Raw genomic sequence first — 56,739 nt, 5'->3', positions numbered from 1 at the left:
GAAGAAGCGGCTCTACGACCCGCCGAACAACAACCGGGGCGCGTCGGACATCGGGTACCTCACCGACGACCACATCAAGATGACGCTGGACAACATCCGGGCGGCCTGGACCGAGGGCCACGAGATCGGCACGCACTTCAACGGGCACTTCTGCTCGGGCCACGGCACGGTCGGGAACTGGACGCCCACCCAGTGGCAGAGCGAGATCGACCAGGCCAAGTCGTTCGTCAAGAACTGGAAGACCAACACCGGGCTGAAGGACGAGGCCCCGCTGCCGTTCGACTACGACAAGGAGCTCGTCGGCGCCCGCACGCCGTGCCTGCTCGGCCAGGACAACCTGCTGCCGACCGCGCACAAGCTGGGCTGGCGCTACGACGCGAGCTCGCCGGGCGGCCGGCAGGTGTGGCCCGAGAAGCGCGGCGGCCTGTGGGACCTGCCGCTGCAGCTCATCCCGTTCCCCGGGCACTCCTTCGAGGTCCTGTCGATGGACTACAACATGCTGGCGAACCAGTCGAAGAACGCCACCAAGAGCGACCCGGCCAACTACCCGGGCTGGCAGCGGCAGGCCGCCGCCTCGTACATCGCGGGCTTCCAGCGGGCCTACGAGACGAACCGCGCGCCCTTCTACATCGGCAACCACTTCGAGAAGTGGAACGGCGGCATCTACATGAACGCCGTCGAGGAGGCGTTCAAGCACATCGCGGGCCAGGAGAAGAAGGACGTCCGGCTGGTCTCCTTCCGGCAGTACGTGGACTGGCTCGACGCGCAGGACCCGAAGGTGCTCGGGAAGCTGCGCCGGCTGGAGGTCGGGCAGAAGCCGGCCGGCGGCTGGAAGGCGTACCTGGCGGCGGAGGGCGCGGCCGGCTCGCCCGGCTCCCCGACGTCCCCCGCCTCCCCGATGATGGCGCCCACCCCGTAGGCCGCCCGGCCGCCCCCTGACCCGCCTCGCGGCCCACCTCGTGGGCGCTTCCGCTACCTGATCCTTACTTGGGGCAATTGCCGCTTTTGGCGTCGGTGTCGGGGGCGCGAAAGATCGTCGGACGACGCATGCGAAACTTTTCACATGAGTCCTACGCGCGCTGTCCGACGCACCCCCCTCCGCGGTGCCATGGCACTGGCCGGGGTCGCGGTGTCGGCGCTGGCGCTCTCGGCCTGCTCCAGTGGCGGCACCTCCTCCGGCGGCAGCGGCACCAACTTCGTCGGTGGCTCGGGGGAGATCTCCCGGGCGGCCAAGGCCGACCGGCGCCCCGCCCCCGCCATCACCGGCGAGGCGGTCGACGGCAAGCAGCTGAACCTCGCCGACTACAAGGGCAAGGTCGTCGTCCTCAACGTCTGGGGCTCGTGGTGCGCCCCCTGCCGGGCCGAGGCGCCCCACCTGGTCAAGGTGGCCGACGACACCAAGGCCAAGGGCGTCGAGTTCATCGGGATCAACACGCGCGACCCCGACAAGGTCAAGGCGCACGCGTTCGAGACGCAGTTCCGCGTCCCGTACCCGAGCTTCTACGACCCGATCGGGAAGCTCATGCTGAAGTTCCCCAAGGGCAGCCTCAACCCGCAGGGCATCCCGAACACCCTGATCATCGACCGGGACGGCAAGGTCGCCGTCCGGATCCTCGCGCCCGTCGGCGAGGACAAGCTCCACCAGGCCCTCGACCCGATCGTCGCGGAGAAGTGACGTGACCGAGACGGTCTCCTCCGGGGCGCTGCTGCTCGCGATCCCGATCGCGATGCTCGGCGGCCTGGTCTCGTTCTTCTCCCCCTGCGTGCTGCCGCTGGTGCCCGGCTACCTCTCCTACGTGACCGGCAACGCCGGCGCGGACCTCGCGGAGGCCCGACGCGGCCGGATGGTCGCCGGCGCCTCGCTCTTCGTCCTCGGCTTCACCGCGGTCTTCGTCTCCGGCGGCGCGCTCTTCGGCTACTTCGGGCTGCGCCTGCAGGAGCACAAGGAGATCATCTCCCAGGTCCTTGGTGTCGCCACGATCCTCATGGGCCTGGCGTTCATGGGGATACTCGGCGGCCTGACCCAGCGGGACCTGCGCTTCCACCGCAAGCCCGCGATGGGACTGGTCGGCGCCCCGCTGCTCGGGGTCCTCTTCGGCGTCGGCTGGGCGCCGTGCGTCGGCCCGACGCTGGGCGCCGTGCAGGCGCTGGCCTTCAACGAGGCGAGCGCCGGGCGCGGGGCGCTGCTCACCGTGTTCTACTGCCTGGGCCTCGGCCTGCCGTTCATCGTCGCGGCGGTCGCCTTCCGCCGCGTGCTGGGCGCGTTCGGCTGGGTCAAGCGCCACTATGTGTGGGTCATGCGGATCGGCGGCGGCATGCTCGTCGCCGTCGGCGTGCTGCTCCTCACCGGCGTGTGGGACGACATGGTCGTCTCCCTGCAGAGCTGGTCCGCCAACTTCACTCCTGGGGTCTGATTCATGAGTACGGAATCCGGGCCGAAGACCGCCCGCGAAGCCGAGGAACACGTCACGCCCGGCGGCGAGTACGGGTCGGCGGGCGCGCAGCTGTCGACGGCGCCGGCCGAGGAACTCGGCGAGGTCGTTCCCGGCTCGTTCGGCGGGGTGCGCAGGCCCGGCCTGCGCGGAGCGCTCGGCTGGACGCTGCGCGAGTGCCTCGGCTGGGTGCGCTGGATGTGGCGGCAGCTCACGTCGATGCGGATCGCCCTGATCCTGCTCTTCCTGCTCTCCATGGCCGCGATCCCCGGCTCGCTGGTCCCGCAGACCAGCGTCGACGAGCTCAAGGCGCAGGCGTGGAAGGACGTGCACCCCAACGCCACCCCGATCTACGAGCGGCTGGGGCTGTTCCACGTCTACAGCTCGCCGTGGTTCTCGGCGATCTACATCCTGCTCTTCGTCTCCCTGGCGGGCTGCATCCTGCCGCGCAGCTGGCAGTTCGTCGGCCAGCTGCGCTCCCGGCCGCCGGCCGCGCCGCGCAACCTGACACGGCTGCCCGCGTACACGACCTGGCGCACGGCTGCGGGTGAGGACGAGGTGCTGGACGCCGCGCGGAAGCTGCTGCGCGGTCGCCGGTTCCGTACCCACCGGGCCGGCACCGCCGTCGCGTCCGAGAAGGGCTTCCTGCGCGAGGCCGGCAACCTGATGTTCCACCTGGCGCTCTTCGGGCTGCTGATCTCCTTCGCGGTCGGCGCGCTGTGGAAGGGCGAGGGCGGCAAGCTGATCGTCGAGGGCGACGGCTTCTCCAACAACCTCACGCAGTACGACGACTTCAAGCCCGGCACGTTCTACACCGCCGACGACCTGGACCCCTTCGGGTTCACGCTGGACAGCTTCGACGCCACGTACGCGCGGACCGGCCCGCAGAAGGGCACCCCGCGCACGTTCCGCGCCAACATCCACTACTGGAAGGGCGCGGACGGCAAGCCGGTCAAGTCCTCGATCGAGGTCAACCAGCCGCTGGACATCGAGGGTGAGACGGTCTACCTGATCGGCCACGGCTACGCGCCGGTCGTCACGGTGAAGGACGCCCGCGGCACGGTCGTCTACCAGGGCCCGACGCCGTTCCTGCCCAGTGACGGCAGCCTCACCTCGCACGGCGTCGTGAAGGTCACCGACAACTACCGGAACAAGGCGGGCGGTGAGGACCAGCTGGCGTTCAGCGGGATCTTCGCCCCGACGATGGTGATCGACAACCAGGGGCCGCACTCGGTCTTCCCGGCCCTCGACCGCCCCGCGCTGGTCCTGACCGCGTACCACGGCGACCTGGGCATGAACGGCGGCGTGCCGCAGAACGTGTACCAGCTCGACGACAAGAAGATGACGCAGTACAAGTCCGCCAACGGCCAGCCGCTGCGCCAGGTGCTGGCCGTCGGGGAGTCCCTGCAACTGCCGGACGGCGGCGGCTCCATCACCTTCGACGGCGTCAAGACCTGGGCCAGCTTCCAGGTCTCCCACCAGGTCGGCAACGGCTGGGCGCTCGGCAGCGCGGTCGCCGCGATCCTCGGTCTGGCCGGCTCGCTGTTCATCCAGCGCCGCCGGGTGTGGATCCGGGCCACCCCGGGTGACGACGGTGTGACCGTCGTGGAGCTGGCCGGGCTCGGCCGCAGCGAGTCGGCGAGGATCGCCGACGAGATCGGGGACCTCGCCTACAAGCTCCTGCCGGACGCGCCCCAGCTGCCGGACCCCGGCGGCCCGGACGCAGACCCCTCGGAAGAACCTCTCCTGCCAGACGAAGGAGCGCGCGCGTGACTATCGCGGCAGCGGTCAATGAGAACTTCGCGAACTACAGCAACTACCTGATCTACTCCGCCATGGCGGTCTACACGCTCGCCTTCCTCGCGCACATGGCCGAGTGGGTGTTCGGCAGCCGCAGCCGGGTCGCGATCACCGCGGCGGCGCTCACCGCCCCCGCGGCGGCCCCCGCGATCGAGGTCGTCCAGCGCGGCGGCGGCACCGCCACCCTGGAGCGGCCCAAGGTCGTCACCCGCTCCTCGGCCAGCGACCGCGGCATCCCGGACGGCCCCGGCGCCGCCGGCACCGACGCGGACGGCGACCGGTACGGCCGGATCGCCGTCTCGCTGACGGTGCTCGCGTTCGCGTTCCACCTGGCCGCGGTCGTCTGCCGCGGGGCCTCCGTGCAGCGGGTGCCGTGGGGCAACATGTACGAGTTCTCCACGACGTTCGGCATGGTCGCGGTCGGGCTGTACCTGCTCCTGCTGGCGATGAAGAAGCGGGTCCGCTGGATCGGGCTCTTCCTGACCACGACGGTGCTGCTGGACCTCGGCCTGGCCGTCGCGGTGCTCTACACCGACAGTGACCAGCTGGTCCCGGCGCTGCACTCGTACTGGCTGTGGATCCACGTCTCGTGCGCGATCATCTCCGGCGCGGTGTTCTACCTCGCGGCGGTCGGCACGGCGCTGTTCCTCTTCCGCGACTACTACGAGGCGGCCCTGACCGCCGGCCGGGCCGTGAACCCGACCTGGGCCAACATCATGAACCGGCTGCCGTCGGCGGCGACGCTCGACAAGTTCGCGTACCGGATGAACGCGCTGGTCTTCCCGCTGTACACGTTCACCGTCATCGCGGGCTCGATCTGGGCGCAGGCCGCCTGGGGCCGGTACTGGGGCTGGGACCCCAAGGAGACCTGGTCGTTCATCACCTGGGTCGCGTACGCCTGCTACCTGCACGCCCGCGCGACGGCCGGCTGGAAGGGCCGCAAGGCCGCCGCGTTGGCGCTGGTCGCCTTCGCGTGCTTCATCTTCAACTACTACGGCGTCAACATCTTCATCACGGGCAAGCACTCCTACGCCGGGGTCTGACGCCACCGAGCCGTGGTCCGTACGACCGCTCCCCCCGGGGCGGCCGTACGGGCACCTCAGTCGCCGGCCGGCGGGGTGTCGTCCCGTCCGGACTCGCGGCGGCGCAGCTCGTCCTCGCGGCGGCGGAGGTCGGCCTCCCAGTCCTTGAGGACCGCCTCGTCCTTCTTGTTGTCCTCTTTCAGCCCCTTGAGGAAGTCGGGGTTGTCGTCCGGCGCGACCCAGTCCTGCCGGGACCGGTGCCACTCGGACGGCGTGCTGCCGCTCGCCGGCACCGGGCGGCGGTTGCGGCCGGCGACGAGCCAGGCGATGGGCCCGATGAGGACCTCGCCGAAGAGCAGGATGATGATCACCCACACCACCTTCGGCAGTCCGCGGACCTCCTCCTCCGGGGTGTTCAGGCAGTCGATGAACGCGTAGATCCACAACGCGAGCACCAGCAGGAACGGCAGATACCTGATCATGGCGAGCGGGCCCCCTGAGCCGGAAGAAACGGGCCGTGGCGGGGCCCGGTGACGGGTACAGGGTAGTGCGTGGCGGATACTGGACCCTATGGCTTACGACGATCTTCGCTCCTTCCTGAGGGCTCTGGAGAAGGACGGCGACCTCAAGCGGATCAAGGCCGAGGTCGACCCGTATCTGGAGGTCGGCGAGATCACCGACCGCGTGAACAAGGCGGGCGGTCCCGCGCTGCTCTTCGAGAACGTGCGCGGTTCGTCGATGCCGCTGGCGATGAACGTGTTCGGGACCGACCGGCGGATGCTGAAGTCCCTCGGGCTGAGCGCGTACAGCGACATCAGCGACAAGATCGCCGGGCTGCTGAAGCCGGAGCTGCCGCACGGCTTCACCGGCGTGCGGGAGGCGTTCGGCAAGCTCGCCGGGATGACGCACGTACCGCCGAAGAAGGTGAAGTCCGGCGACGCGCCCGTGCAGGAGGTCGTGCTGCGGGGCGACGACGTGGACCTGGACGCGCTGCCCGCGCTCTTCACCTGGCCGGAGGACGGCGGCTCGTTCTTCAACCTCGGGCTGACGCACACCAAGGACCCGGAGTCCGGGGTGCGCAACCTCGGGCTGTACCGGCTGCAGCGGCACGACCGCAACACCATCGGGATGCACTGGCAGATCCACAAGGACAGCCGCAACCACTACAAGGTGGCGGAGCGGCGCGGTGAGCGGCTGCCGGTCGCCATCGCGTTCGGCTGCCCGCCGGCGGTGACGTACGCCTCGACCGCGCCGCTGCCCGGCGACATCGACGAGTACCTGTTCGCGGGCTTCGTGCAGGGCAAGCGGGTGGAGATGGTGGACTGCAAGACCGTCCCGCTCCAGGTCCCGGCCAACGCCGAGGTCGTGCTGGAGGGCTGGCTGGAGCCCGGGAAGACGCTTCCCGAGGGCCCGTTCGGCGACCACACCGGCTTCTACACCCCGCAGGAACCGTTCCCCGCGCTGACCATCGACTGCGTGACGATGCGCAGGCGCCCGCTGCTGCAGTCGATCGTGGTGGGCCGGCCGCCCACCGAGGACGGGCCGCTGGGCCGGGCCACCGAGCGGTTCTTCCTGCCGCTGCTGAAGATCATCGTGCCGGACATCGTGGACTACCACCTGCCGGAGGCGGGCGGCTTCCACAACTGCGCCATCGTCTCGATCGACAAGAAGTACCCGAAGCACGCCCAGAAGACGATGCACGCGATCTGGGGCGCGCACATGATGTCGCTGACGAAGCTGATCATCATCGTGGACGCCGACTGCGACGTGCACGACCTGCACGAAGTCGCCTGGCGCGCGCTCGGCAACACCGACTACGCCCGCGACCTGACGGTCGTGGAAGGGCCGGTCGACCACCTCGACCACGCCTCCTACCAGCAGTTCTGGGGCGGCAAGGCAGGCATCGACGCGACCCGTAAGCTCCCCGAGGAGGGGTACACGCGCGATGGCGGCTGGCCGGAGATGGTGGTCTCCGACCCGGAGACCGCCGCCAAGGTCGACCGGCGCTGGAAGGAGTACGGCCTCTCGTGACCACGGATTCCGCAACCCCGGACCTCTTCGCCCCGGAACCCGCGCCGCCTGGCCGGATCAGGGCGTTCCTGCGGCTCGTCATGATCGAGCACTCGATCTTCGCGCTGCCGTTCGCGTACATCGCCGCGCTCAGCGCGATGTTCGCGCTGGACGGATCCGTCCACTGGTGGCGGCTGGTCCTGATCACGGTCGCGATGGTCGGGCTGCGCACCTTCGCGATGGCGTGCAACCGGATCATCGACCGGGAGATCGACGCCCGCAACCCGCGCACCGCGCAGCGCGAACTGGTCACCGGGGCGGTTTCGGTGCGCTCGGCGTGGACCGGCGCGCTGGTGGCCGTGGTGCTCTTCCTGGGCGCGGCGGCGCTGCTCAACCCGCTCTGCCTGGCGCTGGCGCCGATCGCCGTGATCCCGATGGTGGTCTATCCGTACGGCAAGCGGTTCACGAACTTCCCGCACGCGATCCTCGGCGTCGCGCAGGCGATGGGCCCGATCGGCGCGTGGCTCGCGGTCACCGGCGAGTGGTCGTGGGACGCGGTCATCCTCGGGCTGGCCGTCGGCGTGTGGATCGGCGGCTTCGACCTGATCTTCGGGTCGCAGGACGTCGCCGCCGACCGGGCGGACGGCGTCAAGTCCGTCCCGGCCCGCTTCGGCGTCGCCGCCGCCCTGTACGGGGCCCGCGGCTGCCATGTCGTCACGACGGCCCTGCTGGCCTGGTACGGGGTCGCCACCGGCGCGGGCGCGTTCTGGTGGGTGGGGCTGACGATCGTCGCCGGCGCGTTCCTGTACGAGCACTCGATCGTGCGGCCGCACGACCTGAGCCGGCTGAACCGGGCGTTCTTCCAGGTCAACGGATTCATCGGCATCGCGCTCTTCGTCTGCGCGCTGCTCGACCTCGCGGTCCGCGGCCTCGGTATCTGACGGACACCGGGGCCGCGGCCGCCGGGCGCTACGCGCCGAGGCCCTTGAGGTTCTGGGCGCCGAGCATGAACAGGCCCATGATGTCCTGCGGGGTGAACGGCCGTGCTCCGGCCGGGGCCGTGACCGGGGCGCTGCCGCCGTCCAGGCCGATGACCAGCGGGAGCTTGCCCTGGGACGGCTTCTTGTTGAGCTGGGTCAGGTCGACGGTGATCCCGGACAGCATGCCGTCCTTGATCGACAGATCCACCGTGTAGTCCTTGGCCGGGACCTTGTTGAGGTCCGCCGCCTTGAAGTCCGGGATCTGCTTCTCCAGCGGGGCGAGGCTCTTGGCGAGCTCCTTGGCCGCGGGGCCGCCCGGGACCGTCATCGTGACGTGGTCCACGCCGTGGTCGCTGCCCTTGTCCGTGAACTTGGCGTTGTGCTCCATCGCGTTCCTGATCGCGTCGACCAGCTGCTGCTGGGTCTTGGCGTCGAACGACGACGGGTCCGGCAGCGGCGACTTGCCGAGGCCCTTGTCACCGCCGAGGGTCTTGCCGAGGTCCGAGAACGCCGCCGGGTCGATGGAGACCCACTTGCCCTCCAGCACGTCCTTCACGGCGCCGAGCGAGGCCGGGATGTCCTCGGCCGAGGGGAGGAGCCCCTCCAGGGACGTCTCCTTGTCCTTGCCGCCGAGCGAGGCCAGCGCCTTGACGTCGGCCCGGATGTAGACCTTCTTGCCGATGGAGCGGACCTCGATGAGGTTCTGCTTGCCCGCGGCGTCCGAGGACAGCTGGAAGGAGAAGGACGAGGCGTCGCTCGGGGCGGCCTTCGCGTCCTTCGCGGCCGCGGAGTCCTTGAGCGCCTTGTCGGAGCTCAGCCCGAGCTTGGCGTGCAGGCTCGCGAGCATCTTCGCGTCGTCCTTGGTGAAGTCGTCCTCACCCTTCATCGCGGCCCAGACCTGGTCCTCGGTGGCGTCGAAGGAGACGGTCGCGGTGACGGCCTTCTGCTCGCCGAGCTTGTCCACGGCGTTCTTGACCTTCACGGCCGCGCCGACCTGCTGGACGGTGCCGCAGGCGGCGGAGGCGGTGGCTATGAGGGCGACGCAGCCGATGGCGGCCAGACCCTTGTGTGCGGTGCTGATGTGGTGACTCCCGTAGAACATGCGGGCCTTCGGCCAATGGCCTGGGGCGCCGGGTGAGATCTTCAGATTAGCGGTGCGTGCCGGGCGGCACTGAGGGCTTTTTCGGCAGGTTTCACTGATGCGGCCGGTGCGGCCGGTGCCGCCGGTGCGGCAGGTGTCATCGCGCCGTCCGGTCGGACGGGCCGGCGAGGTCGGGCGTGCGGACGCGGAAGAAGAAGGCGGAGGCGATGCCCCCGAGGAGCCCGAAGAGGTGGCCCTGCCAGGAGACGCCCTCGGCGGTGGGCAGCACGCCCCACAGGATCGACCCGTACAGCACCGCGACGCCGAGGCCGACCGCTATGTCCAGCACCCGCCGGTCGACGAAGCCGCGCACCAGCAGGTAGCCGAAGAGGCCGAAGACGACACCGGAGGCGCCCGCCGTGTTGGTGTGCGGGGGCGCGACGAGCCAGACGCCCAGGCCGCTGGTCAGGATGATGACGAAGGAGACGCTGAGGAAGCGGACGATGCCGCGCAGCGCCGCGATGAACCCCAGGACGAGCAGCGGCAGGCTGTTGGCCGCGACATGGGCGAACCCGAAGTGCGTGAAGGCGGCCGGGATGATGTCGCGCAGCTCACCCGTCTCGCGCGGCACGATGCCGAAGGTGTCGAGCGAGTGGTCCGTCACCACATCCACGGCTTCGAGCAGCCACAGCAGCCCCACCCACGCCAGCATGACCGCGGCGGCGGCCGTGACCCGCGCCCCGCCCCGCAGGGGAGCGGCCAGGCCGACACTCGCGTGTGCGGTGCGCGCGGTGCGCGAGGTCCGCGCGGAACGGTCCGCTACCGGTTCGTGGCTGTGACTCACCGAGGCCCCCCTCAGATCCATGTGTCCCTACCGTAGACAACGCCGCCGACATCCGGGGTGGTTCCCGAGGGCTCGACCGGGCCGGCGCCTCTCCGGTCACAGGGCGTCCCACGTGTCCGGATAGGCTCGCCGGGTGGAAACGAGCCTGCGCACACCCTGGATCGTCGGGGTCTCCGGAGCATCCGGGACGCCCTACGCCGCCGCCGTCCTGCGGGGGCTGCTGCGAGCGGGCGAGGCCGTGGACCTGGTGGTCAGCCGGGCCGCCCGGCTCACGCTGCTCGACGAGACGGGCCACCCGTTCCGCGACGCGCACTGGCGCGACGACCTGCGGACCTGGCTGAAGCGCGGCGCCGACGGCAAGGACGGGTCGTTCGACCTGGAGCCCGCGGACCTGGCGGACGTGCGGTTCTGGGCCGCCGGCGACCTCGCGGCCGGACCGTCCTCCGGTTCGTACCCGGTCAAGGGCATGCTCATCGTGCCGGCCAGCACCGCCTGCGTGGCGGGCGTCGCGCTCGGACTGTCGAAGGACCTGCTGCAGCGGGCGGCGAGCGTCACGCTCAAGGAGCGCAGGCCCCTGGTGGTCGCGGTCCGCGAGACCCCGCTCAACGGCCAGACCCTCAAGCACCTGGTGACGCTCGACGAGGCGGGCGCCGTCGTGCTGCCCGCGTCACCCGCCTTCTACGCGGGCGCCCGGCACATCCAGGACCTGGTCGACTTCGTCGCCGGGCGGGTGCTGGACGCGGCGGCCGTGCCGCACCAGCTGTACCGCCGCTGGGAGGGCGAGCTCGGATCGGCCGGTTCCGGCTGACCTCCGCGCTGATGCGCAGGCCGCAGGGTCGCGGATGCCTTAGATTCTTGTTCGCACGGCGCAATCGATGCATGAACGGGAGGGTCCAGGCATATGGACGCGGTGGACAGGCAGCTCATCCAGGCGCTGCGCGAGAACGGGCGGGCCTCGTACGCGGAACTGGGCCGGCTGGTGGGGCTCTCCGGGCCCAGCGTCACCGACCGGATCAACCGCCTGGAACAGGCCGGGGTGATCACCGGCTACCGGGCCACCGTCGCGCCTGTGGCGCTCGGACTGGGCGTGACCGCCCTGGTCGGGCTGCAGCTCAGTGACGCGGCCGACCACGAGGACGTGGCCCACCGGCTGCGCGACCTGGACGAGATCGAGGACTGCTGGTTCATCGCCGGCGACGACTCGTACATGCTCAAGGTCAGGGTCGGCGACGTGGACGGACTGGAGCGCACGATCCGCCGGCTGTCGGGCACGAAGGGCGTGGCCCGTACCCGGACCACGATCGTGCTCTCCACGAAGTGGGAGAACCGGGTCGGATCGCTCCCCGAAGAGGCATGAGTGGGCCCTGCTCGCGGGCGGGATCCGGGGGAGTAGCTTTGATCGGGTCGGAATGGCAACTAGGAGGCGGCAGGCATGGACGCTGGACTCAAGCGTGAGCTGGAGGAGAAGGTCTACGCGGGTGAGCGGCTGACCCGTGAGGACGGAGTCGCCCTCTACGAGTCCGACGACCTCGCCTGGCTGGGTGGTCTCGCGCACCACGTGCGGACGGAGAAGAACGGCGATGTCGTCCACTTCAACGTCAACCGGCACCTGAACATGACGAACGTGTGCACCGCGTCGTGCGCCTACTGCTCGTTCCAGCGCAAGCCGGGCGAGAAGGACGCGTACACGATGCGCATCGAGGAGGCCGTCCGCCTCGCGAAGACGATGGAGGGCGAGAACCTCACCGAGCTGCACATCGTCAACGGTCTGCACCCGACGCTGCCGTGGCGGTACTACCCGCGCTCGCTGAAGGCCCTCAAGGAGGCGCTGCCGTCCGTCTCGCTGAAGGCGTTCACGGCGACGGAGATCCACCACTTCGAGACGATCTCCGGCCTGTCGGCCTCCGACATCCTGGACGAGCTGATCGAGGCGGGCCTGGAGTCGCTGACCGGCGGCGGCGCCGAGATCTTCGACTGGGAGGTCCGGCAGCACATCGTGGACCACCGCACCCACTGGGAGGACTGGTCCCGGATCCACCGCCTGGCGCACTCCAAGGGCCTCAAGACCCCGGCGACGATGCTCTACGGGCACATCGAGGAGCCGCGGCACCGGGTGGACCACGTGCTGCGGCTGCGCGAGCTGCAGGACGAGACCGGCGGCTTCCAGGTCTTCATCCCGCTGCGGTACCAGCACGACTTCGTGGACATGAAGGACGGCAAGATCCGCAACACGCTGCAGGCCCGCACCACGATGGCCAGCGGCGCCGACGCGCTCAAGACGTTCGCCGTCTCCCGGCTGCTCTTCGACAACGTGCCGCACGTCAAGGTCTTCTGGGTGATGCACGGCGTGCAGACGGCGCAGCTGGCGCTGCAGCACGGCGCGGACGACATGGACGGCTCGGTCGTCGAGTACAAGATCACCCATGACGCGGACGACTTCGGCACGCCGAACAAGCTGAACCGCGACGACATCCTGGAGCTGATCCGCGACGCCGGGTTCCGGCCGGTCGAGCGCAACACGCGCTACGAGATCATCCGCGAGTACCCGGGGCCGGACGCCGAGCGGCGCGAGTCCCCGCAGCTGATGCGGTTCTGACGCTCCGGCGTCCCGCTGTTCGTCCGGGGCCCCGACCGCACGCGTGAGCGTGCCGTCGGGGCCCCCGGCTTTTCCTCGTTGCGGGACGGTGGCGGTAATAGTTACGATGAGCACATGACCCTTACCTTTGCCCGCGACCCCGAGCTGACCGCCGACCTGCGCGAAGAGATCGTCCGGATCTGGACCGACGCCTCCAACGCCGGCGGCGCGATCGGGTTCGTCCCGCCGGTCACGGCCGAGGACGTGCGCCCGGCCGCCGAGGGCCAGTTCGAGGCGGTCGGCGCGGGGGCCCAGCGACTGCTCGTCGCGTACGAGGACGGCCGGGCGGTCGGCACGGTCTTCCTCAAGCTGAACACCCACCGCCTGATGCGGCACTGGTGCACGCTGGTCACGGTCATGGTCGACCCGGCCCTGCAGGGCGGCGGCCGCGGCCGGCGGATGGTCCTCGAGGCCGTCGACTTCGCCCGTGACCTGGGCTTCGACTCGCTCCGCCTCGGGGTGCGCGGCGGCACCGGCGTGGACGCCTTCTACGCCGGCTGCGGCTTCAAGGAAGTGGGCCGCGTGCCGGACGCGATCCGCGTCGCCGACGGCGACTTCCGCGACGACATCGCTATGTGGCTCCCCCTGCACTGATCGTCGGACGCCCGTGCTTCACTGGAAGCATGTTCCGTTACACCGCCATGCGTTTTGGCCTCTTCGTCGCCTGCTTCGCGGTCATCTGGGGTCTGGTCTCCCTGCGGATCCTGCCGGCCGGGCTCGGTAGCTCGAACCTGCTGTGGGTCGCGCTCCTCGCCCTCGTCATCTCCGCGCCGCTCAGCTTCGTCCTGCTGCGCGGCGCCCGTGACGCCGCGTCCGCCCAGGTCTCCGCGCGCGTCGAGCGCAGCCGGTCGAACTTCGCCAAGAGCCGGAGCGCGGAGGACGCGGCGGACGACGCCGCGCGTACCGCGTAGCGCCTTGGCGCTTTGGCGCCTTGGCGTTGCAGAACCGTAGTGCCGTAGCGCCGTTCGGCAGAGCGCGTACCGCAGGGGGTCGGTGAGTAACCCTCGTCACACACTTCGCCATGCCCCGCCCGGAACGTCACGTTCCGGGCGGGGTTTTGCGTTCTCCGCCCCCCTGCGGCCCTGGGGGACCCAAAGAATCGCTTTGGGTTTCTCAAAGCACGGGTGTTAGCGTCAGGAACATGTCTCCTACATCCAGTCGCGTACGCATACCCAAGATCCCGTTCTGGGCCCAGATACTCGGCGGCCTCGTCCTCGGTGTGCTCCTCGGCTGGATCGCCCGCAGCGGTGACGTCGCCTGGCTCGGCAAGACGCTCGACGAGATCGGCTCGATCTTCGTCCAGCTGCTGAAGCTCGCCGTCGCCCCGCTGGTCTTCTTCGCCATCGTGGTGTCCATCACCAACCTGCGGAACGTCTCCAACGCCGCCCGGCTGGCGACCCGCACGCTGCTCTGGTTCATGATCACGTCGCTGATCGCGGTCTCCATCGGCCTCGCGATCGGGCTGCTCACCAACCCGGGCTCCGGCAGCGGCCTGACCCCGGCCGACGGCGCCAAGCCCAAGCACACCGGCTCCTGGCTGGACTTCCTCACCGGGATTATCCCGACGGACGTCATCACGCCGTTCACCGAGCTGAACGTGCTGCAGATCGTCTTCATGGCGGCCGTCGTCGGCATCGCGCTGCTGCAGCTCGGCGAGAAGGCCGAGCCGATCCTCACCCTCAGCACCTCGGTCCTCGAACTGCTGCAGAAGGCCCTGTGGTGGGTCATCAAGCTCGCGCCGCTGGGCACGCTGGGCCTGATCGGCAACGCGATCAACACCTACGGCTGGGACCTGATCAAGCAGTACGCGACCTTCACCGCCGACGTCTACGTCGGCTGCGCGCTCGTGCTGTTCGGCGTCTACCCGCTGCTGCTGGCCACCGTCGCCAAGGTCAGCCCGCTGCAGTTCTTCCGCGGCGCCTGGCCCGCCATCCAGCTCGCCTTCGTCTCGCGCTCCTCGGTCGGCACGATGCCGGTCACCCAGCGCGTCACCGAACGCCTCGGCGTCCCGCGCGAGTACGCCTCCTTCGCCGTCCCGTTCGGCGCCACCACCAAGATGGACGGCTGCGCCGCGATCTACCCGGCCCTCGCCGCCATCTTCATCGCCGAGGTCTTCGGCATCCACCTGGGCATCGGCGACTACCTGCTGATCGCCTTCGTCTCGGTCATCGGCTCCGCGGCGACGGCGGGCCTCACCGGCGCCACCGTGATGCTCACCCTGACCCTCTCCACCCTGGGCCTCCCGCTGGAGGGCGTCGGCCTCCTCCTGGCGATCGACCCCATCCTCGACATGATGCGGACCGCCACGAACGTGGCCGGCCAGTCCGTCGTCCCGGTCATCGTCGCGGCCCGCGAGAACATCCTGGACCGCGACAAGTACGCCACGGCCCACGGCGCGGACATCGACGACCTGATGTCCGACGAAGCGGAAGCCGACCGCGAGCCCCGCGTCCCGGTCGCCGCCTGACCCCACCCACGACCGTGCCCCCGGCCCTCTCCACGAGGTACGGGGGCACCGTCATGAGCGGGTGGGTCCGGGCGGATCAGCCGGAGGCCAGGCGGAAGTTGAGGCTGCCGAAGGCCACGTGGTCGCCGGGGTGGACGCGGACCGTGCCCGTGATGCGGAGGCCGTTGACGTGGGTGCCGTTGAGGGAGCCCAGGTCGGAGAGGAGCCAGGCGTCGTCCTGGTAGCGCAGCTCGGCGTGGGTGCGGGAGACCGAGTCGTGGCCCAGGCGCAGGTCGCACACCGGGGCGCGGCCGATGCGCAGCGGTTGCGGGCCCGGCTCGGGCAGCCGCAGGCCGGGGAGCTGCTCGGTGCGCCAGCTGCCGCGCAGCCGTACCGAGAGCGCCGAGAGGCGGGCGACGCTGCGCAGCAGCAGGAGTTGCGGCGAGCGGCCGCGGGAGGGGAGGTCGGCGAGGGCGCTCTCGACCTCGGCACGCGTGCGGGCGGTGAGCACGATGTGCATGCGGTGCATGAAGGTGTCGTGGGAGATCCGGCCATCGCCGGTCCCGGCGCGCAGCACGTCGAGCGCGTGGTCCCGTTCGGTCTCCGACGGCCGTACACCGTGGGCGCGGAACTCGGGCGACGTCATGCTGGGATTGTCGGCCCGGCAGTGGGAATCTGTCCAGATTCACGGGAGGTGGCCGGTTCCGCGGGGCCCGCCGCCGTCGGCGGTCCCGGCACCCCGCAGCCCCGTAGGCTTACTTACGGGTAGCGCTACGAAAGGTGGCACGGGGTGGGTGCGAAGACCAAGCGGGTGCCGCGGCACGTGCGGGAGCAGCAGATGCTCGACGCGGCGGTGGCGACGTTCGCGCGGCGCGGGTACCGGGCGGCCTCGATGGACGAGATCGCCGAGCTGGCCGGGGTGTCCAAGCCGCTCGTCTATCTGTATCTGAACTCGAAGGAAGAGCTCTTCACCGCCTGCATCCGCCGCGAGGCGGCCGCGCTCACCGAAGCGGTGCGGGCCGGGGTGGAGCCGGGGGCGGCGCCCGACCGGCAACTGTGGTGCGGGCTGCGGGCGTTCTTCACGCACACGACGGAGCGCCCCGACGGCTGGACCGTGCTGTACCAGCAGGCCAGGACGCAGGGGGAGCCCTTCGCCGACGAGGTCGCGAAGATGCGCGCGGAGATCGCCGAGTTCGTCCGGGAGCTGATCGCCGCCGCCGCCCGCGAGGCCGACTGCGAGGGCGAGCTCGCCGAGCGCGAGGTGACGGCGCTGGCGCAGGCCCTGGTGGGCGCGGCCGAGTCGCTGGCGGGCTGGGGCTGCGGGCAGCCGGGCCAGTCGGGCAAGGACACCGCGGCGACGCTGATGAACTTCGCCTGGGCCGGCCTGGACAACCTCATGAACGGCCGGCGCTGGGAACCACCTCGCCCGTGAGGTGGACGCGGTCCCCGCTGCGGACCTCGAAGCGGCCCGCCGCACCGGCGGCGGTGCAGGCCGCGTAGGTCACCGTGCCGGGGAGCAGCACCGGCGCCCTGAACCTGGCGTGCAGGGTGACGTGTTCGGCCGTCGCCGGCACCGCCTCGGCCGCGCAGCGGGCCACGGTCCACATGCCGTGGGCGATGGCGCGGGGGAAGCCCAGCGGCTTCGCCGTCCAGGGGTGGAGGTGGATCGGGTTGTAGTCGCCGGACACCCGCGCGTGGCGGCGGCCCAGGTCCGCGCCGAGCTGCCAGGTGGCGACGGCGGGCAGCCGGCTCCCCTCCGGCTCCGGCGCTTCGTCCGGGCGCGGGCCGGTGGCGCCGCTGTGCCGGGCCAGGTACGTGCTGCGGTCGGACCAGACGAGCTCGCCGTCGAGGCGCGCCTCGGTGACGAGCACGGCTTCGGTGCCCCGGTGGTGCGGGCGGAGCGCCGCGGTGTGGACGGTCAGTTCGGGCCGGTCGCCCGCGCGCAGGGCGCGCTGCTGGTTGATCTCGATCGAGGTGTGCACCAGCCCCAGCAGCGGCAGCGGGAACGCGCGGTCGGCCATCAGCCGCGCCGCGAGCGGGAATCCGAGGATGTGCGGGTACGTCAGCGGCACCGTGTCGGCCGGCTGCTCCTGGGGGAAGCCGCAGACCCGCGCGTACGCGGCGAGCCGCCCCGGGTCGACGCGCACGGCGGGCAGGACCAGCCGGTCGGCGGGCGCGGCGCCGTCGCGCGGCCGCCCGCGCTTGCGGCGCGAGCCGAGCGCGCCCCTGGCCAGGACCAGCGGGAGCCGCGGGGGCGCGGCGAGGGTGTGGATGGGCACGTCGGGCCGTCCTTTCCGGTCGGTGTCGTCGAAGGGGGCGCTACGCGCCCAGGAGGCTCTGGCCGCAGACGCGGACCACCTGGCCCGTGACGCCGCCCGAGCCCGGGTCGGCGAACCAGGCGATGGTCTCGGCCACGTCGACCGGCAGTCCGCCCTGGCCGAGGGAGTTCATCCGGCGCCCCGCCTCGCGGATGAACAGCGGGACCGCGGCCGTCATCTTCGTCTCGATGAAGCCGGGGGCGACGGCGTTGACGGTGATGCCGTGCTCCGCCGTGCGCGGATCCGTCGCGAGCGCGCGCACGAAGCCGATGACGCCCGCCTTCGAGGCGGCGTAGTTGGTCTGGCCGGCGTTGCCCGCGATGCCGCTGATCGAGGCGGTGGCGACGATCCGGCCGCCGTCGTGCAGGGTGCCGGCCTTCAGCAGGTGGTCGGTGGTGCGGATGACGCTGCCGAGGTTGACGTCGAGGACGGAGTCCCAGCGGTCGGCGGCCATGTTGGCCAGCTTGCGGTCGCGGGTGATCCCGGCGTTGTGGACCAGGACGTCCAGGCCGTCGGGGAGTGCGGCGGCGATGCGTTCCCCGGCGTCCGGCGCGGTGATGTCCAGCGCCAGCGCGGTGCCGCCCAGCCGCCGCGCGACATCGGTCAGCGCCTCCTGCGCCTGCGGGACGTCGAGGCAGACGACGTGGTGGCCGTCACGGGCGAGGGTGGCGGCGACGGACTCGCCGATGCCGCGCGCGGCGCCCGTGACCAGCGCGATCCGGCCGGTGCCGGCTGCGTCCTGGGAAGGGGAGGGGGCCGGGCCGATCTCGATGACCTGGCCGCTGACGTACGCGGACTTGGGGGAGAGCAGGAAGCGCAGCGTCGACTCGGTGTCGGCGCCGGGCGCCAGGCGCAGCAGCTGGACGGTGCGGCCGCGGCCGATCTCCTTGCCGAGCGAGCGGACGAAGCCTTCGAGTGCCTGCTGGGCGGCGGCCTGGTGCGGATCGGCCGGGTCCGGGGCGGCGCCGAGGACGACCAGCCGGCCGCAGGGCGCGATCGAGCGGACGACCGGGTGCAGCGCGGCGTACACGTCGTGCAGCCCGGCGGGTCGGCGGACGCCGGTGGCGTCCAGCACGACGGCCGCCGGAGCGGACTCCGGGGCCGGGTCGGGGACGCCGGCCGTCAGCCGCAGGATCGGTCCCGCCGGCTCCGGGTGCTCGGGGGACCAGCGCCGCAGCGCGGTGGGCTGGGGAAGACCGAGGCGGCCGGAGAGGAAGCGGCCGGGGGCCGTGCCCGTGAAACGGAGATAGCGATCGGCCATTGGCCTTCTCCTTACTCTGGAGTAAGTTTACCGCCGGTAAGGCTACTGGTGAGTCAGCGCCCAGCCAAGGGAGAGCCAGCCGATGAGTGCACGCAAGGACAGCAGGGACGGCCGGGACGGCCCGCGCCGGGTCGCCGTGGTGGCGGGCAACCGCATCCCGTTCGCCCGCTCCGACGGCCCGTACGCCACCGCGTCCAACCAGGACATGCTGGGTGCGGCGCTGGGCGGGCTGGTGGAACGGACCGGCCTGGCCGGTGAGCGCGTGGGCGAGTTCGTCGCCGGGGCCGTCCTCAAGCACAGCCGCGACTTCAACCTCGCCCGCGAGACCCTGCTCGGCAGCGCGCTCGACCCGGCCACCCCCGCCTACGACATCCAGCAGGCGTGCGGCACCGGGCTGCAGGCGATCATCGCCGTCGCCAACAAGATCGCGCTCGGCCAGCTGGAGTGCGGCATCGCGGGCGGCGCCGACACCGCGAGCGACGCGCCGCTCGGCGTCAACGACGAGCTGCGGAAGATCTTGCTGGAGGCTCGCCGGGCGAAGTCCGCGGGGGCGCGCGCCAAGGCGCTGGCGCGCATCCGGCCGCGCCACCTCGTACCGGAGATCCCGCGCAACGCCGAGCCGCGCACCGGGCTGTCGATGGGCGAGCACGCGGCGCTCACCGCGAAGCGGTGGGGCGTGGCGCGCGAGGCGCAGGACGTGCTGGCCGCCGCCAGCCACCAGCGGCTCGCGGCGGCGTACGAGCGCGGCCTCTTCGACGACCTGGTGACGCCGTTCCGCGGCCTGGACCGCGACCAGAACCTGCGCCCGGACTCGACGGCCGACAAGCTCGCGCGGCTGAAGCCGGTCTTCGGGGTGCGGGAGGGCGGCGCGACCATGACGGCCGGCAACTCGACCCCGCTGACGGACGGCGCAGCCGTGGTCCTGCTGGCGAGCGAGGAGTGGGCGGCGGAGCACGGGCACGAGCCGCTCGCGTACCTCACGGCCTACGAGACGGCCGCCGTCGACTTCGTCGGCAACCCCAAGGGCGACGAGGAGGGGCTGCTCATGGCGCCCGCGTACGCGGTGCCGCGGATGCTGAAGCGGGCCGGGCTCGCCCTCGGCGACTTCGACCTCTACGAGATCCACGAGGCGTTCGCGTCGCAGGTCCTGGCCACCCTCGCCGCCTGGGAGGACAAGGAGTTCTGCACCGGACGGCTGGGCCTGGCGGGCCCGTTGGGGACGGTGGACCGCGAGCGGCTGAACGTGGCCGGCTCGTCGCTCGCCACCGGGCACCCCTTCGCGGCGACCGGCGCCCGCATCGTCGCGACCCTCGCCACGCTGCTCGCCGAGCGCGGCGGCCCGGGGCGCGGACTCGTCTCCATCTGCGCGGCCGGCGGCCAGGGGGTCACGGCCGTGCTCGAACGCCCCTGAACCCGAGGCCCGGCAAGCACCGCACCGCCCGAACCGCCACGACCACACCGCCCCGCCCGCACCGCACCGTTCCGCATGCCCCGCCGCCGCCCTGACCGCCGCCGATCCGCGTAGCGCGAGCCGCCGTACGATTCCGCGAACCAGGAGAGCCCTGATGGCCCGTAAGAGTCCGATACCGTCCCAACTCGTCGCCGTGGAACCGGAGCTCGTCGTCTCGGGCGGTGCGGTACGGCAGGCGTCCGTGCCCGCTCTCGTGCCGCCCGAGAGCGAGGGGAGCCTCGCGGACATCCCGTTCCGCAACGCCCTGGAGGCCCCGGACGAGGCCGTGCTCAGCCGCAAGGACGAGCGCGGGGCGTGGCGTGACATCACGGCCGCGGACTTCCGCGACGAGGTGGTCGCGGTGGCGAAAGGGCTGATCGCCTCCGGGCTGCGCCCCGGCGACCGGCTCGCGATCATGGCGCGGACGACCTACGAGTGGACCCTGCTGGACTTCGCGGCCTGGGCCGCCGGGCTGATCACCGTCCCGATCTACCCGACGTCCTCCGCCTCCCAGGCCGGCTGGATCCTCGCCGACTCCGGCGCGGTGGCCTGCGCGGTGGAGAGCGTCGAGCAGACCCGGCTGATCAGCGGGCAGCGCCGCGAGCTGACCGGGCTGCGGCACCTGTGGCAGCTGGACGCCGGCGGCATCTCCCAGCTGATGGCCGAGGGGCGGGAGCTGCCGGACGTCCTGGTCAAGGGCCGCCGCGCCAACCTCGGACCGGAGAGCGTCGCCACGCTCATCTACACGTCGGGCACCACCGGACGCCCCAAGGGCTGCATCCTGACGCACGGAAACTTCTTCGCCGAGGTCGACAACGCGATCGAGCTGCTGCACCCGGTCTTCAAGTCGGTGAGCGCGGAGCCCGCCTCGACGCTGCTCTTCCTGCCGCTGTCGCACGTCTTCGGCCGGATGGTCGCCGTCGGCTGCCTGCGGGCCCGGGTCAGGCTCGGCCACGCCCCGAGCATCGCCACCGACGACCTGCTGGCCGACCTCGCGGGCTTCCGGCCGACCTTTCTGCTCGCGATCCCGTACGTGCTGGAGAAGGTCTACAACACCGGCCGCGCCACCGCCGAGTCGATGGGCCGGGCGTCGTCCTTCGACCGGGCCGCCACCATCGCGCGGCGGTACGGCGAGGCGCTGGAGGCGCAGCAGTCCGGCACCGGGCGCGGCCCCTCGCTCGGGCTGCGGGCCGCCCACGCGCTCTACGACCCGCTCGTCTACCGGCGCATCCGCGCCGCGCTCGGCGGCAAGGTCCGCTACGCGATCTGCGGCGGCTCACCGCTCGGCCGCCGCCTCGCCGCGTTCTACGCGGGGGCCGGCGTCGCGGTCTTCGAGGGGTACGGGCTGACGGAGACGACGGCCGCCGCCACCGTCACCCCGCCGCTGCGGCCCCGGCTCGGCACCGTCGGCTGGCCGCTGCCGGGTGCCGCCGTCCGGATCGCCGACGACGGGGAGGTGCTGCTCAGCGGCGGCATGGTCTTCGGCGGCTACTGGAACGGCCGGGTCGGGGCCTACCACCCGGTGGACGGCGGCTGGTTCGCCACCGGCGACCTAGGGGAGCTGGACGACGAGGGCTATCTGACGATCACCGGGCGCAAGAAGGAGATCATCATCACCGCGGGCGGCAAGAACGTCGCCCCGGCCCCGCTGGAGGACCAGCTGCGGGCGCATCCGCTCGTGGGGCAGTGCATGGTCGTCGGCGACAACCGCCCCTACGTGGCCGCGCTCATCACCCTCGAACCCGACGGCCTCAGCCACTGGCGCCGGATGCACCACCGCGACGGGGTCAGGACGGCGCAGCTCACCGAGGACCCGGAGCTGCTCGCGGAGATCCAGCACGCGGTCGACGACGCGAACGCGTCGGTGTCGCGGGCCGAGTCGATCCGGCGCTTCCGGGTGCTGCCGGTGGAGTTCACCGAGGACTCGGGGCACCTGACGCCCTCGATGAAGCTCAAGCGGACCGCGATCGCCCGGGACTTCACCAAGGAGATCGACGAGATCTACCGCAAGCGGTGACGGTCGGTGCGGTGACGGGCGGTACGGTGACGGTCGGTGCGGTGACGTGCCGGCGCCGGCCGGGCCGGGGTGACCGGTCCGGCCGGCGCCGGGTGCGGAGGGGGACGGGTCAGCAGTTGCCCGCCGTCGGGTGGCCGGCGAAGCGGTCGGCGAGCCACTCCATCGCGAACGGGGACCCGGCGATGGCTCCGGTGATGTGGCCGAGCGGCATGGACTGCCACTGCACGTCGACGCCCTTCGCGCACCAGTCGGAGCGCAGCTTCTGCCCCACGCCGTAGGGGATCAGCTCGTCGATGACGCCGTGGTAGAGGTAGACCGGGGCGTCGGGACCGCGGGTGCCCAGCGCGTCGGCGCGCAGCGCGCTCTGCCAGTCGGGCTCGTAGAGCGGGTTGCTGGTGGTGACCTGGTCGATGCGCTGGAAGAGGCCGGCGATGGCGTCGATGGCGACGCACTGCGTCTTCACGATGTCCACCAGCGTCCGCCCCCGGCCGTTCAGGTACTTGGCGAGGTCCAGCTCCGGGTACGCGGCGTCGTGGCCCACGGCCGCGGCGAGGATCAGGCCCGCCCCGACACCGCCGTTGTTGAAGTCGGCGACCTTGAGGAGGTCGGCGGGGACGCCGCCGGTGGCGGTGCCCCTGACGTTGAGGTCGGGGGCGTAGGTGTCGTGGATCTCGGCGGCCCAGCCGGCGGCCTGGCCGCCCTGCGAGTAGCCCATGATGCCGACGGGGGTGGCGGCGTCCAGCCCGGTGCCGGGCAGCCGTTCCGCGGCGCGGGCGGCGTCGAGCATGGCCTGTCCCTCGGCCCGGCCGACGGTGTACGTGTGGACTCCGGGGGTGCCGAGGCCCTCGTAGTCCGTGACGGCGACCGCCCAGCCGCGCAGCAGCGCCTGCCAGATGAGGCTGCCCTCGGCGGTGGTCCCGGTGGGGAAGCCGCGGGAGGGCGCGCAACTGTCGGCGAGGCCGACGGTGCCGACGGCGTACGTGACGAGGGGGCGCTGTCCGGTGCGGCCGTCGCGGGGGACGAGGACGGTGCCGGAGACGGTGGTGGGCGCGCCCGTGGCGGTGGTGGACCGGTAGCGGATCGTCCAGGCCCTGGTGTCGGTGAGGACGAGGGGGTTGGGCATGAAGCGGGTCTGCTGGGCGCTGACGATGTCGCCGGGCTGCCCGGCGGTCGCGGTCGTGGTCGCGGCCTGCGACGTCCGGGTCTGCGGTGCCGTCGAGGCCTGAGCCTGGGCCGGTGCCGCCGTGGCGGTCAGCGCGGTCGTCAGCGCGAGGGCGGCCAGGGCCGCCGGAACGATGTGCCGGATGCGTCGTACGGTGCTCTGCACTGCGGCTCTCCCATCGGGACGGTGGAAGGTGGGGGGTACAGGGACCGTAGTGACTTACCGGTAGGCGCGGCGCTGACCACGCCGCTCACCTTTGCTGACCCGGAACCGCATTCACTCCAAGGGGTCATGCCGGGGGCTCGTGCCCCGGGCCCGGCGGTGTGGGGCGCGTCCCGAGGGCCGCGTGGCGGAAGGCGCCGGGGGTCGTCCCGGTCCAGCGGCGGAAGGCCCGGTGGAAGGCGGTGTCCTCGGAGAAGCCGAGCCGCGCCGCGAGGTGGGCGATCGGCTCGTTCCCGTCACGGAGCCCGGCGATGGCCGCGTCTCTGCGGACCGAGTCCTTGAGCCGCTGGAAGGACGTGCCCTCGGCCGTCAGCCGGCGGCGCAGCGTCGCGGGGCTGACCGCGAGCCGCGCCGCGATCTCCGGCGCCTCCGGCAGCCGGGTGCGGGTGGCCAGGGCGCGGGTCATGGTGCGGCGGATCTGCTCGGTGACGGTGGTGCCGTAGTCGCGCCGGCTGAGCAGGTCGGCGGGGGCCCGGCGCAGCAGCTCGCCGAGCGCGGTCTCGTCCTGGATGAGCGGGGCGTCGAGCCAGTGCGCGTCGAAGGCGGCGCCGGTGTGCTCCGCGCCGAAGCGGACCGGGCAGCCGAAGAGCAGGTCGTACTCGGCCCGGTGCGGGGGCGCCGGGTAGGCGAACTCGGCGTGCAGCAGCGGGATGCGGCTGCCGACGAGCCAGCTGGAGAGCCGGTGCCAGATGACGACCAGGCACTCGGCGAGGAAGTGGTCCGGGTCGTCGGCCGGCTCGCCGCGCACCGTGAAGTGCGCGACGCCGTCCGCCGTGTGGACGGCGAGGGCCGGGCCGCTCGGGAACAGCGCGTAGAAGCGCACCGCCCGGTCCAGCGCGGCGCCCAGGTCCCGGCCGCCCAGCGCCGTGCAGCACATCATGGCGAAGGAGCCGCGCGGGCTGGGCGCGGGGCCGAGGCCGAGGAACTCGTCGTCGGTGGCCCGGTGCAGTTCCCGGACGAGGCAGCTGAACTGGTCGTCGGTGACGCGGGCCCGGTCGTCGCCGAGCAACAGGGGCGCGATCTGGGCCCGTTGCAGTAACGGGGCGGTGTCGATGCCGAGCCGCTGGGCACCGCGCAACGCCGCTCTGACCCGGTGCACCGTGATCGTATGCGTGCCCATGACACTCAACGGTGGGGCAGTTGAGCGGCAGGGTCAACCCGTGTGACGGTTCGTGTCATCTTCGTGCGGGCCGGTGCTTCATAGCGTCAGGGCTACACGACCAAGGGAGGCGCGCGATGGGCACCATGGCACCGCAGACCGATCGGCCAGGGACGCTGGCGCTGACGGCGGAGTGGGTGGCGGAACGGCACGGCGACACTCCCGCACTGCGCTTCCGCGCCGGCGGCGGGTGGCGCGATGTCACCTACACGGAACTGCGCGACACCGTACGGAGGGCCGGCTGCGGGTTGATCGCCCTCGGCGTCGAACCCGGTGACCGGCTGGCGATCCTCTCCGAGACCCGCCCGCAGTGGACGTACGCGCACCTCGCCGCGCTGGCGGCGGGCGCCGTCGTCGTGCCGGTCTATCCGACGGCGGGCGACGAGGAGGTCGTCTGGGTGCTGAGCGACTCCGGCGTCTCCGTGATCATCTGCGAGGACGCCCGGCAGGCCGCCAAGGTGGAGCGGCTGCGGGACCGGCTGCCGCAGCTGCGGCAGGTGCTGCTGCTGGACGCGCTCGACGGGGTCGCGGAGGGCGTGGCGCCGCAGGGCGCGGCGGCCGATGCTGCCCCAGCGGACGGTGCGGCGGCCGGGAGCCCCGCGCGGGCGCCGCTCGACGAGGGGCTGCTCGCCGAGCTGCTGCTTCGCGCGGAAACGCGCAAGCCCGAGGACCTGGCGTCCATCGTCTACACCTCGGGCACCACGGGGATGCCCAAGGGCTGCCGGCTCACCCACGGCAACTTCGGCGCCGTGCAGGACGCCACCGTGCCGCACATCGAGGGCGGGCTGCCCGGCGACACGACGTATCTGTACCTGCCGCTCGCCCATCTCCTGGCGCAGCTCATCCAGTTCACGACGCTGCTGGTCGGCGGGGCGCTGTGCTTCTTCGGGGGGCGGATCGAGAACATCGTCGCCGAGCTGGCCGAGGTCAGGCCCACCCATCTGCCGTCGGTGCCCCGGCTCTTCGAGAAGGTGCACGCGCAGGTGCTGGCGCTCGCGGAGTCGCAGGAGGGCGGCAAGGAGCGGTTCGAGGCGGCCGTCGCGCTCGGCGTGCGCGCGGCCGAGCTGCGCGAGCGCGGCGAGGAGCTGCCGCCGGAGCTGCGCGAGGCCTACGACGCGGCCGACGCCGCCCTGTTCAGCCTCGTCCGTGCCGTCTTCGGCGGCCGGCTGCGCTGGGCGACCACCGGGGCCGCGCCGATCGCCCCGCAGACCATGGCCTTCCTGCGGGCCTGCGGCCTCGCCGTCCTGGAGGGGTACGGCATGACGGAGTCCGGGGGCATCATCGCCGTCAACCACGCCTCCGACTTCCGGCACGGCACGGTCGGCCGGCCGGTCGACGGCTGCGAGGTGCGGATCGCGGACGACGGGGAGGTGCTCGCCCGGGGCGCCAACGTCTTCCCCGGCTACCACGGCAACCCGGAGGCGACCTCCGAGGCGCTGGACGCGGACGGCTGGCTGCACACCGGGGACCTCGGCGCGCTCGACGCCGACGGCTATCTGACGATCACCGGCCGCAAGAAGGACATCGTCATCACGTCGGCGGGCAAGAACCTCACCCCGACCCAGGTCGAGTTCGCCATCCAGCAGTCCCGCTACGTGTCCCGCGCGGTGATGATCGGCGACCGCCGCCCGTACCCGGTCGCGGTGATCACCCTGGACCCGGACGAGATCATCGGCTGGGCGTCGCGCACCAAGCAGGTGCTGGGCGCGCGGCCGACCCGCCACCCGGCGGTGCACGCGCTGGTGCAGGAGGCGGTGGACGCGGCCAACGAGCAGGTCGCCCGGCCGGCCCGGATCCGGGCGTTCGTGATCCTGGACGAGGACCTGTCGGTGGAGGCGGGCGAGCTCACCCCGACGCTCAAGCTCCGCCGCTCGGTCGTCGAGGAGCGGTACCGGGACCGGATCGACGCGCTCTACGCGGAGACGGCGGCGAGCCCCCTCTAGCCGGGCCGGCGGCGCCGGGAAAGGCAGGAGCCCCGCACCTCGGTGCGGGGCTCCTTGGCATTGCTTTCAGGCGACTCGGCGATCAGACGATCAGACCGGGGTCACGTTCTCCGCCTGGGGACCCTTGGGTCCCTGGGTGACGTCGAAGTTGACCTGCTGGTTCTCCTCGAGGGAGCGGAACCCAGCTGCGTTGATCGCGGAGTAGTGAACGAAGACGTCGGGGCCCCCGCCGTCCTGGGCGATAAAGCCGAAGCCCTTTTCAGCGTTGAACCACTTCACGGTTCCGGTAGCCATAAAGCCCTCCTTGGGCCCAAAGGGTTGCCCTGCTCCAGAACCTGCAACTGCGAAGTCTGAAAACTACAAAAGCCTACGGGGTCACATGCTCCGCAGGCTCTGTACTGCAAGGGAAACCAAACTGCAACTTGCGAGGAGAGTAGCACGCAGGTTCAGGGGTGGGGAAGGGTCTCAAGATCGGCCTTTCGCGGTCCTGCGGGGGGCGGTTCCGCCTCCCGCCCACAAGATCCGCGAGCACCAGGACTAGCCTCCTGATGTGGACAAATCTGCACCTGACGCCGAAAGCGGCCGGACCCGTCCGAGGGTCGGCCACATCCAGTTCCTGAACTGCGTGCCCCTGTACTGGGGGCTTGCGAGAACGGGAGCCCTCCTCGACCTGGAGCTGACCAAGGACACCCCCGAGAAACTCAGCGCCCAGCTGGTGCGGGGGGACCTGGACGTCGCCCCCGTCACGCTCATGGAGTACCTGCGGCACGCCGACGAACTGGTGGCGCTCCCGGACATCGCGGTGGGCTGCGACGGCCCCGTCATGTCCTGCGTCATCGTGAGCCAGCTGCCGCTCGACCAGCTCGACGGCCAGCGGGTCGCCCTGGGCTCGACGAGCCGGACCTCCGTGCGCCTCGCCGAGCTGCTGCTCACCGAGCGGTACGGGGTGACCCCGGACTACTACAGCTGCCCGCCCGACCTGTCGCTGATGATGCGGGAGGCGCAGGCCGCCGTCCTGATCGGCGACGCGGCCCTGCGGGCGTCCCTGCACGACGCGCCCCGGCTCGGGCTGCAGGTGCACGACCTGGGGCAGATGTGGAAGGAGTGGACGGGACTGCCGTTCGTCTTCGCCGTCTGGGCCACCCGCCGCGACTACCTCGCCCGCGAGCCCGAGGCCGTCCGCGAGGTGCACCGCGCGTTCCTCGCCTCCCGCGACCTGTCGCTGGAGGAGGTCGACAAGGTCGCCGAGCAGGCCGCGCGCTGGGAGGCGTTCGACTCCGAGCTGCTGAGCCGGTACTTCACCACGCTCGACTTCTCCCTCGGGGCCGAGCAGCTCGCCGGCATCGCCGAGTTCGCCCGCCGGGTGGGCTTCCCGGCGGAGGCGCGCGTCGAACTGCTCTGACCCGCGCCCCGCCGCCGCACGGCCGCTGCGTCCGCCCTACAGGGCGGTCAGGGGGACCTGGACGGTACGCACCTCGCCGTCGCCCAGGTGCAGCAGGCCGCGGCCGGGCTGGACGGCCTGGCCGATGGAGCCGCGCTGCAGCCGGACGCCGACCAGGTCGCCGTCGGACATGTTCTGCGGGGACAGCAGCAGGCCGCGGCGGGCCTTCTTCATCTCGACCTGCCAGCCGTTGAAGCCGCCGCAGATGTCGTCCGCGTCGCCCGCGATGACCAGGCCGATGTCCTTGCCGGTCGCGTTGCGCACCACGGACTGGAAGACGTCCCCGGCCTCGCAGTTCCGCAGCAGCTCCGCGTCGTCCACGATGATCACGCCGGGTCCGCTGAAGCGGGACAGCGCCTCCTGCAGCTCCGCCGCCGTGATCTCGTCGGTGCCGAAGAAGCCCACGACGCCCGGGGCGTGCTTGAGGCGGCGCAGCGGCGACTGGCGGCGCGGGGTGGCCAGGATGATCTGGGTGCCCGCGGTGAGGAACGAGCGCGTCATCGTCAGCAGCGCCGTGCTGCGCCCGGAGCGGGCGGGGCCCGCGATGACGAAGGCGGGGGTGCCCTCGGCGAGGTTCGGGCCCAGCACCGTCAGCTGGTCGCCGCCGATGGCCGCCATCGACCAGAGCCGGCCGCCGCCGCGCAGGGCAGCCGTCTCCTGCGGGTCGCGCATCTCCCACGCCTCCTCGAACTCGATCCGGGAGGGCAGCACGTCGACCCGGAACGGGCGGCGGGCGCGCGGTACGGCGCTGTCCCGCTCCTTGGCCGCGGCGCCGATGGCGTGCAGGGCCGCGGACTGGGCCTGGCCGCTGGGGTCCGCGGCGAGCAGCGCCACATGCGTCTCGACGGCGCCCTGGGCGCGGAACGCCCGGCCCGGCGGGATCTTCGCGGGGATCTTGCGCGGGTTGAGGCCGATGAGGGACAGGTCGCCCGAGTCGCTGAGCTGCAGCGCGATCTTGTTCTCGGTGAGGGTGGAGATCCGGCCGAGCAGCAGCGAGCGGTCGCCCGTCATGATCACGTGGATGCCGACGGACGCGCCCTCGCGCATCAGCTGGAAGATCGTGTCGGTCAGCGAGCCGTTGTTCAGATCGCCGAGCGACGGCGTGAAGCCCTCCCAGCGGTCCAGCAGCAGCACGATGTGCGGCAGCCGGTCCGCCTCCGCGACGCCCGTGCGCTGCTCGTTGACGTCGGTGAAGCCGCCCTCGCCGAGCAGCGCCATCCGGCGCTGCACCTCGGCGGCGAGCTTGCCGATCAGCCGGACCGCGCGGTCCGCCTCGTTGGAGCGGACCACCGCGCCGCAGTGCGGCAGCGCGGACAGCGCCAGCAGCGCGCCGTTCCCGCAGTCCAGCGCGTACAGGTGGACGTCGGCGCAGGAGTTGGAGCGGGCCAGCGAGCCGGCGATGGTGCGCAGCGCCTGCGAGCGGCCCATGCGCGGGGCGCCCGCGATCATCAGGTGGCCGAAGGTCGTCAGGTCGATCGACGCGGTGCGCCGGGCCTGCTCGCTCGGCAGGTCGTCGACCGCGTACGGGGCCGGCAGCAGGCCGTCGCGCGAGACGTTGACCGGCGCTTCCAGCTCGTCGATGACCATGCGCTCGGTGAGCGCGGGCAGCCACGGGCTGTGCTGCGGCGCCAGCCCCAGCTGCTCGTTGGCGCCCTGGATGGCCTCGACGAGGACGGCGAGGTCGGTGAGCAGGTCGTCGTCGTTGGTGCGGGGGCCCGCCGGGCGCTCAGGAACCGGGCGGCCCAGGCCGTCCCAGCCGATCTGCACCGTCCACGGCGCGGGCGCCTTCGTGGCGACCTGGCCGGGCCGCCGGCCGCCGACGCGGCCGGACTGGAACGGCAGCAGCGACGACGCGCCGAGCCGCACATAGGCCCGGCCCGGGGTGGACTTGGCGATGTAGCCCGCGTCCGGGGCGTCGATGACGTCGGAGGACTCGCTGGCGTCGGTGACGCGCAGCGCGATGCGGAGGTTGGTGTTGGCGCGGATCTCGGGGGAGACGACGCCGGAGGGGCGCTGGGTGGCGAGGATGAGGTGGATGCCGAGCGAACGGCCCCGCTGGGCGATGTTGACCAGGCCGGTGACGAAGTCGGGCAGCTCGCGGGCCATGGACGCGAACTCGTCGATGACGATGAGCAGCCGGGGCATCGCTTCGAGCCCCGGGTTGGTGCGCATCGCGATGATGTAGTCCTCGAGGTCCTTGGCGCCGGCTGCCGCCAGCGTGTGCTCGCGGCGCCGCAGTTCGGCGCCGAGCGACTCCAGGGCCCGCTCCACCAGGTGCGTGTCGAGGTCGGTGACCATACCGACGGTGTGCGGCAGCTTCACGCAGTCCTTGAAGGCCGCGCCGCCCTTGTAGTCGACGAGGACGAAGGTCATCGCGTCCGGCCGGTTGGCGACCGCCAGCGACGCCACGATGGTCTGCAGCAGCTCGGACTTGCCGGAACCGGTGGTGCCGGCGACCAGGCCGTGCGGCCCGTCGCGGACCAGGTCGATGGCGAACGGGCCGTCGAAGGACGAGCCGACCACGGCCTGGGTGGAGCGGCCGCCCATGCTCCAGCGGGCGGCGATCCCGCCCGCCGTGGGCGGCTCCATCTCGATCACGTCCAGCAGCCGGCAGGCGTCCGGCAGCGCCGAGCCCTCGTCGCCGCTGACGTCGCGGATCGGGGCCATCGCGCGGGCCAGCTGCTCGCCCCACGCGGCGGTCACGCAGTCCGGCCGCACGGCGGCGACCGGCTCGACACCGGCCATCGAGACCTGCAGCAGGCCGTAGTAGTCCTCCTCGACGAGCGCGCGGCACTCCTCGGGGAGGAGCCGGCGGTCGGCGTCCAGGCAGATGAGGTGGATGCCGACGCGCGGGCCGTCGCGCAGCACCTGCGTCAGGCCGGGCAGCGCGCGCAGCCGCCGCGAGCCGTCGAGGACGACGAGGATCGTCGGGCCGCCCCAGGCCTGGTTGGACTGGGTGCCGGCCTCGCGGGCGGCGTCCTGGCGGGCGGTGACCTGGGCGAGCAGCTCGCTGATGCGGCGGGCGACGCTGTCGGCGTCGGTGCCGATCAGGGCTAGCGCCGACTGGCCCTCGCGGGCCCTGGCGTGCGGCAGCCAGCGCACCCACTCCCAGCCCTCGCGGCCGCTGGGGTCGGTGAGCACGCAGATCTGCAGGTCGGCGGGGGAGTGCAGGGCGGCGGCCTGGGCGACCAGCCAGCGGCCGATGGCGCGCGGCAGCTCGCCGCGGCCGGCGACGCCGAGCACGCCGTGCTGCTGCATGGGGACGGTCACCGGGACGTCGGACAGCTTCCGGGCCTCGTTGCGCTTGTGCTCCTCCTGGGCCGGGTCGGAGACCTGGACCTCGGTGGGGAGGGTGCCGGTGCCGACGCGCAGCATCCCGTAGTCCGGGTCCGAGCGGCGCCGCTCCCACAGCCGCTGGCTGGGTCCGGTTGCGGCGACCAGCACCTCGGCCGGGTCCGGCGCCTGGGTGCGGCGGGCGGCGGTGTCGGCGGCCATGGCCTTGCGGGCCTGCCGCTCGATCGACTCCTTGTGCGTCTCGTAGTCGGCGGTGGTCTGGCGGAACGACTTCTTGCCGTGCTTCTTGTCGTTCATGTAGTTGCCGACCATGGCGACCGGGCTGAGCACCGCCATGAACAGGAAGCGCGGCTGGTGCATCATCATCGCCATCAGCACGGCGCCGAAGAGCGGGATGACCGCCATCAGCCAGGGCAGCGGCCGGTTCTCGGACTGCTTGGGCTTGCTGGGCAGCTGGAAGTTGGTCGGCCGCGGCGGCGGCGTGATGCGCGGCGGCCGGTTGTAGTCGAGGCCGGTGCCGTCCTCGGAGGGCTTGAGCGCGGTGTCGGGGAAGCTCGGCAGGCTCAGTTCCAGCAGCGTCTGGCCGGCGGCCACGACGCTGCGCGGCCGCCAGGGGCTCGGATCCGTGAGCTCCTTGCCGTCGATGGTGGCGGAGCTGCCGAAGGACGGGTGCACGGTGACGGTCCCGTCGACCGCGACGTCCACCTCCACCGCCGAGTGCGGCAGCGCCGGGTCGTTGAGCCGGATCCAGGCCTCGGGTCCGCTGCCGACCACGGCGACGCCCGGACCGAGGCGGTGCACCCCGCCCGCGTCGGGACCGCCGACGACGCGGACCTCCACCGTCCCCTGCGCGTCCGGCGCGGGGCAGGCGTCGGGCGCGGCGACGCTGACCACCGCGCCGTCGCGCACCGGCGAGGCGTCCAGACTCAGCTCGGGGTCGATCTGGAAGCCGTTGATGTGCAGGGCCGGCGGGCCCTGCCCGTCGTCCGGCCTGCCGAGCATCCGGCCGATCTCCGCCGCCAGCGCGCCGACGGGCGACGCGGGGTCGGCCTCGACCAGCATGTCCGCACGGTCGTCACGGACCGGGTCGATCACGCTGAGCTGGAGTTCCACTGCCGTCCCCCTGCACCACTGAGTACCACTGGTATTTGCCGTTGACCATCATGCAACAGGCGGCCGACAACGCACCGGCCGCATCAGCCGGAACCGCGGCCACGGGAAGAGGTGTCCTGACGGTGGGTGGGGCAGGAGTGAGAGAATCGACCGGCATGGAGCGCGGAAGCCGTGTGCGGCCGCAGAACCGACGGGGGAAGTATGGGCAGTCCTGACCGATTGAAGGTGGATCTCGGCGGGCTGGAGGATTTCGCCTCCAACCTCGACGCGGTGCGCACCACCATGAACGGCACGCGCAAGCTCTTCGAGTCCTACGAGGCGAAGCTCGGCTCCGGGAAGGTCGCGGACGCGCTGGACAGCTTCGAGCACAACTGGAAGGACGGCCGGAAGGAGATCGACGGGCACCTGGAGGGGCTGGCCAAGATGGCCAACACCGCGGTGCGCGAGATCCGGAAGGCCGACAAGCAGCTCGCCGACGACCTGGCGAAGGCGGCGAAGGGTGAGGGCGGCAAGTAGTGAGTACACCTCCGCGGGTGATGCCGGTCGAGCGGGAGGGCTTCTCGCTCACCGTGCCGATGACATGGTGGGAGTTCGACCTGCACCCGGCCAGCCGGGACGAGAGCATCCGCAAGCTGATGGCGCAGCGGGTGAAGGAGAACCCCGCGCTCGGTGAACACCGTGACGTGCTGGGCAAGTTCCTGCGCCGGGCGGCGCGCGAGGCGTACGACAGCGGGGCGGTGTACGTCGGCTGCATGGCGCAGAACTTCGGCGGCGTGCCGCTGACCGCGTCCGTCACCGTGTCGCTGGTGGGCGCCCGGACGCCCGAGGGGCAGTTGCTGGCCACGGACCCCGCGTCGATCGTGGCGGGGCTGCGGGAGAAGCCGGCCCGGCGCGAGGGCGACGCGTGGCGGAAGGTGACCACGGTGGAGATCCCGGAGACCGGCGCCGCCGCCCGCACGTACGGGATCGAGGACATCGAGATCCCCGGCGACAGCAAAACCATCCGAAGCGTTCTGATGCAGACATTCATCCCGCTGCCGGGTGGCGGGGACCGGGTCGCGCTGGTCGCCTGCAGCAGCCCCGTGCTCGATCTCGCGGACTCGTTCTTCGACGTGTTCGACGCCGTGACCTCGACGTTCCGCTACCGGGAACCGCAGGCTGCACCCCCGCCGTCCTCACCCGTAAGCTGATGCATCCGCAGACCATCACATCAATCTGCGACTCAACGGCCACGGGGGTCGGCCCTGCGGCAAGGCCAATGGAAGGTATTCCTCTATGTCCAACGTGAACGTCACATACCAGGACATGCGTGACGCGGCCACCAAGCTCAAGACGGGGCAGACCGAGATCACGGAGAAGCTGAACACGCTGCACAAGTTTGTTCAGGGCCTGGTGAACGGCGGTTACGTGACCGACCGTTCGTCGAAGCAGTTCGACCAGTCCTACACCGAGTTCAACACCGGTGCCACCAAGACCATCGAGGGCCTCGAGGGCATGGGCAAGTTCCTCGAGAGTGCCGCGCAGGCGTTCCAGTCCGCGGACGAGGAGCTCGCCAAGGGCCTCGGCCACTGATCGAGCGGCAACGGATGCGCCGCAGCGGATCACCGCTGCGGCGCATCGTGCGTCGCGGCCACCGCCCGGGGGCACACTCGCTCTGAGGAGGATCCGATGCAGCCGTTGGCTACGACAGATCCGTCGTCGATCGGTCCGTACCGTCTGCTGGGACGGCTCGGAGCGGGTGGGATGGGCCGGGTCTATCTCGGCCGCAGCCCCGGCGGCCGTACGGTCGCGGTGAAGGTGGTGCGCCCCGAACTCGCCGAGGACGGCGAGTTCCGCACCCGCTTCCGCCGTGAAGTGGCCGCGGCCCGGTTGGTGAGTGCGGTCTGGAGCGCCCCGGTGCTCGACGCGGACACCGAGTCACCGGTGCCGTGGGTCGCCACCGGGTACATCGCGGGGCCGACCCTTGCCCAGGCCGTCGACGAGTTCGGTCCGCTGCCGGCGAGCGGTGTGCGGACGCTGGGCGCCGGGCTCGCCGAGGCGCTGGACGCGCTGCACCGGCTCGGCCTGCTGCACCGCGACGTCAAACCGTCCAACGTGATGCTCTCCATCGACGGTCCCGTGCTCATCGACTTCGGCGTCGCGCGCGCCATGGACGCCGCGGGCGCGTCCGTCACCGGCAGCGGGGTGGTCGTCGGCTCGCCCGGCTACATGTCGCCCGAGCAGGTGCTCGCCCGGCCGCTCGGCGCCCCCTCCGACGTCTTCGCGCTCGGCGCCGTGCTCGCCTTCGCGGCGACCGGGCGCGGCCCGTTCAGCGGGGACAGCGCCGCGTCGCTGCTCTACAAGGTCGCCCACGAGGAGCCGGAACTCGACGGTGTGCCGTACGAGCTGCGCGACATCGTGGAGTCCTGCCTCGCCAAGGCCCCGGCCGTCCGCCCCACCCCCGCCCAGCTCGCCGCGCGGCTGTCGCCCGACGGCGCCGCCGCGCTCGTGCGCCAGGGCTGGCTCTCCCGGCAACTGATGGCGCAGCTGGGCCGGCACGCCGTCGAACTGCTGGACCTGGAGGCGGCCCCGCTGTCGACGCGCTCCGGGGCGGCGCCCTCGGGGACGCCCCTGGGCTCGGCCTACGGCACGTTCGGTCCGCCGCCCGACGCGTCCGGCGCCTTCGGCACGGGTACGGGGCCGCACGACGCGGTACCGGGCACCGCGGGCTCCGGTGCGCGCTACGCGCCGTACCACCCCGCCCCGAGCCGCGGGCACCGGAGGCTGTCGGCGCTGGTGGCCGTGGTGGTGGCCGCGGTCGTCGCCGTGACCGTGGTGATGCTGTTCCGGCCGGAGGACAAACCGTCCGGCAGCGGCGGGCCGCACAGCAGCACCCCGTCCGGCAGCGACACCGCCGCGCCCACCGGCACGGCGACCGACACCGGTACGGCCACCGACGCCGTGCCCGCCGCGTTCGTCGGCACGTGGCAGGGCGGCACCGTGTCCACCAACGGCGTTCCCAACGGGGTCCTGACGATCACCGTCAAGGCGGGGCGGATCGGCGAGAACGTCGGCGACAGCAGCGTCGACCTGCTGGGCGTCCTGCACTGCGGCGGCACGTGGAAGCTGGTGGCCGCGACCACCAAGGTGCTGGTCCTCGACTCGACGGCCGGCCATCCGGACGCGACCAGCGGCTGTTCCCCGGGCGCCACGGCGGAGCGGCTGACCCTCAAGAACGCGACGACGCTGACCTACACCACCAACGACACGGCCGCCGGCCGCCCCAGCGGCGACCTGAAGAGGATCAAGTAGCCGGAGGGCGGCGGGCCGGGCGGCGGTCAGCCGGTGGTCTTGCAGAGCTCCTTGGACGGCGCGAACTGGAACTTCCCGTCCACCGAGATCACCGCGTTCACCGTGTAGCAGGTGTCGGCCGTCACCGACCCGGCCGTGAAGACCACCGCGGGCTCGTTGCCGTTCGGCGTCTTCTGCAGCGGCTCGCCGCCGCCGGGCACCACGGCCCGCACGACATAGCCCGCGACCTGCGCGGCCTGGGTCGGCGGCTTCCACGTGATCTGCACGTTCCCGTTGGCCTTGACCGCCTGCACGTCCTGCGGCATCAGACCCGCCAGCTTGTCCGCCGGCACCTGCACCGGGGCGGCGCTGGACGTCGGGCCGGGTGCCGTCGAAGCGGTGGGGGAGGCCTTCGGATCGGGTTTCGCGTCGCGGTCGCGCAGCACCAGCGTGGCGGCGGTGCCCGCGGCGGCGAACACCACCAGCGCGGTCGTCGCCGCGATCAGCCGCTTGCGCGACTGCCGCTTGGCCTCGTCCTGCGCCCGCGCGCCCGCCTGGGCGACGGCCGCCTGCTCCTCCTGCGTCAGATCGTCCGCCGGGTCCCAGCCCGGCAGCGGCGACTCCATCGCCGGTTCCGGCTCCAGCGCCGGCACCTTCGACGCGGACGCGGGGGACAGCAGCGCGCGCAGGGTGCGGTGCACCTCGGTCAGCGGCGGCCGGCCCTCGGGGTTCGCCGACATCATCCGGCGCACCAGGATGAGCAGCGGGTCCGGTATGTCGTGCCGGTGGGCGGGGTACGGCAGTTCGCCGCGCAGCACCTCGGCGTAGAGCGCGGACCACGAGGTGCGGCCCGCGTCCGCGTACGCCGGTTCGCCGTTGAGCAGCGCGTACAGCGTCGCGCCGAGGCTGTAGACGTCGGCCGCCGGGCCCGGCTTCTCCCAGCCGAAGAGCTCGCGCGGCACGAACATCGGGTCGAAGACCGCGCCCAGTCGCGGCGCGGAGCGCTGCAGGACGCGCGCGAGGCCGTGGTCCGCGAGCAGCGCGTCGCCGCTCTCGTCGAAGAGGATGTTGGCCGGGCGGACGTCCAGGTGGAGCACCCCGCGGCGGTGCGCGGAGTGCAGCGCCAGCGCCAGCCGGGTGCCGATCACGATCGTCTCGTCGACGGGGAACGGGCCGGAGTTGGCGAGCTTGGCCTGGGCGTTGCCGCCGCGGCAGAACTGCTCGACCAGGTACGGGCGGTGCTCGGCGGTGAAGCCGGCGTCCTCGACCGTCACCGAGCAGGGGTGGCGGGCGGCGGCGCCCGCCGACAGGAGTTCGGAGTGCGCGGCCAGCCGGGTGCTCTCGTCGTCGACCGTGACGGCGAGCAGCTTGACGGCCACCTCGGCGCCGGTCGCCTCCTCGGCGCACAGCAGGACCGAGCTGTGGCGGCCGGTGCCGGCCTGGCGGAGCAGCTTGTAGCCCGGCGGGAGGCGGTGCCCCTCCGCCGACGTCTGCCCGGGTACCGCGACGGAACCCTCGTCGCTCCCCGGGTTCTCCGTCGTGCCCTGCCCGCGCCTTCCCGGCGTCCGGTCCACCGATGTCCTCCCGTGCCTCACGCGTCTCACGACAACCTACCGCCTCCGGCGGCCGGCCGGGTCGGCGCCCGCGCCCCGTATGACCCCGCCGATCAGCCCCGTCGCAGCCGCAGCGCGCGCACCACGCGGTCGCGGCGGGGGATGGTGCGCAGGACGACGCGCTCGATGGCGTCGCAGTGCGCCCAGGCCGCGTCGGCCGACGCCGGGTCCGGGGTGCGGCCGGCGTAGCCGACCTCGTTCACCAGCCGGGCGAGGTCCGGCAGATGCTCGCCGGCGGCGCCGCCCACCCGGGCCGCCCCGAACGCGGCGACCTCCTCCGCGGTGTGCGCTCCGGTGGCCGGCAGCCCGATCTCGGTGAGCCGGTCGACGATCTGCTGCCAGGCGCCGAGCACCCGCTGCCGCACGTCGGCCGCGCCGCGCCGCCTGGCCCGCCGCCGCCAGGGCAGCCAGGCCGCGTAGAGCAGGTAGGCGAGGACGAGGAGCAGGACGCCGGCCGGGGCGTAGATCCACCAGGGGGTCCCGGCCGCCGGGGCCGCGGCCGTGGGCCGCGCCGGGCCGGCCCCCTTGGGCGGGGCGGACGGCCGGGGCTGGTCGGTGATCTGCTGGTCGACGGTCTTGCGGTCCTTGGTCTGGCCGGCCGGGGCGACGGAGGTGCCGTCCTTCGACGTGGCGCCGGGGGTCGGGTAGAAGGGGACCCAGCCGATGCCCTGGAACTCCACCTCGGGCCAGGCCAGTACGTCCTTGCCCGCCACCTGCCAGGAGCCGTCGGCGGCCCGCGTCCCGGGGCGGAAGCCGACCACCACCCGCGACGGCAGCCCGAGCGTGCGGGCGAGCACCGCGAACGAGGCGGCGAACTGCTCGGAGGTGCCGCGCTTGCCCTCGGTGAGGAAGAACTCCAGCCCGCGGTAGGTGTGGCCGGGGATGGCGCGCGGGTCGAACTGGTAGGACTCGCGCAGCCAGTCGGCGAGCTTCACGGCCTGCTCGTACGGGAAGGAGCTGCCCTCCGTGGCCTTCGCGGCGATCTTGGTGAAGGACGCGACGGACGGGATGGGCTGGTCGGCCGCGTCCGTGCGCGGCAGCCGGACGAGCGCCGGGTCGTCGGCGGCCGGCGCGTACTGCAGCCGCCGCACGTCGTAGACCGGCAGTTGGGACACGGCCGTGTAGCGGAAGCCGGCGGGCGCCGTCCGGTCGGTGGCCAGCACGCCCGCGGCCGGGTCCACCGACAGGTCGGTGTGGTCCGGCAGCGTCACGGCCGACGGCCGGTCGGCGGCGGGCAGCCACATGCCGGGCAGCGCCTGGACGGTGACGTGCTGGACGATCTCCTGCCGCTTGCCCGGGTCGACGCCGCGTTCCGCCGGTACCCGGCCGCCGGTGCGGGCCAGCTCGGCCGTGCTGGACCACGTCGTGCCGTTGTACGCGTCCAGCACCGCCAGCCGGTAGTTGGTCTCGGCCGTGGTGCGGACGGTGAAGACCGGGGCGTCGCCGCTGCGCATCAGCGCCGCCACCTGGTCCAGCGGACTGATGGACTGCGGACGGACGGTGGGCGGGGTGATCGCGTCGCGCGGGTCGTACGCGGCGCCCAGCCCCGGCAGGCCGGTGCCGGCCAGCGACGCGACGAGGGTGAGGCCGAGGACGACCGGCAGCCCGAGCGCCAGCCCGCGCACGGACGGGGCCACCCGCGAGCGGACCAGCGCCAGCAGCGCGGTGAGCGCGGCCAGGGCGACGACCACGGCGGCGTTCGAGCCCGGACCGTCCACCCCGAGCACCAGCGGGAAGCCGAAGGCGAGCACCGCGGGCAGCGCCGGGAGCAGCGGCGTGCGGGTGCGCAGCGCCAGTTCGGCGGAGGCGAAGGCGGCGAGCCACAGCACCGCGTGCGGCAGGACCAGCAGCCGCGCCTCGCCGGGGACCGGGAGGATGGTGGTCAGGACGGCGTGCGGGGCGTCGAGCAGCGCGGGCCGGATCGCCCGCGGTCCGCCGTCGCGGAACATCGTCAGCCAGACCGTGCCCGTCCACGCGACGGCCGTCAGCACGACGGACGGCCAGAGCGGACCGGTGCGGCCCTTGCGGGACAGCGCGCCCGACAGCGCCGCGGACAGGGCGATCGGCGCGAGCACGGACACCGCGAGGACCGGCAGCAGGTCGCGGATGCCGAACACCCGGTGCCAGCCCAGCCCCGAGGCGGCGAGCAGCGCGGCGACCGGCAGCAGCGACCACAGCCGCCGCGCCCGCCCGAGGCCTTCACCGCGGGTGGTGACCGGAGTGGTCGGACGTTCGGCGGCCGGCCCGGTGGGCGCGGGCGCGGCCCAGTCCCAGTTCGGGCCGCCGCCCTGCGGCGGCAGCGGCGCGGTGCGCGCGGGCCGCGTGGTGGCGCTCAACGGACCGCCTCCCAGCGCCAGCCGGCCAGCAGCGCGTCCAGCGACGCGATGTGCAGTTGCGGGACGTCGACGGTGGCGCTGGACACGCCCTGTGCGTCGGGCGCGGCCATGTCCTGCCCGGCGCGCAGCATCGTCACCCGGTCGAAGCGCCGCCTGACCCGGCCGAGCGCGGTGAGCCCGTCGGTGTCGCCGGTGCCGGTGACGACGACCAGCGAGCCACCGCCCCGGTGGTGCTCCAGGCCGTCGAAGGCGGACGCGGCCGACTGCCGGTCGGAGCGGCCGATGAGGGCGAGCCGGTCCAGGAGCGCGTCGGCGTCGTTGCCCGAACCGTCGGTGAGCAGGATCGGGCCCGCCTCGCTGAGCACGTGCACGGGGAAGTTGGAGCGGGCGGCGGCGTACGCGATGGACGCGGCCGCGTCGACGGCGAGCTCGAAGTCGTCGTCCGACACGTACGCGCCGGGCCGGGTGTCCAGCACGAGCGTGGTGTGCGGCAGAGACACGTCGACCATCTGCCGGACCATGAGCGTGCCGGTGCGGGCGGTGGAACGCCAGTGCACCCGGCGCAGGTCGTCGCCGAGCACGTACTCGCGCAGCGCGTGGAAGGTCAGCGACCCGTCGTCCGCGGTGTCGGAGGTCGGCCCCTCGACATGGTGCGCCTTGCCGGACGGCAGCACCGGCAGCAGGCAGATACGCGGGCGGACGACGAGGGTGTCGGCGGAGCCGTAGGAGCGGATCCGGCGCGCGAGGCCCAGCGGGTCGGTGCGGGTCAGCCGCAGCGGGCCGACGGTGATCCGGCCCCGCCGGGCCGTCGGCAGCGCGTAGTGCAGCTCCTGCGAGCCGCCCGCGCGCAGCACCGGCACGTCCATGGTCAGCGGCTGGTCGCCGCACAGGTCGGTGGCGCGCAGCCCGCGCCGGGTGCGGGTGCCGGTGTTGGTGAGCGTCACGATGCCGTCGGCCGGGTCGCCCCGGCCGACCTTGCGCGGCGCGATCCTGCGCTCCGCGCCCAACTGCGGCCTGGGCACCGTCCACAGCACCGCCAGCACGACCGCCGCCAGGCAGGTCGCCCCGAGCGCGGCGGCCTCCGCGTACCCGAACCCGTACCCGGCGCCCAGCAGGGCGGCACCGGCCAGCAGGGTGCCCCAGCCGGTGGCGGAGAGCGGGCCGGCGCCCGAGCGGGCGGTGGCGGTCGTCCCGGACATCAGATCCGCGCCCCGCCGGCCGCCTGCGGCACCGGCACCGTCGCCAGGACCTCGGCGACGACGTCCGCCCCCGTACGGCCGCTCAACTCGGCCTCCGGGGTCAGGATCAGCCGGTGCGCGAGCACGTGCACGGCGAGCGCCTTGACGTCCTCGGGCAGCGCGTAGTTGCGCGACCGGGAGGCGGCCCGCACCCGGATGGCGCGCAGCAGCGCCACGGAGCCGCGCGGGGACGCGCCCAGCCGGACGTCGGGCAGGGTGCGGGTCGCGGCCACGACGCGCACGATGTAGTCGTAGAGCTGCTCGGCGACCTGCACCTGCGTCGCGACCTGGATGAACTCCGCGATGTGGTGCGAGGAGGCGATCGTCTGCAGGGAGTCGGGCGAGGTGTTGGCGGCGGAGCCGGTGAGCACCGCGACCTCCGAGGCGTGGTCCGGGTAGCCGACCGTGACGCACATCAGGAAGCGGTCGAGCTGCGCCTCGGGCAGCGCGTACGTGCCGCCCATGTCGACCGAGTTCTGCGTGGCGAGCACCATGAAGGGGCGCGGCACCGGGTGGGTCTTGCCGTCGGCGGTGACCCGCCGCTCCTCCATGACCTCCAGCATCGCCGACTGCGTCTTGGGCGAGGCGCGGTTGATCTCGTCACCGAGCACGATGTTCGCGAAGACGGGCCCCGGCAGGAAGTCGAACGTCCCGGTGTTCTGCCGGTAGATCGTCACGCCGGTGATGTCGGACGGCAGCAGGTCGGGGGTGAACTGCACGCGGGCGAAGTCGGCCTCGATCGACGCGGCCAGGCAGCGCGCCAGCGTCGTCTTGCCCGTGCCGGGAACGTCCTCGATGAGCAGGTGCCCCTCCGCGAACAGGCAGGTCAGCGCCAGCTCGACGGTGTCGCGCTTGCCCTTGACGACCCGCTCGACGTTGTCCCCGAGCGCGTGGAAGCACTGGGCGAAGAGCGCGACGGGGTCGTTCTGCGGGTACTGCGGGGGAACGCTCATGACGTGCTCGCACTTCGGTCGTGGGGTCGGGAAGGGCTCGGAGGGAGAGGAGTCACTTGCATTCCCAGACGCTGCTGTTGTTGCGCGAGTCCAGGTAGATGTCGGCGACGTAGCCGTTTCCGGAGCCGGACGAGATCTTGGCCCAGACGTCGCTGGTGACCTTGTCGTACGGGTGGTACTCGGAGCTGCCCGTCGTACGGCAGTGCACGGTCACCGGGCCCTGGTAGTTGGGCGAGAACTGTCCGGCCCGACCGCCGCTCTTGGTGCTCGGCTCGGTGCGGATCGCCAGCGGATCCGGGTCGTCGTCGTTGTGCGTGATGTTCATCGTCACGTCCGGCGGCGTCAGGTCGATCGTGCCGTTGGTGGCGCTGCCCGAGCCCGCCGCGTTGCTGGTGCTCACCGAGACGTCGTACTGGCCGCCGTTGTCGAGGCCGGTGATCGTGCGGCTGGTGCTCTGGGTCGTCGCGCTGCCGCCGGTCCACGTCACCTTGTACGTGACCCCGGACGCGCCGCCCGAGGGCGCCTTCCAGCTGACCTTCGCGCCGTGCCCGCCGCCGCTGTTGGTGATCTTCAGGCTCTGCGGGGCGCCGGGCGCGACGCAGGGGCGGACCGGGGCCGAGGCCTTCGACTCCTTGCTCGCCGCCCCGGCCGCGTACTCCGCGACCACGGTGTAGCTGAACTCGGTGTCGCAGGAGCCGCCGTCGACCTGGAACGTGAAGGGCCCGTTCGGACCGACCTGGGACGGCGTCGCCGTCTGGCCGCCGCTCAGCCCCTTGAGCACGTAGCGCTGCGGGGTGAGGCCGGAGGCCGGCTGGAACGTCAGCGTGATGGAGCCGTCGCCGGACTGGGCCTGCGGGGTGCCGGGCGTCTGCGGCTCGGGGCAGCCGGCCTCCCAGTTGATGGCGCAGTTCTTCGTCGGGGTGGTCGGCGGTGCCTGCGTCGGCGGCGGCGTGGTCGCCGGGGCGTGCGTGGGCGGCCGGGTATTGCCGCCGCCCGTGCCCTTGTCCGGCCGGGTCGGCTGCTGGGCCCGGTGGGTCGGCCGGGAGGACGGGACGTTGTCCTCGACCGGTTTGTCGTTCTTCTTCCGGGCCGTCGGCACCTTGTCCGTGTACTTGCCGATGGTGTGGACGTCGCCGCCCGCGTTGATGACGGCGGCGGAGCTGTTGTTCTGGTCGTTGACCCACAGCAGGCCGTTGCGGACGAAGAGCTCCAGGTTGCCGGGCTTCCTCGTCACGTTCACCGAGTCCTGGAACGCCGAGGACGCGGTGTCGTAGACGAGCAGGCTGCCGGTGGTCCCGTCCGGGATGTAGACCTTCTTGCCCAGCACCTGCGGCGCGCCCAGCGCGTGCCCCTGGATCGGGACCCTCGCGTTGATGGACTGGCCGCTCGTGACGTCCACGAGCGCGAGCGCGCCGCTGTCGGCGGCCAGGATCGGCACCATCGGGCTGTCGGTCGCGGCGGGCACCAGGATCTTCGCCGGGGCGGAGTCGGCGATCCCGCCCTGGAGGTTGAAGGTCTGCCGGGTGCCCGCGACGGTCAGCACCTTGGTGACGGCGTCCGTGCGGTCGGTGACGACCGGGCGGCCCTGCGCCAGGGTGAGGACCAGGTCGTGGTCCGGGGCGGCGACCTTGACCTCGGCGCTCCTGGCCCCGTTCACGAACGGGACGACGGTGCCCTTGCCGGGCTGCGGCACCCAGAGCGTGCCCTGCGAGTCGACGGTCGCGGTGCCGAGCCCCGGGCCCAGCTGGACCTTCTCGCCGGTCGGGGTCGTCAGCGCCGGGTCGATCCGCTGGACGGTGCCCTTCGCGGCGTCCACGACGTAGGCGTACGTGCCGCCGGAGACGAGCTGCAGCCCGCTGGTGCCGTAGTTCGTCGACTGCTCCGCGGTGAGCTGCGAGGGGTCGATCCGGACGACCTTGCCGGTCTTGCGGTCCAGGACGAGGACGGTCCTGCCGTCCTGGGCGATCGTCACCGAGTGCCCGTTCATGCCCGGCAGCTTGACCTTGCCGTCCACGTCGCCCGTCAGCCCGTTGGCGTGCGAGGCCTCGCCCGAGCCGCTGCTGTTCAGCCAGGCGCCGATGTCCGCGAGCCGCGGGATCGTGCCCGCGGCGCCGACGCCCAGCGCGATGGAGCTGGCGATGAGGGCGCCGACCGCGCCGATCGCGAGGTAGCCGGTGCTGCGGTTGCGGGTCGGGCGCAGCGTCGCCCACAGGGCGGTGGCGGCGGAGCCCGCGTGCTGTCTGAGCTGCGCCCCGCGGCCCGGCGCCGCGGCGATGGTCTCTTCGCTGAGCCTGCGCGGGCGCAGTCCCCTCGTCGATCCGGCCCCCGACATATCCAACCCCGTCCCGCACCACAAGCCGTCGTCACCGTGTATTTGTCCTGAGACTGCAGATTATCCGGCGCGCGAGGGCGATGTCAGGGGCGCACGGCACCCCGTGACAAGGGTGTGACGGTAGGCGCGAACGGGTGTTCCCGCGGTCGTCGGCCGGCGGCCCCGCCCGGCCCGCCCAGGGGAGTGTCCGCGGCCTGGCGTACGCTGAGCTGGTCCGTCTTGTACCCCTTCGGAAGGGACAGCCCCGGTGAGCGACTACGCAGCCGTCCTCGATCGCGCCGCCGCCGGCGGCCGCATCACCCCGGAGGAGGCGCTGGACCTGTATCGCTCCGCCCCGCTGCACGCCCTCGGCGCCGCCGCCGACGCGGCCCGCCGGCTGCGCTACGCGGGTACCGAGCACATCGCGACGTACATCATCGAGCGGAACATCAACTACACGAACTCGTGCGTGACGGCGTGCAAGTTCTGCGCGTTCTACGCCGCCCCGCAGAGCGACAAGGTCTGGACGCGGGACATCGCGGACATCCTGCGCCGCTGCGCGGAGACCGTCGAGCTGGGCGGCACCCAGATCATGTTCCAGGGCGGCCACCACCCGGACTACGGCGTCGAGTACTACGAGGAGCACTTCGCCGCGATCAAGAAGGCGTACCCGCAGCTGGTCATCCACTCGCTGGGCGCGTCCGAGATCGAGCACATGTCCCGCATCTCCGGGGTGACGGCGGAGGAGGCGATCCGCCGGATCCACGCCGCGGGCCTCGACTCCTTCGCGGGCGCGGGCGCCGAGCTGCTCCCGGCCCGGCCGCGCACCGCCATCGCGCCGCTCAAGGAGTCGGGCGAGCGCTGGCTGGAGATCATGGAGATCGCGCACAACCTGGGCGTCGAGTCGACGTCCACGATGCTGATGGGCACCGGCGAGACGAACGCCGAGCGCATCGAGCACCTGCGCATGATCCGTGACGTACAGGACCGGACGGGCGGGTTCCGCGCCTTCATCCCGTACACGTACCAGCCGGAGAACAACAAGCTGAAGGGCCGCACGCAGGCCACGATCTTCGAGTACCTGCGGCTGATCGCGGTCGCCCGGCTCTTCCTGGACAACGTCGCCCACATCCAGGGCTCCTGGCTGACGGTCGGCAAGGAGGTCGGCCAGCTCTCCCTGCACTACGGGGCGGACGACCTCGGCTCGATCATGCTGGAGGAGAACGTGGTCTCCTCGGCCGGCGCCAAGCACCGCTCGAACCGGATGGAGATCATCCAGCTGATCCGTTCGGCGGGCCGCGTCCCGGCGCAGCGCGCGACCACCTACGAGCACCTGGTGGTGCACGAGGACCCGGCGGACGACCCGGTCAACGACCACGCGGTCTCGCACCTGTCGTCGACGGCGATCGAGGGCGGCACGGCACACCCCGAGCTGAAGCTGCTCGCAGCCAACTGAATGCTCACGATCCACAGCGGGGACGGTGGCACCGGACGGGCGGTCGCCGTCTCCGGCGACCGGATCACGGCGGTCGGCACCGCCGATGAGCTACGCGCGCTGTTCCCGCACGCGAGGGTGCGGGAATGGCGCGGCACGCTGGGCCCCGCGCTGGTGCACACGGGCCCGGTGCCGGACGCGCCGAGTCCGCGGGAGCGGATTCACGCCCTCTTGCGGCTCGGGGTGACGGCGGTCGTGGACGGGTACCTGACGGACCCCGCCCTGCGGGCCGCCGCAGCCCGCGGCGGCCTGACCAGGGTGCCCGCCGGATCCGTGCCGCCCGCGCTCGCGGCCGGCGGCCGGGCGGACCTGGCGGTGTTCGACGAAGCCGGCGGCTGCGTGGCGACGGTGGTCGGCGGCCGGCTCGTGCACCGGCGCGCGTGACCGCCGCGGGCGTGGTGCACCAGCGCGATCAGGCTCAGTTGCAGCCGTGACACCCCGCCGAGCTTGAAGCGCAGGCTCGCGACGTGCAGCTTCACCGTGCGTTCCGTGATGCCGAGTTCGGCGGCGAGCTCCCGGTTCGAGGCCCCGTCCCGCAGGCTCAGCAGCACCTCGTGCTCGCGACTCGTCAGGCTCGGGATCAGCCGCAGCCCGGCCAGGACCGCGCTGCCGTACGGGTGGGGATCGTCTCGCGGTCCGGTCCCGCACACTTCGCACACCAGGCAGAGCAGATGCACGGATTTCCCCCCGGAAGCGTGGACTTGAGCACACGGAAGGCTATATCAGCCCACCAGTGAGTCGGCCAGCCGCATGCGCGCCTGCTGCTGGTCCTTGAAGGTCTTCAGCAGTTCGGCGTTCTTCTCGATCAGCACCTTCTGGTACGCGGACTCGACGGCGAACCAGACGCCGACCAGGTTGACCTGCCGCTTGCACGCGACATCGGCGTTGGCGACGGTGACCGCCTGCGGGCCCGACAGGTCCGTCAGCCGCAGCGCCGTCGGCACGCCCATCGGCGACGGGACGCGGTAGCCGTGCCCGGACATGCACGCCGACCACTGCCCGATCGCCCGCACCACCCGCGAGTCCTGGCGCGAGCGCTCGTTGGCCTCGGCGTTGAGGTTCTGCGGGAACGCGATGTCGACGGCGGCGGCGTCGGGCGAGTAGAGCCGCAGGCCCGACTCGCCGGTACAGCCCGCGACGGGGATCTTGACGCCGTTGACGACGCGGGTGTTCTTCTCCGACGTCCTGGCCTTCTCCGCCTCCTCCTGGTTGCCCGGCAGGGACTTGGGGTCCAGGTCGGGCGGCCCGTCGAGGACCAGCGACTCGTTGCTGCCCCGCGCCGGGCGCGGGGCGCGGGCCGGGGTCTGCCGCGGCGGGTCGCCGTAGCCGTAACGGGCGGCCAGGGCCGGGCTGGACAGCCCGTAGCGGCGGCCGTTCTCGCCGTAGACGTCCGTGGCCGCGGGCGCCTCCGGCGCGGTGTAGCGGAAGCCGTAGCGCCGCATGCACTGGTCGATCAGGACGTTCTGCGCCTTCTGCAACTCCTGCCGCTGCTCGACCGGCACGAGGTAGTCGTCCAGGGGGAACGTCAGCCCGTTGCTGTCGAGCAGCGTGGCGGGGGTGCCGACGGGCGGCTCCGCGCGGTCCTTGGACTTCCCGCCCTCGGACGCCGCGCCGGAGGCGGATCCGCAGCCCGTCAGGCCCGTCAGGAGGACGGCGAGCAGGGCGAGGCAGGCGGCGGGGGCGGCGGCGCGGCGGCTGGGCATCGGCGGACTCCGGGGACGGCGGGGGCGCGGGACGCGCGGGACGCGCGGGACGCGGGACGTGCGGGACGGCGGGGCTCAGCCCGGGTCGCGTCAGCCCGGGTTGGCGGAGGAGATCTTGTTCTTGAAGTTGGTGCTGGCGTTGCTCCACGTGTACGCCGGGATCCAGCCGTGCACGCCGGAGCGGTACGCGTCGGTCCAGACGCTCCAGGTCTGCGCGTCCCGGTTCCAGTACGACTCGGTGTTGTCGTTGGGCGAGATGCTGGTGTTGGCCGCGTACCGGTCGCCGGCGAAGTTGTTGCCCGCGTAGTAGAGGTCGAACAGCAGGTTGGTGCGGTTCTGGGCGTAGTAAAGGCCCAGTTCACCGGATTCGAGGTTGCCGTCCTTGCCCAGGGCGTCGGCGGGCCCCGCGCAGACGAGCGAGGCGGTGCCGAGCGCGGCCAGGGCCAGGGTCGTGGACAGCGCCCGGCGGAGAGCGGTGCGGTTGACGTGCGTCATGCGGCGTTCCTCCCATGCGTGGTGCGTGCGGTGGCCGCGGCGGCGGCGCACTATGCGAACAGAGGTAATCGCGTTGTCTCTACTGTCCTTTGGGACAGTAGAGCGAATGTTCGACCACGGCTACGCTGATCGATCGTGCCCAGCGCAGAGCGGACCCCGTTCCGCACCCTCCGCCACCCGGTCCCGCTGCTCCTGCCCGCGCTGCTGGCGGTGGCGCTCGGCGTCGGCGGGTGCTCCACGGGCTCCGGGAGCTCGGGCGACGACCACAGGTCGGGCAAGAGCGGCACGACGACGAGCGATCCCGTCCCCCCGGCTTTCCTGGCCGCGCTGCGGCAGGAGACGAAGTGCATGCGGGAGCACGGGATCACCGACTACCCGGACCCCAGCCCGGCCAACGGCGAGTTCACCTACCCCGCCGCGCTGGGCGCCCGGCTGAAGCAGGACCCGGCCACCGCCGCCATCTGGCACACCTGCCAGGTGAAGTCCGGCGGCGACGGGATCCAGGGTGGCTGACACGCCCGCACCGCTGCCCGCCCGGCGGCGCGTCTGGGTGATCGCCGTCGCGGTGGGCGCGCTGGCGGTGTCCGGCTCGGCCGCCGGGGCGTCCCTCGTCATCAAGTCGCCCGGCCAGGCCGCCGCGGAGCGCGCGGCACCCGCCCCGGACCTGCTTACCGCGCCCGTGGAGCGCCGGGTGCTCAAGGACTCGGTGATCCTGCGCGGCACGGTACGCGCCGGGCAGTCGGTGGACGTCTCGCCCTCCGTCACGCCCGGGGAGGGCACCGGCACGCCGGTCGTGACGAAGCTGCTGACCGCGCCGCGCGCCACGGTGACCGACGGCAAGGTGCTGCTGGAGGTGTCCGGGCGGCCGGTGTTCGCGCTGCGCGGCGCGCTGCCGGTGTACCGGGACCTCAAGCCGGGCGCGACCGGCGGTGACGTCGCCCAGCTGCAACGCTCGCTCGGGGAGCTGGGCCACCGGTCGGGCGACGACCCGGCCGGGACCTTCGGGCCCGGGACGAAGGCGGCGCTGGCGGGGTTCTACGCGTCGATCGGCTACGACCCGCTGCCGGCCCACGCGGACGGCGGCGCGGCGCTGAAGGCGGCGCGGGACGCGGTGACCGGCGCCGAACGCGCCCTCCAGGACGCGCAGGACGCCCAGGACGAGCTGGAGGCGGCGAACGAGCCGCTCCTGTCGCCGACCGGGAAGCCCGGCAGCGGCGGTCGGCCGACCGGCAGCCCGTCGGCCGGGAAGCCCGCCACGGGCAAGGCCGCCAAGCGGGCCGTGCAGCGGGCCCGGGAGGACCTGAGCAGCGCGCGGGCGGACCTCGCCGCGGTCCTCGCCACCGACGGGCCGATGCTGCCGGCGGGCGAAGTGGTCTACCTGGACGGCTTTCCGGCCCGGGTGGACTCCGTCCCCGCGCACGTGGGGTCGAAGGTGTCGGGATCCGCGGTCATGACCGTGTCGGCCGGGGCGCTGGTGGTGCGGGGCACGCTGCAGGAGTACCAGAAGGGTCTGGTCCGGCCGGGGCAGCGGGTCCAGATCCTGTCGGAGGTCAGCGGGGTGACCGCGACGGCGACCGTGCTCTCGGTCGGGACGGCCGTCGACGGCGGGCAGCCGGCGGGAGCCGCGTCGCAGGACCAGCAGGACCAGAACCAGGTGCAGCCGGACCAGCAGGGGCAGCAGGGGCAGAGCCAGGACCAGCAGGCGCAGGATCTGGGCGCGACGCCGGGGCAGCGCGGGTACCCGATGGTGGTCCGTCCCGACCGGCCGCTCGATCCGCAACTCGCGGGGCAGGACGTCCGGCTGACCGTCGAGGCCGCCTCCACCGACGGGGAGGCGCTCGTCGTCCCCGTCACCGCGATCTCGGCGGGCGCGGACGGCCGCACGGTCGTCACGGTCGTCGCCAAGGGGGGCGCGCAGCGCCGGGTGGAGGTCCGGCCGGGCACCACGGGGGACGGGTTCGTGGAGGTCGTCCCGGTGGGGAGCGGTGTGCTCGCGGAGGGCGACCGGGTCGTGACCGGGGTCAAGGACGCCTCCGCCAGGGGCACGTCCAAGGAGACTCCCGGGAACGCCCCCGAGGACGCCTCCAGTGGAAGCTGAGGATCTCCCCGCCCCCGTTCCCCCGGCCCCCGTCCTCCCGGTTCCCCCGGTCATCGAGCTGCGGCGGGCGGGGCTCAGCTATCCGGGGCCGCCGCCGGTCGACGCGCTCACCGGCTGCGACCTGACCGTCGGGGCGGGCGAGTTCGTCACCGTCGTCGGCCCCTCCGGCTCGGGCAAGTCCACCTTCCTCAACATCGTGGGCCTGCTCGACGTGCCCACCTCCGGCAGCTACCTGCTCGACGGCATCGACACCGGCGCGCTCAGGGACGCCGACCGCACCGCGCTGCGCGGCCGACGCATCGGGTTCGTCTTCCAGTCGTTCCACCTCCTGCCCTACCGCACCGCCGTGGAGAACGTCCGGCTCGCCCTGCTGTACAGCGCCGTGCCGCGCGCCGAGTCGTACGAGCGGGCACGCGAGGCGCTGGCCAGGGTGGGCCTGGACCACCGGCTGGACGCCGTGCCGACCCGGCTCTCCGGCGGCGAGCAGCAGCGGGTGGCCATCGCGCGGGCCCTGGTCTCCCGGCCGTTGCTGCTGCTGTGCGACGAGCCGACCGGCAACCTCGACACCGCCACGGCGGGCGCGATCCTGGGCCTGCTCGACGCGCTGCACGCCGACGGCATGACGATCGTCGTCATCACCCACGACCCGCTGGTGGCCGCCCGCGGCGCACGCACCCTCGCGATCCGCGACGGCGTGCTGACCGAACGGGCGCCGGTGTGAGGTTCCGGCTCAGGGCGGGGCCGCGGGGGCGGCGGGGGAGGCCGGAGCGGCAGGGGACGCCGGGGCGGCGGGGGACCGGGCGGCGCCCCGTCGAGCCGTCCGTCCTCCCGCTGCGCGAGCTGCTCTCCGAGTCGCTCGCCGGGATGCTGCAGCGCCCCGGCCGCTCCGCGCTCACCGCGCTCGGCACGGTCCTCGGCGTCGGCACGTTCGTGGCGATCCTCGGACTGACGGCCACCACGTCCTCGCAGATCGACGCCCGGTTCGACGTGCTCACCGCGACCGAGGTGACGATCGAGGACGTCAGCCTCCAGCAGAACGCGTTCGCGGGACCGGCCTTCCCGGCCGACGCCGACGACCGGATCGGCCGGCTCGGCGGCGTGGAGCACGCGGGGGTCTACTGGCCGGTGCACCCGGTCGGCGACGCCACCGTCCGCTCCTCACCGGTCGGCGCCGACTCCGGCGGCGCGGAGATCGGCATCGTCGCCGCGTCCCCCGGCGCGCTGCGCGCGGCGGACCCGCACCTCGCGCAGGGCAGGCTCTACGACGACTACCTGTCGCGCGGCGCGCAGCCGGTCGTCGTCATCGGCTCGGGGACCGCGGCCCGCCTCGGCATCACCACGCTGGAGACGTTCCCGGCCGTCTTCATCGGCGAGCAGCCGTTCACGGTGGTCGGGATCATCGACGACGCCCGCCGGAAGGCGGACTTCCTGCTGTCCGTGATCGTGCCGCGCACCACCGCGGAGCGGGTCTGGGGCCCGCCGAAGGGCGGCGACGCCCGGATGCTGGTCGCCACCCGGATCGGCGCGGCGGCGCAGATCGCCCACGAGGCACCGACCGCGCTGCGCCCGGACCACCCCGAGTACCTGAAGGCCGTCCCGCCGCCCGACCCGCGCACGCTGCGCGGCGGCGTCACCGGCGACCTCAACCAGCTCTTCCTGCTCCTCGCGGCGATCTGCCTGGTCATCGGGGCCGTCGGTATCGCCAACACCACGCTGGTCGCCGTCCTGGAACGCACCGGCGAGATCGGGCTGCGCCGCGCCCTGGGCGCGCGGGGCCGGCACATCACCGCCCAGTTCCTGGCGGAGTCCGGCGCGCTGGGGGCGCTGGGCGGGCTGGTGGGCACCAGCCTCGGCGGCCTCACGGTCGTGGTCGTCGCCGTCGTGCGGGACTGGACGCCGGTCGTCCACCCGGCGACGATCGCCGCCGCTCCGGTGATCGGCCTGCTCACGGGCCTGCTCGCCGGCCTCTACCCGGCCCTGCGGGCCTCGCGGATCCAGCCCGCGGAGGCCCTGCGCCGCTGACGTGCGCCGCTGACGTGCGCCGCTGACGTGCGGCGGCCCCGCGACCGGCCGCTGCGGGTGGCCCCTGCGGGGCGCGCCCGGCGCGGGGTGGAGAATGGGCGCGTGACCCGAGCCTCCCTGGAAAAGCAGCCGCACGAAGTCGCCGCGATGTTCGACGACGTAGCCGCCAAGTACGACCTGACCAACGACGTGCTGTCGCTCGGCCAGGCCCGGCTGTGGCGCAAGGCCGTCGCGCAGGCCCTCGACGTCCGGGCCGGCGAGCGCGTGCTCGACCTCGGTGCCGGTACCGGCACCTCCTCGCTGCCCTTCGTCGCGGCGGGCGCCCAGGTCGTCCCGTGCGACTTCTCCGTCGGCATGCTGCGCGAGGGCAAGAAGCGCCACCCGTCCCTGCCGCTCACGGCGGGCGACGCGACCCGGCTGCCGTTCGCCGACGGCGTCTTCGACGCGGTCACCATCTCCTTCGCGCTGCGCAACGTGCACGACACGGAGGCCGCGCTGCGCGAGATGCTGCGCGTCACCAAGCCCGGCGGGCGCGTCGTGATCTGCGAGTTCAGCAGCCCGACGTTCAAGCCCTTCCGCACCGTCTACACCGAGTACCTGATGCGCGCCCTGCCGCCGGTCGCGACCGCGGTGAGCAGCAACCCGGACGCGTACGTCTACCTCGCCGAGTCCATCCGCGCCTGGCCCGACCAGGCGGCGCTCGCCGCCCTGATGCAGGGCGCCGGCTGGTCCAAGGTCGCCTGGCGCAACCTGACCGGTGGCGTGGTCGCGCTGCACCGGGCGGCGAAGGACGGTCAGGCGAAGAACGGTCAATAGCCGCGCAGTTGGGAGCGCGGTGACAATAAACTCCGGGGTCTGAACGAGGACGGCGGTTTCCGACGGCCGTTTCCCGACGGCTGTTCCCACGGCCGTCACCGACACCCGTTCCCGACCTCCGGAGTGCCCCATGCCGTTCTGCCCCGCCTGCGGCAACGCGTCGGCGGACGACGCGCGTTTCTGCATGAAGTGCGGCCGTGAGCTGGGAACGCCCCCGATACCGGCGCAGCCCCCGGCCGCCGAGGGGCAGGAGCCGCCGCAGAGCGGCCAGGTGCCGCGGGACGGTCAGGCGCCGCCGGTTCCGGGGCCGCCGCCTCCGCCGACCGCCCCGCCCACGTACGGCGGGCCGCCCTACGGTCCGCCCGCGTCCGGGCCGCCGGTCTACGCCCCGCCCGCCTACGCGCCACCGCCGTACGCCCCGTCCCCGTCTCCGTCCCAGCCGCTGTCTCCGTACGCCGGGACCCCGTACGCCCCGGTGCCGCAGGCGCCCTCGCCCGCGGCCCTGTTCCTGCGCCGCACCGTCTCCGGCGACTGGACGGGGCCGCTGAAGACTGCGCTGTGGCCGAGCGCGGTGCTGCTGCTGTTCGCGGCGGTGCTGGCGACGCAGTCCAACCGGCAGCTGGACGCGGCCGACGTCGGTTACGGCACCCGGCTGCGCTGCTACCTCGCCATGGTCCTCCAGGGCGTCGGCGGGGTCCTCGGCGTCAAGCTCTCCTCGAACAGCGACAGTTCGTCCTACGACGACTACGACTCCTCGACCGCCGGCCCCCTCCTGCGCTCGACGACGCAGGACTCCGTCACCCTGTCGGTCGTGCCGCTCGTGGTCACCGTCCTGTGGGCGCTCGCCCTCGTCCTGGCCCTGCGCCACCTGCGCCGCACCCAGACGGGCGCGGAGGCGGCGATCCGGGTCGCGGTGGTCTGCACGGTCGCCGCACTGATCCTGGCGCTCGTCGCGCAGCCGGACTACACGGTGCCGGCGGGAGACGGGGGCCACATCGAGGTCTCGTCGGGCCCGTTCACCGTGCTCCTGTGGACCTTCGTGCTCAGCCTGCTGGTGGGCCTGTTCGTGCTGTGCCGCGACCGGTGGGCAGGACCGGCGGCCACCAGCCCGGGGCTGGCCGCCGCGGCCCGCGCCCTGCGGGCCGCGCTGCTGGCGCTCGGCCTCGGCGTGGCCCTGTGCGCCGCCGTCGTCCTGATCGTCCTGGCGGACCACTCCGACGAGATGAACAGCGGGACGTGGACGGGCGTCTCGCTGCTCGTCGTGAACGGCGGCGTCTCGGCGCTGGGCCTCGCCTGGGGGGTGCCGATCGAGGCGACGCGCTCGGGATCGAGCTACGAGACCCAGCGGTTCGGCCTGACCGACCTGGAGAAGTTCAACAACAGCTGGGCCGTTCCCGGGGCCGTCGCCGCGGGCGTGGTCTGCGCCCTGATCCTCGGCGTCGTGGCCGTCCGCCGCTGTGCCGACCGGCGCGAGCAGTGGCTGGCCGCGGGCTTCTACGCGGGGCTCTTCGTCCTGCTGATCGCGCTCGGCGGCGTGGAGGGCGACTACTCGGAGGGCAGCAGGTCGGCGACCGTGGGAGCCGCCTCCCTCGTTCCCGAGGCGCTGCTGTTCGGCCTGCTGTGGTCCTTCGGCGGGGTCCTGGCGGTGACGTTCTTCTTCCGGGTGCGCCAGGGAGGACAGGGCGGCCGGCCGCCGGGCTACGGGCAGCAGGGCTACGCGCAGCCGGGCTACCCGCAGCAGGGGTACGGACAGCCGGTGCCCGTGCAGGCACAGGACCAGCCGTTCCAGGGCCCGCACCAGGTTCCGCCGCAGCAGCCCCCGCAGGCCATGCAGCAGCCCCCGCGGTCCGTCGAGCCGATGCAGCCGTACGAAGGGCGGCCGCACGACGCACCACAGGCCGGCGGGTTCGGCGAGCCGGAACTCCTGCTGAACCTCGGCACCCCGTCGGACAAGCCGCCCCGCGCGCCCCGCAGCCGACTGTTCGTGGTCGGGCTGATCATGCTCGGCGCCTTCGCGATCGGCGGCGCGGCCGCCGCGGGCGTGATCCTCTACAACCGCGGCGACGACAATCCGGCCGATCCCGGCTCCTCGACGTCCTCGCCCGCCGTCCCCGGCGACGAGGAGAGCCCGTCGGAGAGCCCGTCGGACAGCGCGAGCCCGTCCGACGGGTCGAGCCCGTCGGACACGTCCACCGACACCCCGTCCGACACCTCCACGGGCACCTCCACCGACAGCTCGACCGGCGATCCGTACAGCAGCCCGTCGGAGACTCCGGTAGGTCTCCCGAGCGGCTCCGTCTGAGGCACACCGAGAGCCGCCGCTCGCGCTCGGGCGGCGGCCTCATAGACTCGGTCGGAGCCAAGACCCCTCGTTGAGACCGGAGAGCCCACCGTGACCGACACCGCCCTGTCCGAGAACAAGGCCGATGTGATCGTCGTCGGGGCCGGGCCCGCCGGTTCGACGACCGCGTACTACCTGGCCAAGGCCGGACTCGACGTCCTGCTCCTGGAGAAGACCGAGTTCCCGCGCGAGAAGGTCTGCGGCGACGGGCTGACCCCCCGCGCCACCAAGCAGCTCGTCGGCATGGGCATCGACATCTCCGAAGAGGCCGGCTGGCTCCGCAACAAGGGCCTGCGCATCATCGGCGGCGGCGTCCGCCTCCAGCTCGACTGGCCTGAGCTGGCCTCGTACCCGGACTACGGGCTCGTCCGCAAGCGCGAGGACTTCGACGAGCTGCTCGCCCGGCAGGCGCAGAAGGCCGGCGCCCGGCTGCACGAGCGCTGCAACGTCGGTGCCCCGATCCGCGACGAGCGCACGGGCCACATCATCGGCGTCGAGGCCAAGCTCGGCGAGGAGAAGACCCCGGTCACCTTCCACGCGCCGCTGGTCGTGGCCGCCGACGGCAACTCGACGCGGCTCTCCCTGCACATGGGCCTGCACCGCCGCGAGGACCGCCCGATGGGCGTCGCGGTCCGCACATACTTCACCTCGCCCCGCCACGACGACGACTACCTCGAGTCCTGGCTGGAGCTGTGGGACAAGCGCGGCGCCGAGGACCGGCTGCTGCCGGGCTACGGCTGGATCTTCGGCATGGGCGACGGCACCAGCAACGTCGGCCTCGGCATCCTCAACTCATCGAGCGCCTTCCGGGAGCTGGACTGGCGCGAGGTGCTCAAGACCTGGTGCGCCTCGATGCCCGCCGACTGGGGTTACACCGAGGAGAACCAGATCGGCCCCATCCGCGGCGCCGCCCTCCCGATGGCCTTCAACCGGCAGCCGCACTACACCAAGGGCCTGCTGCTGGTCGGCGACGCGGGCGGCCTCGTCAACCCGTTCAACGGCGAGGGCATCGCCTATGCGATGGAATCCGGTCAGATCGCCGCCGACGTGATCGTCCAGGCCCACGCCCGCCAGACCCCCGCCCAGCGCGAGCTGGCGCTGCAGAACTACCCGCGCATCCTGAAGGAGACGTACGGCGGTTACTACACGCTGGGCCGCGCCTTCGTGAAGCTCATCGGCAACCCGCGGGTCATGAAGGTCATCACCGAGCGCGGGCTGACCCACCCGGTCCTGATGAAGTTCACGCTCAAGATGCTCGCCAACCTCACGGACCCGACCGGCGGCGACGCGATGGACCGCATCATCAACGGCCTCAGCAAGGTGGCCCCGAATTCATAGCCCTGGGGCTCCCAGCCCGCGGGACTCCTAGCCCCCGGGGCTCCTAGCCCGCGGGCGGCGCCGCGTAGCGGGCGGGCGTG

The 56,739-nt window shown here is 72.7% G+C and carries 49 protein-coding genes and 1 pseudogene (2 of these 50 cut by a window edge); 31 read left to right on the top strand and 19 right to left on the bottom strand.

Annotated elements, in window-relative coordinates; all coding sequences use genetic code 11:
* The 5 genes from ABZ721_RS13665 to ccsB all read left to right on the top strand — a co-directional run.
* Positions 1-919: the 3' portion of a hypothetical protein gene (locus ABZ721_RS13665; RefSeq protein ID WP_358788809.1), read on the top strand. Its footprint begins 383 nt before the window's first position; only the last 919 of its 1,302 coding nucleotides appear in the window; its start codon lies beyond the left edge, outside the window; the stop codon is at positions 917-919.
* A gap of 144 nt (positions 920-1,063) precedes the next feature.
* Positions 1,064-1,675 (top strand): TlpA disulfide reductase family protein, encoded by a 612-nt coding sequence (locus ABZ721_RS13660; protein ID WP_358788779.1) that lies wholly within the window; start codon positions 1,064-1,066, stop codon positions 1,673-1,675.
* A 52-nt stretch (positions 1,676-1,727) separates the two neighbouring features.
* Positions 1,728-2,414 carry a cytochrome c biogenesis protein CcdA gene (locus ABZ721_RS13655; RefSeq protein ID WP_358788808.1) on the top strand — a complete coding sequence of 229 codons (687 nt, stop codon included), beginning with the start codon at positions 1,728-1,730 and terminating at the stop codon, positions 2,412-2,414.
* A gap of 3 nt (positions 2,415-2,417) precedes the next feature.
* Positions 2,418-4,205, top strand: a complete 1,788-nt coding sequence (locus ABZ721_RS13650; RefSeq protein WP_358788778.1) for a cytochrome c biogenesis protein ResB — start codon at positions 2,418-2,420, stop codon at positions 4,203-4,205.
* Complete coding sequence (gene ccsB, locus ABZ721_RS13645; protein WP_358788777.1) at positions 4,202-5,275, top strand: c-type cytochrome biogenesis protein CcsB; 1,074 nt, start codon at positions 4,202-4,204, stop codon at positions 5,273-5,275. Before ABZ721_RS13650 ends, ccsB begins: the two co-directional genes overlap by 4 nt.
* Before the next feature lie 56 nt (positions 5,276-5,331).
* On the opposite strand, the gene ABZ721_RS13640 is transcribed toward ccsB, so the two are convergent.
* Positions 5,332-5,736, bottom strand: coding sequence for a PLD nuclease N-terminal domain-containing protein (locus tag ABZ721_RS13640; protein ID WP_358788776.1), 405 nt, complete (start codon positions 5,734-5,736; stop codon positions 5,332-5,334).
* A gap of 88 nt (positions 5,737-5,824) precedes the next feature.
* Here ABZ721_RS13640 and ABZ721_RS13635 point away from each other — a divergent pair, with 88 nt between their 5' ends.
* Both ABZ721_RS13635 and mqnP read left to right on the top strand, forming a co-directional pair.
* On the top strand, positions 5,825-7,285 hold the full coding sequence (locus tag ABZ721_RS13635; protein WP_358788775.1) for a menaquinone biosynthesis decarboxylase: 1,461 nt from the start codon (positions 5,825-5,827) through the stop codon (positions 7,283-7,285).
* Positions 7,282-8,205, top strand: a complete 924-nt coding sequence (mqnP, locus tag ABZ721_RS13630) for a menaquinone biosynthesis prenyltransferase MqnP (protein ID WP_358788774.1) — start codon at positions 7,282-7,284, stop codon at positions 8,203-8,205. Before ABZ721_RS13635 ends, mqnP begins: the two co-directional genes overlap by 4 nt.
* 28 nt (positions 8,206-8,233) lie before the next feature.
* Here mqnP and ABZ721_RS13625 read toward each other — a convergent pair whose 3' ends face one another.
* Together ABZ721_RS13625 and ABZ721_RS13620 are read right to left on the bottom strand one after the other, a co-directional pair.
* Positions 8,234-9,346 carry a hypothetical protein gene (locus ABZ721_RS13625; protein WP_358788773.1) on the bottom strand — a complete coding sequence of 371 codons (1,113 nt, stop codon included), beginning with the start codon at positions 9,344-9,346 and terminating at the stop codon, positions 8,234-8,236.
* A gap of 136 nt (positions 9,347-9,482) precedes the next feature.
* Complete coding sequence (locus tag ABZ721_RS13620; protein WP_358788807.1) at positions 9,483-10,037, bottom strand: rhomboid family intramembrane serine protease; 555 nt, start codon at positions 10,035-10,037, stop codon at positions 9,483-9,485.
* 265 nt (positions 10,038-10,302) lie between these two features.
* On the opposite strand from ABZ721_RS13620, the gene ABZ721_RS13615 reads away from it, so the two are divergent.
* From ABZ721_RS13615 to ABZ721_RS13590, 6 genes are all read left to right on the top strand, one after another.
* On the top strand, positions 10,303-10,977 hold the full coding sequence (locus tag ABZ721_RS13615; RefSeq protein ID WP_358788772.1) for a UbiX family flavin prenyltransferase: 675 nt from the start codon (positions 10,303-10,305) through the stop codon (positions 10,975-10,977).
* Positions 10,978-11,070: 93 nt separating this feature from the next.
* On the top strand, positions 11,071-11,526 hold the full coding sequence (locus ABZ721_RS13610) for an Lrp/AsnC family transcriptional regulator (RefSeq protein WP_250977167.1): 456 nt from the start codon (positions 11,071-11,073) through the stop codon (positions 11,524-11,526).
* 75 nt (positions 11,527-11,601) lie between these two features.
* Entirely contained in the window at positions 11,602-12,765 is a 1,164-nt protein-coding gene (mqnE, locus tag ABZ721_RS13605) for an aminofutalosine synthase MqnE (protein WP_358788771.1), read from the top strand.
* A gap of 114 nt (positions 12,766-12,879) precedes the next feature.
* Positions 12,880-13,398, top strand: coding sequence for a GNAT family N-acetyltransferase (locus tag ABZ721_RS13600; RefSeq protein ID WP_358788770.1), 519 nt, complete (start codon positions 12,880-12,882; stop codon positions 13,396-13,398).
* Positions 13,399-13,427: 29 nt separating this feature from the next.
* Positions 13,428-13,715 carry a DUF4229 domain-containing protein gene (locus tag ABZ721_RS13595; RefSeq protein WP_358788769.1) on the top strand — a complete coding sequence of 96 codons (288 nt, stop codon included), beginning with the start codon at positions 13,428-13,430 and terminating at the stop codon, positions 13,713-13,715.
* 230 nt (positions 13,716-13,945) lie between these two features.
* On the top strand, positions 13,946-15,271 hold the full coding sequence (locus ABZ721_RS13590; protein ID WP_358788768.1) for a dicarboxylate/amino acid:cation symporter: 1,326 nt from the start codon (positions 13,946-13,948) through the stop codon (positions 15,269-15,271).
* A 76-nt stretch (positions 15,272-15,347) separates the two neighbouring features.
* Here ABZ721_RS13590 and ABZ721_RS13585 read toward each other — a convergent pair whose 3' ends face one another.
* Positions 15,348-15,896: a DUF1707 and FHA domain-containing protein gene (locus tag ABZ721_RS13585; RefSeq protein ID WP_358788767.1), complete on the bottom strand. Its 549-nt coding sequence runs from the start codon at positions 15,894-15,896 to the stop codon at positions 15,348-15,350.
* 192 nt (positions 15,897-16,088) lie between these two features.
* On the opposite strand from ABZ721_RS13585, the gene ABZ721_RS13580 reads away from it, so the two are divergent.
* Positions 16,089-16,682, top strand: coding sequence for a TetR/AcrR family transcriptional regulator (locus tag ABZ721_RS13580; protein ID WP_358788806.1), 594 nt, complete (start codon positions 16,089-16,091; stop codon positions 16,680-16,682).
* Here the strand turns inward: ABZ721_RS13580 and ABZ721_RS13575 are convergent.
* On the bottom strand, positions 16,645-17,529 hold the full coding sequence (locus tag ABZ721_RS13575) for a MaoC/PaaZ C-terminal domain-containing protein (protein WP_358788766.1): 885 nt from the start codon (positions 17,527-17,529) through the stop codon (positions 16,645-16,647). The two genes, ABZ721_RS13580 and ABZ721_RS13575, sit on opposite strands and share 38 nt — an antisense overlap.
* Positions 17,530-17,569: 40 nt before the next feature.
* Entirely contained in the window at positions 17,570-18,829 is a 1,260-nt protein-coding gene (locus ABZ721_RS13570; RefSeq protein WP_358788765.1) for a 3-oxoacyl-ACP reductase, read from the bottom strand.
* A gap of 82 nt (positions 18,830-18,911) precedes the next feature.
* On the opposite strand from ABZ721_RS13570, the gene ABZ721_RS13565 reads away from it, so the two are divergent.
* A complete protein-coding gene (locus tag ABZ721_RS13565) occupies positions 18,912-20,240 on the top strand; it encodes an acetyl-CoA C-acetyltransferase (protein WP_358788764.1) in 1,329 nt (442 codons plus the stop codon).
* A gap of 154 nt (positions 20,241-20,394) precedes the next feature.
* Entirely contained in the window at positions 20,395-22,296 is a 1,902-nt protein-coding gene (locus ABZ721_RS13560) for a long-chain fatty acid--CoA ligase (RefSeq protein WP_358788763.1), read from the top strand.
* A gap of 109 nt (positions 22,297-22,405) precedes the next feature.
* Here ABZ721_RS13560 and ABZ721_RS13555 read toward each other — a convergent pair whose 3' ends face one another.
* Entirely contained in the window at positions 22,406-23,623 is a 1,218-nt protein-coding gene (locus ABZ721_RS13555) for a lipase family protein (RefSeq protein ID WP_358788762.1), read from the bottom strand.
* A gap of 124 nt (positions 23,624-23,747) precedes the next feature.
* Positions 23,748-24,800: an AraC family transcriptional regulator gene (locus tag ABZ721_RS13550; protein ID WP_358788761.1), complete on the bottom strand. Its 1,053-nt coding sequence runs from the start codon at positions 24,798-24,800 to the stop codon at positions 23,748-23,750.
* Positions 24,801-24,916: 116 nt separating this feature from the next.
* Between ABZ721_RS13550 and ABZ721_RS13545 the strand changes: the two genes are divergently transcribed.
* Positions 24,917-26,782, top strand: a complete 1,866-nt coding sequence (locus tag ABZ721_RS13545; protein ID WP_358788760.1) for a long-chain fatty acid--CoA ligase — start codon at positions 24,917-24,919, stop codon at positions 26,780-26,782.
* A gap of 90 nt (positions 26,783-26,872) precedes the next feature.
* Here ABZ721_RS13545 and ABZ721_RS13540 read toward each other — a convergent pair whose 3' ends face one another.
* Entirely contained in the window at positions 26,873-27,076 is a 204-nt protein-coding gene (locus tag ABZ721_RS13540; protein ID WP_014144190.1) for a cold-shock protein, read from the bottom strand.
* Positions 27,077-27,332: 256 nt separating this feature from the next.
* Here ABZ721_RS13540 and ABZ721_RS13535 point away from each other — a divergent pair, with 256 nt between their 5' ends.
* Positions 27,333-28,184 carry a menaquinone biosynthesis protein gene (locus tag ABZ721_RS13535; protein ID WP_358788759.1) on the top strand — a complete coding sequence of 284 codons (852 nt, stop codon included), beginning with the start codon at positions 27,333-27,335 and terminating at the stop codon, positions 28,182-28,184.
* A 36-nt stretch (positions 28,185-28,220) separates the two neighbouring features.
* Here ABZ721_RS13535 and ABZ721_RS13530 read toward each other — a convergent pair whose 3' ends face one another.
* A complete protein-coding gene (locus ABZ721_RS13530) occupies positions 28,221-32,630 on the bottom strand; it encodes an FtsK/SpoIIIE domain-containing protein (RefSeq protein WP_358788758.1) in 4,410 nt (1,469 codons plus the stop codon).
* Between the two features lie 201 nt (positions 32,631-32,831).
* Between ABZ721_RS13530 and ABZ721_RS13525 the strand changes: the two genes are divergently transcribed.
* The 4 genes from ABZ721_RS13525 (at position 32,832) to ABZ721_RS13510 (ending at position 35,921) form a co-directional block, all read left to right on the top strand.
* Positions 32,832-33,146: a hypothetical protein gene (locus tag ABZ721_RS13525; RefSeq protein WP_138355175.1), complete on the top strand. Its 315-nt coding sequence runs from the start codon at positions 32,832-32,834 to the stop codon at positions 33,144-33,146.
* A 20-nt stretch (positions 33,147-33,166) separates the two neighbouring features.
* A complete protein-coding gene (locus ABZ721_RS13520; RefSeq protein WP_358788805.1) occupies positions 33,167-33,820 on the top strand; it encodes a hypothetical protein in 654 nt (217 codons plus the stop codon).
* A gap of 85 nt (positions 33,821-33,905) precedes the next feature.
* Positions 33,906-34,202: a WXG100 family type VII secretion target gene (locus ABZ721_RS13515; RefSeq protein WP_277439545.1), complete on the top strand. Its 297-nt coding sequence runs from the start codon at positions 33,906-33,908 to the stop codon at positions 34,200-34,202.
* Between the two features lie 96 nt (positions 34,203-34,298).
* Entirely contained in the window at positions 34,299-35,921 is a 1,623-nt protein-coding gene (locus tag ABZ721_RS13510) for a serine/threonine-protein kinase (protein WP_358788757.1), read from the top strand.
* Between the two features lie 26 nt (positions 35,922-35,947).
* Here the strand turns inward: ABZ721_RS13510 and ABZ721_RS13505 are convergent, their stop codons facing one another.
* The 5 genes from ABZ721_RS13505 to ABZ721_RS13485 form a co-directional block, all read right to left on the bottom strand.
* On the bottom strand, positions 35,948-37,474 hold the full coding sequence (locus ABZ721_RS13505; protein ID WP_358788756.1) for a serine/threonine-protein kinase: 1,527 nt from the start codon (positions 37,472-37,474) through the stop codon (positions 35,948-35,950).
* 92 nt (positions 37,475-37,566) lie between these two features.
* Positions 37,567-39,849, bottom strand: a complete 2,283-nt coding sequence (locus ABZ721_RS13500; protein ID WP_358788755.1) for a DUF3488 and transglutaminase-like domain-containing protein — start codon at positions 39,847-39,849, stop codon at positions 37,567-37,569.
* Positions 39,846-41,048, bottom strand: a complete 1,203-nt coding sequence (locus ABZ721_RS13495) for a DUF58 domain-containing protein (RefSeq protein ID WP_358788754.1) — start codon at positions 41,046-41,048, stop codon at positions 39,846-39,848. The genes ABZ721_RS13500 and ABZ721_RS13495 overlap by 4 nt, the downstream gene beginning before the upstream one ends.
* A complete protein-coding gene (locus ABZ721_RS13490; RefSeq protein ID WP_358788753.1) occupies positions 41,048-42,040 on the bottom strand; it encodes a MoxR family ATPase in 993 nt (330 codons plus the stop codon). Before ABZ721_RS13490 ends, ABZ721_RS13495 begins: the two co-directional genes overlap by 1 nt.
* A 52-nt stretch (positions 42,041-42,092) precedes the next feature.
* Positions 42,093-44,372 carry a hypothetical protein gene (locus ABZ721_RS13485; RefSeq protein ID WP_358788752.1) on the bottom strand — a complete coding sequence of 760 codons (2,280 nt, stop codon included), beginning with the start codon at positions 44,370-44,372 and terminating at the stop codon, positions 42,093-42,095.
* A 247-nt stretch (positions 44,373-44,619) separates the two neighbouring features.
* Here ABZ721_RS13485 and mqnC point away from each other — a divergent pair, with 247 nt between their 5' ends.
* Together mqnC and ABZ721_RS13475 are read left to right on the top strand one after the other, a co-directional pair.
* Positions 44,620-45,807 (top strand): cyclic dehypoxanthinyl futalosine synthase, encoded by a 1,188-nt coding sequence (gene mqnC / locus ABZ721_RS13480; RefSeq protein WP_358788751.1) that lies wholly within the window; start codon positions 44,620-44,622, stop codon positions 45,805-45,807.
* On the top strand, positions 45,808-46,230 hold the full coding sequence (locus ABZ721_RS13475) for a hypothetical protein (protein WP_358788750.1): 423 nt from the start codon (positions 45,808-45,810) through the stop codon (positions 46,228-46,230).
* 41 nt (positions 46,231-46,271) lie between these two features.
* Here the strand turns inward: ABZ721_RS13475 and ABZ721_RS13470 are convergent.
* From ABZ721_RS13470 to ABZ721_RS13460, 3 genes and pseudogenes are all read right to left on the bottom strand, one after another.
* A pseudogene (locus tag ABZ721_RS13470) lies at positions 46,272-46,496 on the bottom strand (helix-turn-helix transcriptional regulator); the annotation flags it as partial.
* Between the two features lie 72 nt (positions 46,497-46,568).
* On the bottom strand, positions 46,569-47,549 hold the full coding sequence (locus tag ABZ721_RS13465; RefSeq protein ID WP_358788749.1) for a hypothetical protein: 981 nt from the start codon (positions 47,547-47,549) through the stop codon (positions 46,569-46,571).
* Positions 47,550-47,639: 90 nt separating this feature from the next.
* Positions 47,640-48,044, bottom strand: a complete 405-nt coding sequence (locus ABZ721_RS13460) for a peptidase inhibitor family I36 protein (protein ID WP_358788748.1) — start codon at positions 48,042-48,044, stop codon at positions 47,640-47,642.
* Between the two features lie 135 nt (positions 48,045-48,179).
* Between ABZ721_RS13460 and ABZ721_RS13455 the strand changes: the two genes are divergently transcribed.
* The 7 genes from ABZ721_RS13455 (at position 48,180) to ABZ721_RS13425 (ending at position 56,659) form a co-directional block, all read left to right on the top strand.
* Positions 48,180-48,557, top strand: coding sequence for a hypothetical protein (locus ABZ721_RS13455; protein WP_358788747.1), 378 nt, complete (start codon positions 48,180-48,182; stop codon positions 48,555-48,557).
* Positions 48,550-50,142 (top strand): peptidoglycan-binding protein, encoded by a 1,593-nt coding sequence (locus ABZ721_RS13450; RefSeq protein ID WP_358788746.1) that lies wholly within the window; start codon positions 48,550-48,552, stop codon positions 50,140-50,142. Before ABZ721_RS13455 ends, ABZ721_RS13450 begins: the two co-directional genes overlap by 8 nt.
* Positions 50,132-50,863 (top strand): ABC transporter ATP-binding protein, encoded by a 732-nt coding sequence (locus ABZ721_RS13445; protein WP_358788745.1) that lies wholly within the window; start codon positions 50,132-50,134, stop codon positions 50,861-50,863. The genes ABZ721_RS13450 and ABZ721_RS13445 overlap by 11 nt, the downstream gene beginning before the upstream one ends.
* Positions 50,864-50,973: 110 nt before the next feature.
* A complete protein-coding gene (locus ABZ721_RS13440; protein WP_358788804.1) occupies positions 50,974-52,164 on the top strand; it encodes an ABC transporter permease in 1,191 nt (396 codons plus the stop codon).
* A gap of 102 nt (positions 52,165-52,266) precedes the next feature.
* A complete protein-coding gene (locus tag ABZ721_RS13435; RefSeq protein WP_358788744.1) occupies positions 52,267-52,980 on the top strand; it encodes a demethylmenaquinone methyltransferase in 714 nt (237 codons plus the stop codon).
* A 130-nt stretch (positions 52,981-53,110) separates the two neighbouring features.
* Positions 53,111-55,282 carry a zinc ribbon domain-containing protein gene (locus tag ABZ721_RS13430; protein ID WP_358788743.1) on the top strand — a complete coding sequence of 724 codons (2,172 nt, stop codon included), beginning with the start codon at positions 53,111-53,113 and terminating at the stop codon, positions 55,280-55,282.
* Between the two features lie 90 nt (positions 55,283-55,372).
* Entirely contained in the window at positions 55,373-56,659 is a 1,287-nt protein-coding gene (locus ABZ721_RS13425) for a geranylgeranyl reductase family protein (protein ID WP_358788742.1), read from the top strand.
* Positions 56,660-56,702: 43 nt separating this feature from the next.
* Here ABZ721_RS13425 and ABZ721_RS13420 read toward each other — a convergent pair whose 3' ends face one another.
* A protein-coding gene (locus tag ABZ721_RS13420; protein ID WP_358788741.1) for an AraC family transcriptional regulator crosses the window boundary here: on the bottom strand, positions 56,703-56,739 show its final stretch. It continues 758 nt past the right edge of the window; the window shows 37 of its 795 coding nt (coding positions 759-795); its start codon lies off the right edge, out of view — the gene reads right to left on this strand; the stop codon is at positions 56,703-56,705.

This window comes from Streptomyces sp. NPDC006733 (genome assembly GCF_040636125.1).
GTDB lineage: Bacteria > Actinomycetota > Actinomycetes > Streptomycetales > Streptomycetaceae > Actinacidiphila.
This window is presented reverse-complemented; position numbering and strand designations above follow the sequence as displayed.

Coding starts and splice junctions, on each gene's coding strand:
- mqnE (WP_358788771.1), top strand. CDS start 11,602: ATGGACGCTGGACTCAAGCGTGAGCTGGAGGAGAAGGTCTACGCGGGT.
- ABZ721_RS13570 (WP_358788765.1), bottom strand. CDS start 18,829: ATGGCCGATCGCTATCTCCGTTTCACGGGCACGGCCCCCGGCCGCTTC.
- ABZ721_RS13635 (WP_358788775.1), top strand. CDS start 5,825: ATGGCTTACGACGATCTTCGCTCCTTCCTGAGGGCTCTGGAGAAGGAC.
- ABZ721_RS13565 (WP_358788764.1), top strand. CDS start 18,912: ATGAGTGCACGCAAGGACAGCAGGGACGGCCGGGACGGCCCGCGCCGG.
- ABZ721_RS13545 (WP_358788760.1), top strand. CDS start 24,917: ATGGGCACCATGGCACCGCAGACCGATCGGCCAGGGACGCTGGCGCTG.
- ABZ721_RS13580 (WP_358788806.1), top strand. CDS start 16,089: ATGCTCGACGCGGCGGTGGCGACGTTCGCGCGGCGCGGGTACCGGGCG.
- ABZ721_RS13495 (WP_358788754.1), bottom strand. CDS start 41,048: ATGTCCGGGACGACCGCCACCGCCCGCTCGGGCGCCGGCCCGCTCTCC.
- ABZ721_RS13540 (WP_014144190.1), bottom strand. CDS start 27,076: ATGGCTACCGGAACCGTGAAGTGGTTCAACGCTGAAAAGGGCTTCGGC.
- ABZ721_RS13490 (WP_358788753.1), bottom strand. CDS start 42,040: ATGAGCGTTCCCCCGCAGTACCCGCAGAACGACCCCGTCGCGCTCTTC.
- ABZ721_RS13590 (WP_358788768.1), top strand. CDS start 13,946: ATGTCTCCTACATCCAGTCGCGTACGCATACCCAAGATCCCGTTCTGG.
- ABZ721_RS13660 (WP_358788779.1), top strand. CDS start 1,064: ATGAGTCCTACGCGCGCTGTCCGACGCACCCCCCTCCGCGGTGCCATG.
- ABZ721_RS13560 (WP_358788763.1), top strand. CDS start 20,395: ATGGCCCGTAAGAGTCCGATACCGTCCCAACTCGTCGCCGTGGAACCG.
- ABZ721_RS13510 (WP_358788757.1), top strand. CDS start 34,299: ATGCAGCCGTTGGCTACGACAGATCCGTCGTCGATCGGTCCGTACCGT.
- ABZ721_RS13625 (WP_358788773.1), bottom strand. CDS start 9,346: ATGTTCTACGGGAGTCACCACATCAGCACCGCACACAAGGGTCTGGCC.
- ABZ721_RS13525 (WP_138355175.1), top strand. CDS start 32,832: ATGGGCAGTCCTGACCGATTGAAGGTGGATCTCGGCGGGCTGGAGGAT.
- ABZ721_RS13460 (WP_358788748.1), bottom strand. CDS start 48,044: ATGACGCACGTCAACCGCACCGCTCTCCGCCGGGCGCTGTCCACGACC.
- ABZ721_RS13430 (WP_358788743.1), top strand. CDS start 53,111: ATGCCGTTCTGCCCCGCCTGCGGCAACGCGTCGGCGGACGACGCGCGT.
- ABZ721_RS13650 (WP_358788778.1), top strand. CDS start 2,418: ATGAGTACGGAATCCGGGCCGAAGACCGCCCGCGAAGCCGAGGAACAC.
- ABZ721_RS13655 (WP_358788808.1), top strand. CDS start 1,728: ATGCTCGGCGGCCTGGTCTCGTTCTTCTCCCCCTGCGTGCTGCCGCTG.
- ABZ721_RS13600 (WP_358788770.1), top strand. CDS start 12,880: ATGACCCTTACCTTTGCCCGCGACCCCGAGCTGACCGCCGACCTGCGC.
- ABZ721_RS13585 (WP_358788767.1), bottom strand. CDS start 15,896: ATGACGTCGCCCGAGTTCCGCGCCCACGGTGTACGGCCGTCGGAGACC.
- ABZ721_RS13520 (WP_358788805.1), top strand. CDS start 33,167: ATGCCGGTCGAGCGGGAGGGCTTCTCGCTCACCGTGCCGATGACATGG.
- ABZ721_RS13485 (WP_358788752.1), bottom strand. CDS start 44,372: ATGTCGGGGGCCGGATCGACGAGGGGACTGCGCCCGCGCAGGCTCAGC.
- ABZ721_RS13465 (WP_358788749.1), bottom strand. CDS start 47,549: ATGCCCAGCCGCCGCGCCGCCGCCCCCGCCGCCTGCCTCGCCCTGCTC.
- ABZ721_RS13550 (WP_358788761.1), bottom strand. CDS start 24,800: ATGGGCACGCATACGATCACGGTGCACCGGGTCAGAGCGGCGTTGCGC.
- ABZ721_RS13640 (WP_358788776.1), bottom strand. CDS start 5,736: ATGATCAGGTATCTGCCGTTCCTGCTGGTGCTCGCGTTGTGGATCTAC.
- ABZ721_RS13620 (WP_358788807.1), bottom strand. CDS start 10,037: ATGCTGGCGTGGGTGGGGCTGCTGTGGCTGCTCGAAGCCGTGGATGTG.
- ABZ721_RS13595 (WP_358788769.1), top strand. CDS start 13,428: ATGTTCCGTTACACCGCCATGCGTTTTGGCCTCTTCGTCGCCTGCTTC.
- ABZ721_RS13475 (WP_358788750.1), top strand. CDS start 45,808: ATGCTCACGATCCACAGCGGGGACGGTGGCACCGGACGGGCGGTCGCC.
- ABZ721_RS13610 (WP_250977167.1), top strand. CDS start 11,071: ATGGACGCGGTGGACAGGCAGCTCATCCAGGCGCTGCGCGAGAACGGG.
- ABZ721_RS13515 (WP_277439545.1), top strand. CDS start 33,906: ATGTCCAACGTGAACGTCACATACCAGGACATGCGTGACGCGGCCACC.